Here is a 57,671-nt window from a genome sequence, read left to right on the forward strand (position 1 = left end):
GCGAAACAGGAACCCCCGAGGGCGACCAAGGGAATCCCCGTCCATTAGTGCGGGGAGGATGTCAAACGTTGACCGCGACGGAAAATGCCGTCGTGCTTCTCACCGTGGCCAAGCACCCATAGCCGAGCTGCTCGGCGCACCAGCGCGGTGCTGCGGGTCAGTTCGGGTGCCGGTTGTCGGGGTCCGATGTACAGCCCGGTCGCAGGTACCTCGGACACGGCGATTTCTGATGGCGTACGGCCGGCGGCGCATACCGTGTAAGCATGGACGTCGCAGCCCTCCAGGCGCGCAGGGCGTGGGCGGAGTCGGCACGTGGCGAGCTCGCCGGGCCTTCGGTTCTGGCGCAGGTGCTCGTCAGTCCGTCGTGAGCGCGACAGCCGCGGCTCGCCCGGAGAACACCGGGGTGCTGCGTGTCGACCAGGTCGACGCGGTGGTGTTCGACCTCGACGGCGTGCTGACCGATACCGCGCGGCTGCACGCCGCCGCTTGGAAGCAGGCCTTCGACGACGCCCTGCGCGCTCACGACGGCGCGGGTTTCACACCGTTCGACCTCGACGCCGATTACCGGGCTCACGTCGACGGGCGGCCACGTCTGGACGGCGCGCGGGCGTTCCTCGCGTCACGGCACCGGCTGCTGCCGGACGGCAGTCCCGCCGACCCGCCCGGCGTGGAGACGGTGTGGGCAGTGGCGAACCGGAAGAACCAGCTGTTCACGGAACTGCTCGACGAGCGTGGCGTACGTACGTTCGACTCCTCGGTCGACCTCGTGCGGGCGCTGCGGGCCGCCGGCGTGGCCACCGCGGTCGTCACGGCGAGCCGCAACGCAGGGCGGGTACTCGCCGCGACCGGCCTCGCCGAGCTGTTCGACGCGCGCGTCGACGGTGAGGACGCGGCGGCGCTGCGCCTGCCCGGCAAACCCGACCCGGCCACGTACCTGGAAGCGGTCCGGCGTCTCAACGTCTCGCCCGACCGTGCGGTGATCGTCGAGGACGCGCTGGCCGGCGTCGAGGCGGGCCGCCGGGGCGGGTTCGGTCTGGTGGTCGGCGTGGACCGGCGGGGCCGTCCCGGCCTGCTGGAGGCGGCGGGCGCCGATCTGGTCGTCACCGATCTGGCCGCCCTCACCCTGGACCCGTCTCATCCACGCCGCCCGCCCGGCCTGGCCGAGGCCGGGCGCGACTTCTGCGGCGGCGGCCAGGCGGGAGACGGCTGGGTGCTGTGCTACGAGGGTTTCGATCCCGCCCGAGAAGGCCTGCGGGAAGCGCTGTGCACCACCGGCAACGGATATCTCGGCACGCGCGGCGCCGTGCCGGAAGCCCGTGCCGACGGGGTGCACTATCCCGGCAGCTACCTCGCCGGTGTCTACAACCGGCTGCTCACCCGGGTGGAGGACCGCACGCTGGAGCATGAGCACCTGGTGAACGTGCCGAACTGGCTGTGTCTGCGGTTCCGCGCCGAGGGTGACGACTGGTTCCAGCCGTCCACCGCCGACCTTGTCGCGTACCGCACCGAGCTCGACCTGCGCTGCGGCGTGCTCACCCGCAGCCTGCGGTTCCGTGACAGGCGCGGCCGCCACACGGCGGTCACGCAGCGGCGCCTGGTGCACATGGGCTGGTCGCATCTGGCCGCGCTGGAGACCGTGTTCACGGCCGAGGACTGGTCCGGCACGGTCGAGGTGTGCTGCGGAGTCGACGGGGAGGTCGTCAACGCCAACCTGCCCGAGGACGCCCCGCTGGCCAAGACGCACCTGCTGGGGGAGAGCGCCATGGCCGAGGGCGACCTCGCCGCGCTGACCGTCGTGACGACGCAGTCACGGGTCCGTATCGCGACCGCGGCCCGCACCGTCGTCCGCGACGGCGCGGGCCGCCCGCTGGCCGTGCCGCGCGATCCGGTGGTTCGGGAGCGCTTTGCGGGGCAGGCGCTGCGATGCGAGCTGGCGCGGGGTCGGCCGCTGGTGGTGGAGAAGGTCGTCGCGGTGGCCACCTCGCGTGACCCCGGGATCAGCGAGCCGATGCTGGCCGCGAGGGAAGCCGTGGCGGGCGCGGGCGCCTTCGCCGAGCTGCTGGACTCCCAGCAGGCGGCGTGGGCTGCGCTGTGGGAGCGGTTCGACCTGGCCGTGGATGCCGACGACGAGGTGGTGCTCGCCTTGCGGCTGCACACCTTCCACCTGTTGCAGACCCTGTCGCCGCACACCGCCCAGCTCGACGCGGGGGTGCCGGCCCGCGGGCTGCACGGGGAGGGCTACCACGGGCATGTGTTCTGGGACGAGATGTTCGTGTTCCCGGTGCTGAATCTGCGGCTGCCCGCGCTGTCGCGGGCGCTGCTGCTGTACCGGTGGCGGCGGCTGGACGCCGCCCGGCGAGCCGCGCGGGCCGCGGGCCGGGCCGGGGCGATGTACCCGTGGCAGAGCGGCAGCGACGGCCGGGAGGAGACGCCGCTGGAGCTGTACGACCAGGTCATGGGCCGGTGGGTTCCGGACTTCTCGCATCTGCAGCGCCACGTCGGCATCACGATCGTCTACGACATCTGGCAGTACTACCAGGTCACCGGTGACGTGGACTTCCTCGCCGAGTACGGCGCCGAGACGGTCGTCGAGATCGCCCGGTATCTGGCCGGGCTCACGGACTACGACCCCGACGACGACCGCTACGGGATCTCCGGCGTCGTCGGGCCGGACGAGTACCACGACGCCTACCCGGGCGCGGCGGAGCCGGGCCTGCGAGACAACACGTACACCAACGTGATGACCGCGTGGGTGCTCTGCCGCGCGCTCGACGTGATCGCGCTGCTGGCCGGCCACCACTGCGGCCGGCTGTGGGCGCGGCTCGGCCTCAGCGAGACGGAGACCCGCTGGTGGGAGCGGATCAGCCGCCGCATGCGGGTGCCGTTCCACGACGGTGTGATCAGCCAGTTCGCCGGCTACGGCGACCTGGCGGAGTTCGACTGGGCCGGTTACCGGCAGCGCTGCGGCGACCTCGTCGGCATCGACGCGCTGCTGCGCCGGGAGGGTGACTCGCCGAACCGGTACCGGCTGTCCAAGCAGGCGGACGTGCTGATGCTGCTGTACCTGCTGTCGGCCGAGGAGCTGCGGGAGCTGTTCGGCCGCCTGGGCTACCCGCTGGAACCGGCGACCGTCGAGCGCACCGTCGCCTACTACCTGGCCCGCGTCGCCCACGGGTCGAGCCTGAGCCGGATCGTGCACAGCTGGGTGCAGGCCCGCGCCGACCGCGAGCAGTCCTGGAAGCTGTTCGCCGAGGCGCTGCGCGCCGACCTCGCCGACACCCGCGGCGGCAGCACGCGCAACGGCGTGCATCTGGGCGCCATGGCCGGCACCATCGACCTGGCCATGCGCTGCTACACGGGCCTGGAGACCCGCGGCGACGTGCTCTACCTGCACCCGCTCCTGCCCGCGGAGCTGCGCGCGCTGCACGTGGAAGTGCTCTACCGCGGGCACTGGGTCGTGATCGACGTCGACCATCAGCGGTTGCGGGTCGCGCTGCGGCCCTGCGAGGCGGCGCCGATCAGTATCTGCGTCGACGGGGTGGTGCACCGCCTGGCAGCCGGCCGCCATCGCGAGTTCCGACGGTCGGGCTGATCGGTATCGCCCAGTCTGGGAGGTTCGGGACTTTTCAGGGTTCCCAGGCCGGTCGGTGGACGTCGGGAGCACAGTGGAGGCATGAGGGCACATGTCGGAGACCGCCTGGTACTCGAAGCCATCCACGTCGGCGAGCCGCGGCGGGTGGGTGTCATCACGGAGCTGCGCCATCCGGACGGCACGCCGCCCTACATGGTGCGGTGGCTGGACACCGACCGCGAGAGCATGGTGTTCCCGGGTTCGGAGGCGCACATCGAGCCGCCCCACGCGCCACACCACGCGCACTAGCACATCTCGTACCGCGGAATCCGTCCGATGAGCGGACCGCACACCCGTCCTGCGGCGCAGTCGGCGGCTGCGAGCGTGCCTGCTGGAGGGCTCACCGCAGCGCAGGTGGGCCGCCAACGCACCCGGTCCGGCCCGAACACGCTGCCCGCGGCCCGCCGGCCGCCGGTCTGGCTGCTGCTGATCCGGCAGCTCACGCATTTCTTCGCCCTGTTGCTGTGGCTGGCGGCCGCGCTCGCCCTGCTCGCCGGGATGCCGCAACTCAGCGTCGCGATCATCATTGTCGTGCTGGTCAACGGCGTGTTCGCGTTCGTCCAGGAGTACCGCGCCGACCGGGCGGTGGAGCGCCTGCGTGACCTGCTGCCCGCACAGGCCGTCGTACGCCGGGACGGCCACCGCCGCACCGTGGCCGCGGCCGACCTGGTACCCGGCGACGTCGTCCTGCTGGAGGCCGGTGACCGGGTCAGCGCCGACCTGGACCTGCTGTCGGCGGCCGGCCTGGCGGTCGACGAGTCGCTGCTGACCGGGGAGAGCGTGCCCCGCCGGGCGCAGGCCGGACAGGTGCTGTACGCCGGCACGTTCGTCGTGGAGGGCGCGGCAGAGACCGTCGTGGCGGCTACCGGGGCGCGTACCCGGCTGGCCGGCATCGCCGCGATCAGCCAGGCGGCCCGCCGCCCGCCCAGCCCGCTGGCGGTGCGGCTGGGCCGCGTGGTGCAGGTCGTCGCGGTGACCGCGGTCGCGGCGGGCAGCGTGCTGTTCGGCGTCGGGCTCCTGCTCGGGCTGCCCCCGCGGCAGGGTTTCCTGTTCGCGCTCGGGGTGACCGTCGCCCTGGTGCCGGAGGGCCTGCTGCCCACGGTGACGCTGGCCCTGGCGTACGGCGCGCACGCGATGGCCCGCCGCAACGCCCTCGTCCGCCGTCTGGAGGCGGTGGAGACGCTGGGTTCGGTGACCTTCATCTGCACCGACAAGACGGGAACGCTCACCTGTAACCAGATGACAGTGGCACAGGTGTGGACCCCCGCAGGACAGGCCCGCGTCACCGGCCAAGGCTACGACCCCCACGGACGCATCGACGCCGCGCCCGCCGTCGCCGCGCAGGTTGCCGAGCTGGCCTACGCGGCCGTGCGGGCCTCGCGAGGCAGGCTCACCCCCCATGGCGAGGCGTGGCAGCCGCACGGCGACCCGATGGAGGTGGCGCTGCACGTCCTCGCCCTGCGTGCGGGAGTCGACGTGGATGCTCGTTCGCAGCGCGAGCCGGAGCAGCTGTGGCTGCCCTTCGATCCGCAGCGGCTGCGTGCGGCGAGCCTGTGCGGCGGAACGCTGTACGTCAAGGGCGCCCCGGAGCGGCTGCTGGCCGACTGCCGCGGCGACATCCAGGCCGCGCTGCAGGCCGCACACACCATGGCCGACGACGGCCTGCGGGTGCTCGCCGTCGCCCGCCAGCCCGGCGTCACGGCGGCCACCGCGCCTACCGCCTCCTCCCTCGACCTGCTCGGGGTGGTCGGCCTGCTCGACCCGCCCCGCCCGGACGTCGGCGGGGCCGTGGCCGCCTGCCGTCGCGCCCACATCCGCCTCGCGATGGTCACCGGTGACCACCCGGCCACCGCCCGGGCCCTGGCCGTGCGGGTGGGGCTGTGTGCTTCCGAACCGGTCGTGGTGACCGGCGACCAGTTGCCCGCCAGCGATCGGGAGCTGGGCGAGCTGGTGGACCGCGACGGCGTCGTCGTCGCGCGGGTCACTCCGGAGCAGAAGCTGCGGATCGCCAGGGCGCTGCGGTCGCGCGGGCACGCGGTGGCGATGACGGGCGACGGCGTCAACGACGCACCCGCACTGCGGGAGGCCGACATCGGCATCGCGATGGGCGCCTCCGGCAGCGACGTCGCCCGGGAGAGCGCCGACCTGGTCCTGCTCGACGACCACTTCGCGACCATCGTCGCCGCGGTGGAGACCGGCCGGGCCACCTTCGCCAACATCCGCCGCTTCCTGACCTACCACCTCACCGACAACGTGGCCGAGCTGGCCCCGTTCGTGGTCTGGGCGCTGACCGGCGGGGCGTTCCCGCTGGCCATCGGGGTGCTGCAGATCCTGGCCCTGGACATCGGCACGGACCTGCTGCCGGCGCTGGCGCTCGGCGCCGAACCACCCAACCCGCGCACGCTGGCCGGACCGGCGCGAACCGGGCAGCTCATCGACCGCAGGCTGCTCGCGCGTGCCTTCGGTGTGCTCGGCCCGGCCGAGGTCATGGTGTCGCTGGGCGCGTTCGCAGCGGTGCTGATCGCGGGCGGGTGGCGCTGGGGTCTGACGCCGTCCGCGGAGTTGCTGGCCGCGGCGTCGGGCGCCGCGTTCGCCGCGATCGTGCTCGGGCAGCTGGCCAACGCCTTCGCGTGCCGCAGCGAGGTGCGCCCGGCGTTCCTGCTGGATCCGCGCCGTAACCCGCTGCTGCTGTGGGCTGTGGCCACCGAACTGGTGCTGCTGTGCGCGTTCCTGGGCGTGCCGGTCGTCGCACGGACGCTGGGCGGGTCGTGGCCGCCCGCCTTCGGCTGGGCGCTGGCGGCCCTGGCCGTGCCCGTGCTCCTGCTGGCCGATGCGGCGCACAAGGCGTGGCGCGGCGGTCGGCTCAGCGCGGCCGCAGCTGTACGGCGGTGACCTTGTACTCCGGGCAGGAGGTCACCTCGTCCACCGCCGCGGAGGTGAGCAGGTTCGCGGCCACATCCGGGAAATGGAACGCCATGAACACCTGCCCGAGGGCCATCTCCGAGGTCAGGCGGGCCGTCGCGGTGACGCTGCCGCGCCGGCTGGTGATCTCTACGGCCGCGCCGTCGCGCAGGCCGAGCGCCGCGGCGTCGGCGGGGTGCATGTCGAGGGTCTCGTGCGGCTGCAACGCCAGGTTGGGTGTGCGCCGAGTCATCGTGCCGGCGTTGTAGTGCGTCAGCCGGCGTCCCGTGATGAGCACGTACGGGTAGGCCTCGTCCGGCTGCTCGCCGGGCGGCAGCCATTCTCTGGCGGCGAGCTGCGCCCGGCCGTTCGGCGTGGCGAACGACCGCAGGTGCAGGCGCGGCTGCCCGGGGTCGTCGGTGGAGCGGCACGGCCAGTGCAGGGGTCCTTCGCGGTCCAGGCGCGCGTGCGAGACCCCCGCGAACAGCGGCGCGACCCGGGCGCATTCGTCCAGCGCCGCGGCGGGCGTGGCACAGCCGAGATCACCGCCGAGCGCGGCCGCCACCGCCTGGATGATCGCGAAGTCGGCCCGTGCCGATCCCGGTGTCGGCAGGGCGGGACGGACCCGCTGGAAGCGGCGGTCGAAGTTGACGAACGTGCCGTCCTTCTCCAGGAACGACGCGCCCGGCAGCACCACGTCGGCCAGCCGCGCGGTGTCGGTCAGGAAGATCTCCTGGCAGACGACGAACTCGCACGCGGCCAGCGCCGCGCGCACGTGGCCGCTGTCCGGGTCGGTCTGCGCGATGTTCTCGCCGAAGACGTACAGCGCCCGCAGGCGGCCGTCGAGCGCCGCGTCGAACATCTCCGGGATACGCAGGCCCGCACGGTCCGGTACGGGGCAGCCCCAGACCTGCGCACACCGTGCCCGCGCCTGGGCGTCGGCGACGGGCCGGTAGCCGGGCAGCAGATCCGGCAACGCGCCCATGTCGGACGCGCCCTGCACGTTGTTCTGCCCGCGCAACGGGTTCACGCCGCCGCCGTGCTGCGTGCCGACCGCACCGCGCAGGATCGCCAGATTCGCCAGCGTCCGCACACCGTCCGTGCCGTGCGCATGCTCGGTGACCCCCAACCCGTAAATGATCATCGGGGTCTGTGCCGTGCCGTACAGCCGGGCCGCCTCCCGCAGCGCGGGCGGCGCCACCCCGCTGAGCTGCGCGACCCGTTCCGGCGAGAACCGGCGCAGCTGCTCCCGGAGGATGTCGAGCCCGTCCGCGCGGTCGGCGAGAAAACCGGGGTCGGTCCAGCCCTGCTCCAGCATGATCCGGGCCAGACCGTTGAACACCGCCACGTTACTGCCGGGGCGGGCGGCCAGGTGCACGTCGGCGAGCGCCGCCAGCTCGGTGCGGCGCGGGTCGATCACCACCAGCTTCGCGCCCGACAGCGCCCGCTGCCGGATACGCGCGCCGATCACGGGGTGCGCCTCGGTCGGGTTGGCTCCGGCGACCAGGAGGCAGCCGGCGCGCTCGATGTCCTCGGCGGGGTTGGTGCCGCCCGCCAGGCCGAACGCCGCTGTCAGCCCGGCTGCCGAGGGCGCGTGGCAGATGCGCGAGCAGTTGTCGACGTTGTTGGTGCCGACCACCGCGCGCATCAGCTTCTGCATCAGGTAGTTCTCCTCGTTGGTGGCGCGGGCCGAGGAGATCGCCGCGACGGCGTCCGGTCCGTGGCGGCCGATGACACCGCCGATGCGTTCGCCGATCAACGCGAGCGCGTCCTCCCAGCTCGCCGGTGCGAGCCGGTCACCGTCGCGGATCAGCGGGGTGGTCAGCCGGTCGGGCGAGGTCGCGAAGCCGTACGCGAACCGGCCCTTCACGCAGGCGTGGCCGCGGTTGACGGGACCGCGGCGATCGGGGGTGATCTGGTCGACCCCGCCGTCGGCGACGTGCACGGTCAGCGCGCACCCGACACCGCAGTACCCGCACGTGGTGTCCACCGCGATCGGCGAAACGGGGGCGACCTGCCGTCCCGCCTGGGTGATGGCACCGGTCGGGCAGGTGTCGACGCAGCCGCCGCAGGAGACGCACGCCGACTGCGCCCAGCTGCCCGGACCGGGCGCGACGACCGTGTCGGCGCCGCGGCCGGCCAGCGTCAGAGCGAACGTGCCCTGCACGTCGTCGCACATGCGCACACATCGCACGCACGCGATGCACAGATCCCGGTCCAGGTGCACGTAGGGGTGCGAGTCGTCGCGGCCCAGCCCGCGCCCGGCCGCCGCGAACGCCCCGGCGTCCACGCCGAGCTCGCGGCATCGCGCGGCCAGTTCCGTGGGCAGCTCCCGCGCCTCGCGGGGCAGCCGCTCGACGGTCAGCTCCAGCACCTGCCGCGCCATCGCGACGACATCAGGTTCCCGGGTGCGGATGACGTCGCCGTCGGCAGCCGGCGTCGCGCAGGCCGCGACGACGCCGCGGCCGTCGACGCGTACCAGGCACAGCCGGCAGCTGCCCGACGGGCTGAACCGGTCGTCGTGGCACAGGGTCGGCACCGCGGCACCGGCTGCCCGCGCCGCCTCCAGCACCGTCGCGCCGGGCGCCGGCTCGACCTCCCGGCCGTCGACGGTGACCCTCATCCGCAGTCCTCGCCCAGCGCCCGCCGGAGGCTGCGCACCGCGCGTGGCACGCCACGGCCGAAGGGGCACAGGCTCGCCACCTCCATCAGCTCCAGCAGCGGCGTGTCCGCCGAGGCGGCAGCCGGGTCGGCGGCACCGCGGCGGGTGCCTTCGCGGCACGGGGTGCACGCGCCGCAGCTCTCGCTCGCGTAGAACCGCCACAGGTGAGCCAGCAGCTGCGCGGCGGTCACCGAGTCGTCGACGGCGATGATGCCGCCGTGGCCGAGCGCGACCCCGGCGGCGTCGAGCGCCGAGGCCAGCAGCGGCAGGTCGAGCTGGTCGGGGGCCAGGAAGCCGCCCAGCGGCCCGCCGACCTGCAGGGCCCGCAGGTGCCGGCCCGCCGCGAGGCCGCCGCCGAGGTGGTACACGACGTCGCGCAGCGGCGTGCCCAGCTCGACCTCGTACGCGCCCGGACGGGTGAAGCGCTCGTTGAGGCACACCACCAGCGTGCCGGTCTCGGGCGCGCGGCCCAGCCGGGCGTAGGCGTCCCCGCCGGCGTCCACGATCCTGGGCACGGCGGCGAGGGTCTCCACGTTGTTCACCGCGGTCGGCCGCCCGAACAGGCCGTACTCGGCCGGGTAGGGCGGGCGCAGCCGCACGCTGCCGCGCAGCCCGCTCATCGAGCGCAGCAGCGACGTCTCCTCACCGGCGACGTAGGAGCCGGCTCCCTCGACGACGGTGACGTCGAAGTCCATGCCCCCGTGCACCGCCCGCCCGAGGTGCCCTGCCGCACGGGCCTGCTCGACCGCGCGGCGAATGCTGCCCAACGCCTGCGGATACTCCGAGCGCACGTACACGAACCCGCGGCTCGCGCCGCAGGCCAGCCCGGCCAGGGCCAGGCCCTCCAGCACGAGGTCCGGGCTGCGTTCCATGAGCAGGCGGTCGGCGTACGAACCGGGGTCGCCCTCGTCGCCGTTGGCGACCACGTAGCGCGGCGCCGGTTGCGCGCCGACGGCCTGCCACTTGCGCGCGGCGGGGAACCCCGCGCCGCCCCGCCCCCGCAGGCCCGACCGGTTGATCTCGTCCACGATCAGCGCAGCGGCGTCGACCCGGCCTGCCAGCCGCGACCAGACACGCCAGCCCGGTCCGGCGGCCAGCCCACGCAGCGCCACGGGGCCGGCCGCCGCCCGGACCGGGATCGGCGGCGCCCGGCGCGGGGCCCGGCCGGTCAGCTGTCCGGCGACGTCGCTGCCGGCCAGCGGCGTGTCACCGTCCAGGACCGCCGGGCCGCCGTAGCAGAACCCCAGGCAGTGCACCGCCTGCAGAGACGTCGAGCCGTCGGCGCTGCACGTGCCCGCGGCCACACCGAGGGCCCGCTCGACCTGGGCGACGTGCTGCCCGCCGCCGGCGATGAAGCAGGCGGTGCCCGCGCAGACCCGCACGTGCCGCGCACCCCGCGGGGCGCTCAGATCCCGGAAGTAGCCGACGGTTCCGTGAACGGCCGCGGTGGGCAACCCGGCATCCGCCACCGCCGCGCCGCCCACAGTTGCTAGCCGCAGCCGGTCCAGCACGCCGGTGTCGCCCTCGCGCGCGACCAGTTCCTCCAACGCACTGCGGCCAGGCCGCATCCCGTCCGGCACCGCCCCGCCATCCTCCTCGTCACGACCCGCTTCACCCGATTATCAGGCGCTGGGTGGGTCGCCGTCGGGCCGATCGCGCAGACCGGAGCGGCATGGCCGGTGCCATGGCGGTGACAGCGTCGCCGGGCCGCCTCACACCCCGCTGGGATAGGTCTCCATCTCGCCCGGCGCGGGCTGCGCGTGCAGCGGGTGGACGGCGGTGGTCTGGTCGCACCACACGAAGGCGTCGTAGCGTTCGCCCAGCCGGGTGGGCACGTAGTTGCCGGACCGTTCGCGCCCGGGGTGGTAGACGACGCCGACAGCGCGGTGGTCAAGTACCTCGGTGAGCCAGGGCGGCCCGTCGGTGTCGGGGAAGACCAGCAGCGACGGGCCGGGCAGCCGGTGGTGGAGCAGGTCCTCCAGCGACCCGGCCCGCGCCGGTGGCATGGTCATGACCTGGCGGGGCGCGGCCCAGCCCGGGGCGGCCATGACTTGGCCCCGGTGGCAGCCGAACCCGACGAGGACCACGGCGTCGCGACCGTGCCGGTAGCGGGCGAGCTGCCCGATGTTGACCATGTTGGCCGCGGCCATGTCGGTGGCGCGGGCGTCGCCGACATGGGTGTTGTGCGCCCAGACCACGGCCTTGGCCGCGGGGCCGTGGTGGTTCAGGAGCCGGTCGAGGGTGTCGGCCATGTGCACGTCGCGTACGTTCCACGAGTGCGCCCCGCCGCCGATCATCGCCCGGTAGTAGCGCTCGGCGTCGGCGACGATCTGGGCGTTCTGCCACACGTCGAACCGCGTCGCGCCGTCCAGCGACATCTGCGCCCGCGCCTGCGCCAGCAGCCGCGCGACCTCGTCCTCGCAACCGGCCGATACGAACCGGCACGCCAGCGCGTACTCCTGCGGTTCGCGCGAGTACGGCTGGAAGCAGCGGTAGGCGTCCCAGACGGCGTCCAGGCCGGCCGGGTCGTGCTCGCGGACGTACTCGACGATGACCTGCATCGACTCCCAGAGGCTGTAGACGTCGAGGCCGTAGAACCCGACGCGTCCGGCGGGCGGCTGGTTGAGGTTCCAGGCGCGCAGCCAGCGGCAGAACGCGGCGACCTCCGTGTTGGCCCACATCCAGGTGGGCCAGCGGGCGAACTCGTGCAGCGCCGTGATCGGATCCAGGCTGCCCGGCGCGCCGGTGACCGCGCGGTGCACCCGGTTGCAGTCGGGCCAGTCGCCCTCGACCGCGACGAACGAGAACCCGCGTTCGGCGATCAAGCGGCGGGTCAGCTGCTCGCGCAGCCGGTAGAACTCATGGGTACCGTGGCTTGCCTCGCCGAGCAGCACCAGCCGCGCGTCGCCGATCCGCTCCAGCAGCGCCGTGAAGTCGGCCGCAGTTCGCAAGGTCTGGACCAGCACGTCAGCTCACCTGCCACCCTCGCCGGACCACAGCCTCTGTATACGCCGAGGAGAAGGCCGTCCGCTGTCGAACACGTGCTCCCGGCAGCACTGCTTCCGCCATGACCGTTCACCCCAGCAGCAGGCTGACCGCCACCAGATAGATCAGGATGGACAGCAGGTCCTGCACCACGGTGGCCAGCGGACCGGAGCCGAAAGCGGGGTCGAAGCCGAGCCGTGCGAGCAGCCAGGGCAGTGCCATCGCGACGAGCGTGGCGATGGCACTGGCGGCCAGCACCGCGACGGCCACGGCGGCGGCCAGGGCGGGCTCGCCCCACACCAGAACGAGGACCGGCAGCAGCACGGCCGCCAGCAGCAGTCCCACCAGCAGCCCGGTGAGTGCCTCGCGGGTGGCGATGCGGCCGATGCCCACGCCGACGGACAGCCCTCGGATGGCCACGGTCTCGGTCTGGGTGCCGACCGCGTCGGCGAGGTAGACGATGCCTGGAATGAAGTAGGCGATGGCGACGTTGTCGACGAGCTGGTCTTCGAAGCCGGCCACCATCGCGGCGGACAGCAGCGCACCGGCCAGCCCCACGGCCAGCCACGGCATCCGGTGCCACAGCCGGCGGGCGACGCTCTCCTCGCTGGCGGTGCGGGCTCCGGCGGTGGTGTGCAGAAAGCCGCCGATCCGTGCGAGGTCCTCGTCGTGCTCCTCGAGCAGCACTCCGAGAAGTTGCTGCGGCGGGATGAGGCCATGGAAACGTCCTTGGCCGTCGACGACGGCGAGACCCGGTTCGCCGTGCTGTACGGCCTTCCAGGCGGCGCGTTCCTGATCGGTGCCTGGGGCTACCCGCGGCGGGTCGGGGTCCATGACGGAGCCGACCGTCCGGTCGCCGGGCGCGGCGAGCAGGCGTTCGATGGTGGCCAGACCGACGAGGACGCCCGCCCGGCAGACCGCGACGACCGCCGCGCTGTCGTAGTCCTGCCCGCGCATGGCGGCCAGCACAGCGTCAACGGTGTCGTGCGGAGCGGCTACCGGCACGCGCAGGCTGGCATGCCGGGCTGCGGTGCCGAGCGGCTGGACCGGGGCGACATCGCTGTCCCGCATCAGGCCCACGGCTCGGGGTCAGGCCGCCAGGCCACGGTGCCCGACCTGGACCCGCGAGCATCGCTGTGACGACGGCACATGGTCATCACCCCTCCGTGGCATCGTAGCCGGAACCTGACCGCCCGGTTAACCTCATTGTCCGGGTCGGCCAGCCCGGATGGAGCCGTTAGCCCGCGCACGGGCGACTTCGGTGCAGCACGATCGCAGGCGATGGCAGCGCCACTGCCAGACCGGGCACCTGCGATCCGGCAGTAGGCACGAGGTCGCGGTCGCTGATACCACGCCCCATGCCGAGCCGCTGACGGTCGTGGAGGCCGTGTGCCGATTCGATCGGCCGGCGCATCCGGCGGATGAAATCGTGCAGTGCCCGCGGCCTGCTTGACGGTGACGAAGGCGTCGCTGTGCTGCGACTTCGATCGACCGCGAATCGGCGACGCATTTCGGTCTAGAGTGCCAGGTTGGGAGGGTGATAACGCGAGGGGGCGCGACATGGCAGCCGGGTCCGTGGCCATCGAAGTGGTGGCTGTCGACCTGCCCGACGACGTAAACGTGATCATCGGGCAGTCGCATTTCATCAAGACGGTGGACGATCTGCACGAGGCGCTGGTGGGGGTCGGTTCGCAGCTGCGTTTCGGCATCGGATTCTGTGAGGCGTCCGGTGCTCGGCTGGTGCGACGTTCCGGCAACGACGGCGAGCTGACCGGGCTGGCGGTCGAGACGGCACGGCGGATCGGTGCCGGGCACTGCTTCGTGGTGATGCTGCGTGAGGGTTTCCCGGTCAACGTGCTGAACCAGGTCAAGTCCGTGCCGGAGGTATGCACGGTCTTCTGCGCCACGGCCAACCCGGTGCAGGTGCTGGTCGCCGTGACCGAGCTGGGCCGGGGGGTGCTCGGCGTCGTCGACGGCGGGCCGCCGCTGGGCGTGGAGACGGATGCGGACGCCGACACCCGGCGCGAGCTGCTCCGCGAACTCGGATACAAGCTGTGACCGAGCCGGGACATCGAATACCTCCGTGGATACTCCGGCCTTCAGGTCGTGGACAAAATCGTCTTCGCTGCCGACTGGATAGTCATCGCCCTGCGACTTCGCTCTCGCAAGCTGGTCTGCCCGTGTGGTCGGCAGAGCGTCGCTGCCTACGACCGGTCGTGGCGCTCGTGGCGGCATCTGGACTTCGGCAAGTGGAAGGTCATCATTCACGCCGAAGTCCGCCGGGTCGACTGCCGCGGCTGCGGCCGGGTGCGTACCGAGTGGATGCCGTTCGCCCGGCCCGGCGCTCGCTTACCGCATCGGCGTGGACGAGATCGCCTATCGAAAGGCCGCAAGTTCCTCACCATCGTCACCGATCACGACAGCGGCCAGCCTGTCCAACTCCCTGGCCGAAGGCATCAACGCCGGCATCCGCCTGATCCAGCACCGCGCTCACGGCTACGCCCGCCTCGACAACTTCACCGAAATGATCTACCTGTGCCACGGTGGCATACCCGCATGCCTGCCCACTACCTGACCGCCGGGAACCGGCTACATGCCGGGCCCATCTGGCGGCCGGTTGGCCGGATCCTTGATCCACGACCGGATTCCACGACCCGCCAGGGGTTCACCCGCATACCGCGGCACCAGATGACAATGCGCATGCGGGATGCTCTGCCCACCGACCGGCTCCACATTCCAGCCGACATTCCAGCCATCGGGCCCATACCGATCCGCAATCAGCGCCTTCATCCCCCGAAGCAACCGTGCCGTCGACGCCCACTCCTGCTCCGTCAGATCGAACACCGTCACCCGGTGCGCCACAGGCAAAACCATGGCCGATCCGGACGGCGTCCCCGTGTCCCGCGTGAACATCGCGAAACACCACTGATCAGATAACACGATCTGGGGCTCCATCACTGGTAGGCAGAACGGGCAATCAACCATCCCGTCATGATCGCCCAGCGAAGCAGATCCCGCCTGCCCATAGGCACCTGAGAATTGGCACAGGTGTGCTAACTTGTTGTGGCTTGACCGACGAAAACCAAGCCGGCCGGGCCTACCGCCGGGCTGGCGGGCAGTCAGGTCTGTGGAGCCTGTGTAAGACCGATGGGCGGTACCCCGTCCCTTGCCGACGGCGGGTGAGCGCATTTCGCCGTTTCCGACGACGGTCGTGCGGTATCACCAAAGGAGGCAGGGTCGAAGGGGCCGACATCATGAATCAGGTGCAGACGGGGCAGTCGGATGACATCGTGCAGGCCTACCAGCATGCCGCCGAGGTCGGCGGGCGGGCACCGTCGGTGCACAACACCCAGCCCTGGCTCTGGTACGCCGGGCGGACCGGGTTGGAGCTGCGGGCCGACCGCAGCCGCCACTTGCCGACCGCCGACCCGGACGGCAGGCTGCTGACGATCAGCTGCGGAGCGGCACTGCACCACGCCCGGCTGGCGCTGTCAGCGGCGGGCTGGGCGCCCCACGTGGCCCGCCTGCACGACCCGAGGTCGGACGACAGGCTGGCGTGGATCACCGTTGCCGAGCATGCGGCCCCCAGCGCCCAGGACCGCCGCCTTTTCGAGGAGATCGACATCCGGCACACCGACCGCCGCCCCACAGTGGAGCTGCCGGTGCCGGCCGAGGCGCTGGCGCTGATCAGGCAGGCCGCCGCCGACGAGGGCGCCGGGCTGCACTGGCTCGGCCAACCGGACCTCGACGACCTGGCAGTTGCGGCCGCCCGCGCCAACGAGATCGGGCTGGCCGACCTCGACCAGCGCGCCGAGATGGACTACTGGGTCGGCGGCCGCCGCCCGGCCCGCACCGGCGTGCCCAGCGACGCGGTACCCGAGCGCGCGCCGCAGACCGACGTGCCCGGCCGGGACTTCGGCCACCCCGGCACCCTCGGGGTGGGGGAGGGCCACGCCCGCTCAGCGGTGTACGGCCTGCTCTACCGTCCCGGTGACGGCCCGGAGGACTGGCTGCGGGCGGGAGAGGCGCTGTCGGCGTGCTGGCTGAAGGCCACCGACCTCGGCGTCGCCGTCCTGCCGCTCAGCTCGGTCATCGAGGTCCCGGCGACCCGCGAGGTCCTGCGGCGGATGTTGTCCGGCGTCGGCCATCCGCTGCTGGTGCTGCGGTTCGGGCTGGCCGGCCCGGACCAGGCCCCGGTGCCTGGCACACCGCGGCTACCCACCGAACGGGTGGTGCGGCCGGGACCGTTCCCGCAGCCGTGAGCGGTCGGTGTCACCAGTTCGCGACCAGCCACCAAGCCGCCCACACCAGCAGTACCGCGATCAGCACCGCGATCAGCGGCGTCCAGTCACGGCCGCCCGTCCTGCTGCCGCGCATCGTCAACCGGACCGGGCGAGCAGCGAGATGAGGTCGACGCCCGACATAGCCCCTGGTGTCACCTCTGCCGTATGAGTGATCAGACCTCCACCTTTCATCCTGCGCCGAGTCGCGCCCGGTGTCGACGGGGCGCAAGCCCTTGAAGAGGGGATTTCTGCCTGCCCGGGCCGCTGCGAGGGCCGGGTGGGCGCGGGCGCGGCGCGGAACCGCACGATCCGCCCCGCGACGACACGTCCCGCGGGATCATGTGAGGGGCAGCCGGAGGCAGACGATGGACCAGCCCGCGGTACGTGATGTGATGACAGCCGACGTCCTGACCGTCGACCTCGACATGCCCTACGCCGAGATCGCCGCACTGCTGGCCGGGCACCGGATCAACGCCGTGCCCGTCCTGGACGATCTACGCCGCCTGGCCGGGATCGTCACCGAAGGCGACCTGCTGCGGCGCGTCGAGTTCCTCGGCGAGCCCGCAGACGCCACGCACCTGCTGGAACGGCCCTCGCGCAGAGCCGCACGCGAGAAGGCCAGGGCCGCGGTCGCCCGGCAGCTGATGACCGTTCCCGCCGTCACCGTGTCGCCTGACGCCGCGGTCGCCGACGCAGCCCGGCTCATGGCCGACCGGAACATCAAACAGCTGCCCGTGGTGGACCGGCAGGGACGGCTCGTCGGGATCGTCGCGCGGCGCAACCTGCTCGCGGTCTTCAAGCGCGCCGACACCGACATCAGAGCCGAGATCGTCGAGTCGATACTGCGCCGTGCGCTGCACCTGGAACCGGACGCCGTCACCGTCGACGTCCGCGACGGCGTCGTCAATCTGACCGGCAGGGTCCGGCAGGCCAGCAAGGGCCAGATCGCGGTACGGCTCGCCGAGGCGGTCACCGGGGTCACCGCCGTACTCGACCACATCAGGTTCGAGATCGACGACGAGCGGGCGGGCCGGCCTGCGGGGGAGCCCGCGGAAGCCTTCGGCACGCTGCTGGTGGTGGGCGTCGACGGGTCTGACGGCGGCCGGGAAGCGCTGAGGTGGGCGGTCGCGCACGCCGCCGACGTCGGCGGTTCGGTGCTGGCGGTCGCGGCATGGCACTGGCCCGAGGACGACCTCTCGACGACCCTGGAAGCCGACGAGCGGCGGCACCTGTCCGACATGCTCACTCGGGAGGTCGAGGCCCTGCCCGCGCGGCAGCGGGCGGCCGTGCCGCTGCGTACGAAGACCGTGCGGGGCAGGCCGGCCGAGGTGCTGTGCGCGGAGTCGGCCGGCGCGGCGCTGCTGGTTCTGGGACGTCACGGGCACAGCCGTGCTAGCGCCGCACGCGCGGGTTCGGTGAGCGAGGAGTGCATCCGCAGGGCGCCATGCCCGGTGCTGGTCGTGCCCCGGCCGCACCACGAGCCTGCGGCTGCGGCTAAGGCGCCGGCGGGGCCGGGCTGAGCCCACGCCGCCGCCTGCCCTGCACGGACGGGAACGATTCGGGGACCTCGGCACGGTGCCACAGGACTTCGGTCCCTAGCCGCAATGGCGGGGTGAGAGCGACGGTCGGAGAACGGGGGGTGACCGTGAAGACCATGTCAGCGACCGTCGTACGGTATGACCGGTTGCGGGAGCAGTTCAGCTGGGCCGCGGAACGCCGGGCACTGGCTGGCTTGCCCGACGGCGGGGTGAACATCGGCTACGAGTCGGTCGACCGCCACGTGCTCGCCGGAGCGGGGGACCGGACGGCGCTGCGTTGCGTGTCCCGCGACGGCGTCGTCGACGTCAGCTACGGCCAGCTGCTGACGCGCACGAGCAGGTTCGCCAACCTGCTCACCCACCTGGGCGTCAGCCGTGGCGAGCGGGTGTTCTCGCTGCTGGGCCGCGTGCCGGAGCTGTACGTGACGGCGCTGGGAACACTGCGGCACGCCGGCGCCTACTCGCCGCTGTTCGCCGCGTTCGGCCCGGAACCGGTCCGGGAGCGCCTGGCGCGCGGGGACGCCGCCGTGCTCGTGACCACGCCGGAGTTGTACGAGTGCAGGGTGGCGCCGATCCGAGATCAGCTGCCCATGCTGCGCCACGTCCTGGTGACCGGGGAGGACCCGCCGCCAGGCGCCCTCAGCCTCGATGTCGAGCTGTCGTACATGAGCGATGCGTTCGAGGTGCCCCCGACCGATCCGCAGGAGATCGCACTTCTGCACTTCAGCAGCGGCACGACCGGCCGGCCGAAAGGCGCCGTGCACGTGCACGAGGCGGTCGTGGCGCACCGCGCGACCGCGCAGCTGGCCCTCGACCTGCGCGCCGACGACGTGTTCTGGTGCACCGCAGACCCGGGCTGGGTGACCGGCACGTCGTACGGGATCGTCGCTCCGCTGGCGCTCGGTGCCACGGTGCTGGTCGACGCGGAGGAGTTCGACGCCCGCCGCTGGTATGCGCGGCTGGCCGAACACCGGGTGAGCGTCTGGTACACCGCGCCGACGGCACTGCGCATGCTGATGCGCCATCCGGCGAGCCTGCCTGCTTCGTTCGACCTGTCCGCGCTGCGGCACATCGCATCGGTGGGCGAGCCCCTCAACCCCGAGGTGGTGACCTGGGGCGCGCAGGTGCTGGGCCATCCGGTGTACGACAACTGGTGGCAGACCGAGACCGGCGCGATCATGATCGGCAACATGCCCGGCGTCGAGATCCGGCCCGGGTCGATGGGTCTGCCCATGCCCGGCGTCGAGGCCGGCCTCGCGGTGCAGGGCGAGGACGGGCGGGCCCGGGTCACGCCCGTCTCGGGCGTCGAGCTGGTGACACGACCGGACACGGTCGGTGAGATCGTGCTGCGCCGGGGCTGGCCGTCGATGTTCCGCGGCTACCTGCACGAACCGGAGCGCTACGCGCACAGCTTCGCCGGGGACTGGTACCTCACCGGCGATCTGGCACGCCGCGACGCCGACGGCTACTTCTGGTTCGTCGGACGCGCCGACGACGTGATCAAGTCTGCGGGTCACCTGATCGGCCCGTTCGAGGTCGAGAGCGTGCTCATGGTGCACCCGGCCGTCGCCGAGGCCGGAGTCATCGGCAGACCCGACCCGGTCGCCGGTGAGATCGTCAAGGCGTTCGTATCGATCCGGCCAGGCGTCGAAGCCACCGACGAGCTGCGCCTGGAGCTGCTCGGCTTCGCGCGGCGCCGGCTGGGCGCCGTGGCGCCCAGGGAGATCGCCTTCGACGACAGCCTGCCGCACACCCGCAGCGGCAAGGTGATGCGACGGCTGCTGAAGGCACGCGAACTCGGCCTGCCCGAAGGTGACCTGTCCACGCTGGAGACGGGGGAGCGGCGGTGAAGACCGCGACGGCTGGAGCGCGCCCGGCGGCCGCCGGACGGGCGGGTCCTGCGCACCGGCGTGATCTGCTGCGCCAGATGCTGCGTATCCGCCGGTTCGAGGAGCGGTGCGTCGAGCTGTACAGCGCGACGAAGATCCGCGGGTTCCTGCACCTGTACATCGGCGAGGAGGCCGTCGCGGCCGGGGTGATGGCCGCCCTCGAACCGGCCGACGCGGTCGTGTCGACCTACCGCGAGCACGGCCACGCCCTGGCCCGGGGCGTGCCCATGGACGCGATCATGGCCGAGATGTACGGCAAAGCCACCGGGTGCAGCCGCGGCCGCGGCGGCTCCATGCACCTGTTCGACCGGGCGACCAACTTCCACGGCGGCAGCGCCATCGTCGGCGGCGGGCTGCCCCTGGCCGTCGGACTGGCCCTGGCCGACCGGATGGCCGGCCGCAGCCGGGTGACGGCCTGCTTCTTCGGCGACGGCGCGGTCGCCGAGGGCGAATTCCACGAATGCCTCAACCTCGCCGCCCTGTGGCACCTGCCGGTGCTGTTCCTGTGCGAGAACAACCTCTACGCCATGGGCACCCGCATCGACCGCGCCCAGGCCAACACCGACCTGGCAGCCCGCGCCGCGACATACGGCATGACCGCCCACGCCGTCGACGGCATGGACGCCCTCGAGGTGGAGAAGGCCGCACGCCGAGCGGCCGCTGCGGTGCGCGCCACAGGCAGCCCGTACTTCCTGGAGCTGCGCACCTACCGGTTCCGGGCCCACTCCATGTACGACCCGGACCGCTACCGGGACAAGGCGGAGATCGCCCGCTGGCAGCAGCGCGATCCGATCGACACCCTCGCCCGGCGGATGATCTCCGACGGCGAACTCGACGAACCCGGGCTGGCGCAGCTGAACGCCGACGTCGAAGCCGAGGTGGCCGCCTCCGTCACCGCCGCGGAGCAGGCACCGGTCGAGCCGGTGGACCAGCTCACCCGCTTCGTCTACGCAGACAACGAAGGCCTCCCATGACCCCGGCGACTGCCACCGCGCAGGCGGAGCTCACCTACCGCGAGGCGGTCCGGGAGGCGATACGCGACGCGATGCGCCGTGACGAGCGCGTGTTCCTGATGGGCGAGGACGTCGGCCAGTACGGCGGGGCGTTCGGGGTGAGCCTGGGCCTGCTGGAGGAGTTCGGCGCCGACCGCATCCGCGACACACCGCTGTCGGAGTCCGCGTTCGTCGGCGCGGGCATCGGCGCCGCCATGGGCGGCATGCGGCCCATCGTCGAGATCATGACCGTGAACTTCAGCCTGCTCGCCCTCGACCAGATCCTCAACAACGCCGCGACGCTGCTGCACATGTCCGGCGGGCAGTTCGGCGCACCGCTGGTCATCCGCATGACCACCGGCGGCGGCCGGCAACTGGCCGCACAGCACTCGCACAGCCTGGAAGGCTGGTACGCGCACATCCCCGGGCTGCGGATCCTCTCCCCGGCCACCGTCGCCGACGCCCGCGGCATGCTCTGGCCCGCACTGCGCTGCCCCGACCCGGTCCTCATCTTCGAACACGGCAGCCTCTACAACGCCACCGGCTCGCCGGCCGGGCACGACAGCGCCGACATCACCACCGCGGCGATCCGCCGCACCGGCTCCGACGTGACGATCGTGGCCTACGGCGGCACCCTGGGCACCGCCCTGACCGCCGCGGACCGGCTCGCCGAGCAGAGCATCAGCGCCGACGTCATCGACCTGCGGGTTCTGCGTCCGCTCGACGACGCGACGATCATGGAGTCGGTGCGCCGCACCCACCGGGCGGTGGTCGTCGACGAGGGCTGGCGCAGCGGCAGCCTCTCCGCCGAGATCGCCGCCCGCATCACCGAGCAGGCCTTCTACGACCTCGACGCCCCGGTGGGACGGGTCTGCTCCGCCGAGGTGCCGATGCCGTACGCCGCCCACCTCGAACAGGCGGCCCTGCCGCAGCCCGGCGCAGTGGTCGACGCGGTCCGGGCGGTGGTCGCGTGAAGTCGGAGTTCCGCATGCCGTCGCTGGGCGCCGACATGGACCACGGCACCCTCGTCGAGTGGCTGGTGCATCCCGGCCAGCAGGTGCGCAGGGGCGACGTCGTCGCCGTGGTCGACACCGCCAAGGCCAACGTCGAAGTGGAGTGCTTCACCAGCGGCGTCGTCGACCAGCTGCTCGTCGAGCCGGGCGTCCGGGTGCCGGTCGGCGCCGTGCTCGCCACGATCACCACCGGCGGACCGGAGCCGGAACCGGCCCCGGCCGCCCCGCAGCCCGCACCCACAGCACCTGCCACCGCAGCCGTCCGGTCGCCGGTCACCTCACCCCTGGTACGCCGCCTGGCGGACGCCGCACACGTCGACCTGGGCACCGTGCACGGCACCGGGCCCGGCGGACGCGTCACCCACGCGGACGTCCGAGCGGCTTCATCAACGACGGAGAGGACCCCGGCGGCCGTCGCCGCGGTCCGCATCCGGTCCTCACCACTTGCCCGCAAGCTGGCGCAGGAGCTCGGTGTGCCGCTGACCGGCATCGCCGGGTCGGGCCCTGGTGGAGCGGTACGCGCCGCCGACGTGACGGCCACGGCCGCGGCGCTCACGGCCGCTCCGGCACCTGCCGAGACGGCTGATCGCACCATGGCGATCCGGGCGCAGATCGCGACGTCGATGGCCCGCGCCAAGCGCGAGATACCGCACTACTACCTCGCCCAGACGATCGACCTCGAGGCCGCGCTGCGCCGGCTGCGGGAGCACAATCGCACCGTGCCCGTGGCCGAGCGCGTCCTGCCCGCCGCGCTTCTGCTCAAAGCCGCCGCCATGGCCGTGAGCACGGTGCCCGACCTCAACGGCTTCCACACCGGCACGGCCTTCCACCGCAGCGCAGCCGTGCACCTGGGCGTGGCGATCTCGCTGCGCGAAGGCGGACTGGTGGCACCGGCCATCCACGACGCCGACAAGCTCACCGTGCCCGAACTCATGGCCGCACTCAAAGACCTGGTCGCGCGTACCCGCGCCGGGCGGCTGCGCGCCGCCGAACTCGCCGACCCCACCATCACCGTGTCCAGCCTGGGCGAGCAGGGCGTCGACACCATCCATGGGGTCATCTACCCGCCGCAGGTGGCCCTCGTCGGGTTCGGCGCGATCCGCGACCGGCCCTGCGCCGTCGACGGGCTCCTGGGCGTACACCCGACGGTCACTGCCAGTCTTGCAGCAGATCACCGGGTCACCGACGGGATCAGCGGCGCCCGCTACCTGCTTGCCGTCGAACGCCTGCTCAACCAGCCGGATAAGCTGCTGTGACCCAGGTTAGCGGGCACTCGTGCACCGAAGTGGCCCCGCCCGTCAACCCCTGCCGATGTCCGCCGGCTTCTCGCTGTGCACGATGGCGAAGGCGTTCGCGAGCGCCTCGAGGTGCTCCGGGGAGTATCGCTCATCGTCGAGAGCAGTCTTGATCTTCTTGAGGATCAAAACCTCGACGTCCCGCTGCAACCCGAAGAACTCCTCGTCGGTCATGGCCATGACAACCACGCCCTCCCTGGCAGTGAACATCCAAGCCCGTGCACGGACGGGGCTACCAGCCATCCTATGGCCGGAATCGGCTCACTGGACCGGAAACATCCGGTAGGCACGGCCCCGGGTTACCTATCGTGGAAGACGGGCCGATCAGCCGGAGGTGGTGACGATGGGCGAGCCCGTCAGCCGGGATGTGCTGCCGATTCCGCATGTCGACCGTCCAGGTCTGACGACCTACGACGCCAAGGATCCCGACACGTCGTACCCGCCGATCGAACCGCTTCTGCCGCCGCGGCAGGCCCCGAACGTTCTGGTCATGTTGATCGACGACTGCGGCTTCGGTGCGTCCAGCGCGTTCGGCGGTCCGATCAGCACGCCGACGTTCGATCGCCTGGCGGCAGGCGGGCTGCGTTACACCCGGTTTCACACCACCGCCCTGTGCTCGCCGACGCGGGCGGCCCTGCTCAGCGGAGGCAATCACCACTCGGTCGGGATGGGTGGGGTCACCGAGATGGCTACGTCCGCGCCCGGGTACAGCTCCGTGCGGCCCAATACCAAGGCGCCGCTGCCGGAGATCCTGAAGCTGAACGGCTACTCGACCGCGCAGTTCGGCAAGTGCCACGAGGTGCCGGTCTGGCAGACCAGCCCGATGGGACCGTTCGACGCCTGGCCCAGCGCCGGCGGCGGGTTTGAGTACTTCTACGGGTTCATCGGCGGTGAGACCAACCAGTACGCCCCGTCGATCTACCGGAACACCGTGCCGGTGGAGCCGCCACGGACTCCGGAGCAGGGCTACCACTTCACCGAGGACATGACCGACCAGGCCATCGCGTGGGTGGGCCAGCAGAAGGCGCTGATGGGCGCCAAACCGTTCTTCGTCTACTGGGCGCCTGGTGCCACGCACGCGCCGCACCATGTTCCGGCGCAGTGGTCGGACAGGTATCGGGGCCGGTTCGACGACGGCTGGGACAGGCTGCGCGAGCGCACCTTCGCCAGGCAGAAGGAGATAGGTGTCGTCCCGACCGACGCGCAGCTGACCGTTCGCCCTGCCGAGATTCCGGCCTGGGCGGACATGCCCGACGACCTCAAACCCGTGCTGGCGCGGCAGATGGAGGTCTACGCCGGGTTCCTGGAGCACACCGACCACCACGCGGGCCGGCTCATCGACGCGCTGGCCGACCTCGGGGTCCTGGACGACACTCTGATCTACTGCATCATCGGCGACAACGGCGCGTCGGCCGAGGGCACCCTGCACGGCACCTTCAACGAGCACATCATCCTCAACGGCATCGAGGGCCTGGAAACCGCCGAGTTCATGGCGTCCCGTATCGGCGACTTCGGCACGCCCAGGGCGTACAACCACTACGCCGTGGGCTGGGCGCATGCGATGGACACTCCGTACCAGTGGACCAAGCAGGTCGCCTCGCACTGGGGCGGCACCCGCAACGGCACGATCGTGCACTGGCCCGCTGGGATTACGGCCCGCGGCGAGCTGCGCCACCAGTTTCACCACGTGATCGACGTGGCGCCGACGGTGCTGGAGGCGGCGGGGCTGCCGCAGCCGAGCTTCGTCCACGGGGTGCAGCAGGCCGCGATGGAGGGCGTGTCGATGGCGTACTCCTTCGACGACCCGGGCGCCGATGAGCGGCACGAGACCCAGTATTTCGAGATGTTCGTCAACCGGGGGATCTACCACAAGGGCTGGACGGCGGTCACCCGGCATTCGGTGCCGTGGTCGTTCGTCCAGGGGCGACTGCCCGCCTACGACGACGACGCGTGGGAACTGTACGGACCCGACGATTGGACCCAGGCCCGCGACCTGGCCGCCGAGCAGCCCGAGAAGCTGCGGCAACTGCAGCGGCTGTTCCTTGTCGAGGCCGCCAAGTACCAGGTGCTGCCGCTGGACGACCGCCGACCCGACCGATTCAACGCCGACCTGGCCGGCCGGCCGACCCTGATCCGCGGCGACAGGCAGCTGATCTACGGCGGCATGGGCCGGCTGAGCGAGAACTCGGTGATCATCGTCAAGAACAAGTCGCACGCGGTCACCGCGCAGGTCACTGTTCCACAAGACGGGGCCCAGGGCGTCGTCGTGGCGCAGGGCGGCGCGTTCGGCGGCTGGTCGCTGTACGCCAAAGACGGCAGACCTGCGTACTGCTACAACCTCTTCGGCCTCAAGACGTTCATCGTGGTCGGCTCCGAGCCCATCCCGGCGGGTGATCACCAGGTAAGGATGGAGTTCGTCTACGACGGCGGCGGCCTCGGCAAGGGCGGCACCGTCATGCTCTACCTGGACGGCGTCCAGGTCGGCGCGGGCCGGGTCGACGCCACCGTGCCGATGGTGTTCTCCGCCGACGAGACCACCGACATCGGCAATGACACGGCAACCATGGTCAGCCCGGACTACGGCCCCCACGAGGCCGCGTTCACCGGGCGGGTCCACTGGGTCGAGATCACTCTCGGCCAGGATGCCGAAGATGCAGACCACCTGATCAACCCCGACGAACGGTTCAAGATCGCTATGGTCCGGCAGTAGTCCGCCGAACCGACAAGCCCACTACTGTCCGGGCTGGGGTACGCGCGAGCCTCGCGGCGGGCCGTGATTGCCTGAGCGGCCGACCGTGTGGTGCCCGCTCAGCGGTCCGGGGGCGGTTCCTGGATCGGCAGGGACGCCCGCAGCGTGCGGGATGCCTGCATCTGCGCCGCGATACCCGAGGCCTCTAGTGCCTCCGTGAGCCGTCGGCGCATCTCGCGCTGAAGGTCCCACTGCCGGTCGGTGGAGGTCTTGCAGACAGTGCGGATCACCGCGCCGTCGACACTGATGTTCTCCACGCCTAGCACCTGCGGTGATTCGAGAAAGTATCCGGAGTACTGCGGATCGTGGGCGAACGCGTCCACAGCCCGGCGCAGCACGGCGGTGGCCTTGTCGACACCGACGAACCCGATCGGCACGTCGATCATGACCGTGGCCCAGCCCTGACTCTTGTTGCCGACACGGATGATCTCACCGTTGCGGACGTGCCACAGCACGCCGTGGATGTCGCGGATGCTGACGATGCGCAGGCCGACCGTCTCCACCACGCCGAGGGCCTCGCCGGTGTCGATGGTGTCGCCGACGCCGTACTGGTCTTCCAGGAGCATGAACATCCCGGCGATCAGATCCTTGACCAGCGACTGGGCGCCGAAACCCAGCGCCACGCCGGCTACGCCGAGACTCGCGAGAAGGGGCCCGACGTTGATCTCCAGCTCGCTGAGCACGATCAGGAATGCGAGGGAGAAAACCGTTGCGGTGACCACGCTTTTGAGCACCGATCCCAGTGCCTCGGCCCGCTGGCTGCGGCGGTCGGCGAAAACCGTGGTGGCTGTGGCGACCGAGGTGGGGACCTTCTCGCGGATGGGTCGCAGGAGCGTTTTGCCCTTCACCGTGCGGTCGACGAACCGGTCGATGCCGTGGTTCAGCAGCGCCCGGACGATCATCGCGCCGAGGATGATGAGGAGGATGCGGACCGGCTTGACCAGCAGGTAGTAGCCGCCCTCGGCGAGCCAGCCGGATCCGGTGAGGTCGTACAGGAACTTGCAGGTCCTGTCTGCCAGGCAGTCGGCGTTCGGAAGCGGCGGCTCGGGCGCCGGTTGTGCGCTCAGCGGCATGGCGGCGTGGTCACCTCGTCGGTCGTGGAGCGGCCGCGGCCAAGAACCGACATCGCAACTGCTGCTGAGTCGGCGCAGCTCGGCTGAGAATGGAGCCACTGCCGATTTTATCGGCATACACGAGGCCTATTCCGCCTGATCACCACAAAGCCTGTGTGGCATTTCACGGTTCAGAGCGGGCCGTGTCCTCGGCGGCATTCGGTGACGATTCGCCCTGCGGGTTGCTACACCGCTGACCCGTTATATCTCCTGTGTGGTCATCGCGCGGGGACCATGGGAAGTTCGGTGGTGGCGTGCAGCAGAGCCAGCACGGTGCTGTTGTGTTCGTGCGCTCGGGTGCTGGCCAGGGCCACGGTGCACGGCAGCAGGCGCCCGCACGTGCACAGGCTGCGTCCTGCGGGCTGGTGCTCCGACATCAGGAACGTCGCCGCGGCCAGTTGCCTTCGTGCCGACTCCGTTGGTTGCACCGATTGCCTCCTCGCGCGTCCCTTCGCAGCCGAACCCTGCGAGAGACTCACCCACTGCCATCGCTGGTGTACACATCGTATCGACCGCGGTGACGTGGGCTTGTTTCCGCGAAGTGAATGATTGCGCTCATCACCTCTGCGGCCTACTTGGCTGTGGGGGCTGCGCGGCTTGCTCGGGTTCCGGTTCTCTGCGCGCCGGGCGTTCGGCGCGGGGCGCGGCGAGCAGGGCGATGAGGGCGCCGATGCGGTGGTCGGCCTCGGCCGGGTGGCGGAACGGTCCGTCCGGGTCGATGGTGTAGTGGTTGCGCCGTCCGACGCGGTGGCGGACCAGGTAGCCCGCGGTCTCCAGGTCCAGGACGATCGCCTGGCAGGCCCGCTCGGTGATGCCGACCTCGACCGCCACATCGCGCAGCCGGGCGTCGGGTTGCCTGGCGAGGGCCAGCAGGACATGGGCGTGGTTGGTCAGGAACGTCCAGGTCCTGCTGCCGGAAGCCGTCTGGGCCATGCGCACATTCTACGAGCGCGGATTCGCGTACTCCACATCGCAATTTCCATGACCGAACGCTCGGCGGTCCCCGCAACCGTTCCGGGCGGCGTTTGCCCGGCCTTGGCCAGGCAGCGGCTGCGGGCGGGGACGTCAGCGGGGCGGAGCGGGCGCCTGGCCGTCTGGCCGGGCGGTGTGTGCGGGAGGCACGTCGCGGCGAGTGGCGATCATGCTCCAACCGATCGACACGGCCAGGGTGGCGACGATGACGCCGAGCGTGACCGGGATCGGCAGCTTGCCGACCGGGGTTTCGGACAGGATCAGTTTCACTCCGGCGAAGCCGAGCAGCACCGCCAGGCCGTAGTGCAGGTGGACGAACCGGCGCAGCAGCCCGGCCAGGCAGAAGTAGAGGCTGCGCAGGCCGAGCACGGCGAAGGCGTTGGCGGTCCAGACGATGAAGGTGCTGGTGGTGATGGCCAGGATCGCCGCGACGGAGTCGATGGCGAAGATGAGGTCGGTGGCTTCGATGGCGATGAGCACGACGAACAGCAGCGTGGCCACCCGCCTGCCGCCGATCCGGGTGAAGAACCGGTCGCCGTGGTAGGCCGGGTCGGTGGGCACGACCCGGCGCACGATCCTCACCAGCAGGTTGCGGTGCGGGTCGATGTCGCCGTTGTGTTTGAAAGCCATCTTGTAGCCGGTGTAGATCAGGAACGCGCCGAACAGGTAGGCGGTCCAGAAGAAGGCGTCGAGCAGCTGCGCGCCGACGAAGATGAAGACCAGCCGGAAGGCCAGCGCGCCGATCACGCCCCAGAACAGGACCTTGTGCTGGAAAGCGCTGGGCACGGCGAAGAACGTGAAGATCATCGCGAAGATGAACACGTTGTCGACCGACAGCGCCTTCTCGATCAGGTAGCCGGCGTAGTAGGTGCCGGCCGCCTCCCCGCCCTGCCACCACCACAGCACGCCGCCGAACGCCAGCCCGGCTGCGATCCAGATGCCCGACCAGGTCAGCGCCTCGCGGAAGCCGATCTCGTGGCCGTCGCGATGCAGGAACAGATCGATGGCGAGCATGACGGCGACGGCACCCATCACGGCAGCCCAGGCCCACAGTGACACGGACATGGAAGACTCCTTCGACCGGTCTGAGCCGGTGGCTCGGACCTGAACGGCCGACGGTCTCCCCGAACCACCCCTGTCGGATGGCCGCGGCTCCGGGCCCGGATGGCCGGACCGTACTGGCGAAGTCGCGTCCTGCTTCGGGTACTCCCCCTCGAACTGCGATCCAGTATACGCGAAATGCTGTTCGTGTAAATGGCGCTGGTCAAGACGCGATGAGCCTGATGAGGTCGCTGCTGGTGAGCATGCCGACCGGGCTGCCGCTGCCGTCGACGAGCGCGACGGCGTCGACCGCGGTCGACCTCATCAGCCGCGCGGCGTCCACGACCACGGCGTGGGAGTCCAGCACCGCGGCCTCGTGGTCGAGCACCTCCGCGGCGGTCAGATCGGCGAGGCCGCGCTGCCCGGCGGACGCGGCGGCGATGGCGCGAGCAGCCAGCACCCCCACGCAGCACCCCCGGCCGTCGACGATCGCCAGGTGCCGGAATCCGGCGGCGAGCATCTGCCGCAGCGCCTCATCGAGGGTCACCGACGCGGGCGCCGCCAGTACCGGGCTGCTCATCACCTCGGCTACGGGCCGGCGGGTCCAGGCGCAACGCCGCGTGTCGGACAGTACCGGCGTGGCATAGATCGCTTTCATCTCAACCTCCGCTGTGCGGGTTCTGCCTTTCGCCTCCAGGGTGCGTGCGGGCGGGTGGGCTGGGCAGAGCACGTCGACCCGGCCGGCCAGGACCATGGGCCCTTCCCGGTATATCGACACGTCGGCGGCCCCGGGTGCGTTATCACTGGTGGTGGCGCAAGGAGGGCAGGCGATGACAGACGGACCGGAACCGCAGGCCGATGAAGTGATCGAGGCATATCGGCGGGCGGCGGAGGTCGGCGGCCGCGCGCCGTCAGTGCACAACACGCAGCCGTGGCGATGGCTTGCCACCCGCACCGGCCTGGAGCTTCGCGCCGACCGCAGCCGGCAGTTGCGTGTCGCCGACCCTGAGGGCCGGCTGTTGACGATCAGCTGCGGCGCGGCGCTGCACCACGCCCTGCTCGCGCTGCACGCCGCCGGATGGGTGCCGCAGGTGGTGCGGATGCCCGACGCCCGCTCAGCCGACGCCCTGGCCCAGATCACCGTGAGCGGCCGTCAGGCGGCCACGGCACAGCAGCGGCGGCTGTTCGACGAGATCGACGTCCGGCATACCGACCGGCGCCCGACCATCGGGCATAAGGTGCCCCACGACGCCCTGGAACTCATCCGGCAGGCAGCGGTCAACCACGGCGCCGGCTTGCACCGGCTCGCCGGACCGGATCTCGACGACCTGGCCGTCGCCGCGGCCCGCGCCAACGAGATCGGGCTGAACGACGCCGACCAGCGGACCGAGATGGACTACTGGGTCGGCGGCACCCGCCCGACCCGCACCGGCGTGCCGTCAGACGCCGTGCCGCAGTCGCCGCCGCAGACCGATGTGCCGGGCCGGGACTTCGGCCGGCCCGGCACCCTCGAACCCGGGCACGGTCACGCCCATTCGGCCGTCTATGGGCTGCTGTTCACCCCCGGTGACCAGCCCGGTGACTGGCTGCGGGCGGGGGAGGCGCTGTCGGCCTGCTGGCTGAAGGCAACCGACCTCGGGGTGGCGGTGCTGCCGCTGAGCTCCGTGGTCGAGGTGCCCGTGACGCGCCAGATCCTGCACCGGATGCTTGCCGGAGCCGGCCACCCGATGCTGGTCTTGCGGTTCGGGCTGGCCGACCCCGACCAGGCGCCGGTGCCCGGCACGCCGCGGCTGCCCGCCGAGCGGACCACGTGGCCGGGCCAGATCCCGCAGCCGTAGCCGTCCAGGTCATCAACCGCCTGCCGCGCATCACGGAGTGATGCGCAGGTTCGCGTCTACCTCGTCCACAGGCGGTCGTGGTCGTGGCTAGCCGGCTGTGATGGGAATCTGCTTGGCCGCCGGCTCCGTCGCCTTCAGCGGCACGGTGACCTCCAGAACGCCCTTGTCGTACCCGGCGCGGATGGCGGACACATCGGCGTTGCCGGGCAGGCGCACGGATCGGGTGAACATCCCGTAGCGGAACTCCGAACGGGTCCGGCCCCTGTCCTCCACGCGGCGTTCGGCGTGGATGCTGAGGACCCCGTTGTCGCAGCTGACCTGGATGTCCTTTTCCGGGTCGAGTCCGGGCAGCTCCGCGCGGATCTGGTACTGCTCGTCGGTGAGCGTGTCCTCCAGTCGGATGACGTGGCCGGCGGACATGGGCCGGTCGGACTCGAACAGGTCGGCCAAGTCCCCGAACAGGCGGGGCATGAGCGCGGTCATGATCTTCTCCCTCCGTTTGTCCTTGCCTCCATGACACGCCGGTCCAGTGCGTCGGGGACAGGGCCGGTCGGCAGCGCCAGCCGGGACTTCGGTCCTGACCTGTGAAGACTTGCCCTGGGTGGGGCGGTGGGCGGCATACCGTGGGGGCATGAACGTCACCGGGCTGCAAACTCGCGGTGCACTGTTGGAGGCGGCACGTGACGCGCTGGCCGCGCCGTCGGTGTTCAACACCCAGCCGTGGATCTGGCGTACCAGCACCGAGGACCTGCAGCTGTTCGCCGACGAGCACCGGCGGCTGGCCACCGATCCCGACGGCCGGCAACTGCTGATCAGCTGCGGCTGCGCCCTGCATCACGCCTGCGTGGCGCTGGCCGCCAACCGCCTGGTCCCCGACGTGCGACGCCAGCGGGCAGCCACGACCATGGGACCGCTGGCCGTCGTCACGGTAGGGGAATCCGCCGCACACGACACACAGGTCAACCTGTACCGGGCGATGGCCCGCCGCCGTACCGACCGCCGGGCGTTCACCGCCGAACCGGTCAACAGCGCCACCGTCAGTGCCCTGGTCGCCGCCGCCGAGCAGCACGGAGCACACCTGCAGCCGCTGACCGGCGACCAACTGACGGTCCTGCGTGAGCTGGCCGGGGAGGCGGCCGCCCGGCAGGCCACCGATCCCCGCTACCAGGAGGAGTTGCTGCGCTGGACGAACCGGCCCCCGGACGCGGGCGACGGCGTTCCCGCGGTCACGGCGGTGACCGCGTCCGAGCGGCGGGTGCCGGTGCGGGACTTCACCTACTTCAGCTCAGGGTTCTCCGCCGGGCCCGAACACGACGTCGGCGCGGTGTACGGGCTGCTGTTCACCGACGCCGACACGCTCACCGACCGGCTGCGCGCAGGGGAGGCCCTGTCGGCGGTCCTGCTGACCGCCACCGCGGCCGGGCTCGGATCGGCGCCGATCAGCGACGTCGTCGAGTTCGCCGACCTGCGGGCGCAGGCGGCCCGGCTGCTTTCCGGCCCGGGTCAGCCGCAGATCCTGGTCCGTGTCGGGCACCCGCCGCCGGGGCGGCCGGCGCAGAGCCCGCGCCGCCCGGCCGCGCAGATGCTCGACCCGCCGTGACGGCCACGCGTGCCGTGCAGGCGGCCAGGGCTGCAACGCGGGCCGACCGAGTCCACGCGGTCGCCTTCGGCGGCCTCCGGGTGCCGGGCATGGCAGGCGATCGCGATCAGTGGGCGGTGCGACGGCCTGGGACGAATCGGCGCCTGCACCGCAAGCGCCGTTGAAGGCCGATCTTCCGGTTTGGTCACCGGCAGCGCCATCTGGGCGGCATCGTGGACGTATGGACCCTGAAACGGCCGTACCGCGCCCTATCGGGCCGGACCATCCCGTGATCGCAGGAGTGGACGGCTCCGAATGCGGCATCCTCGCCGCCCGCCATGCGGCCCTGCTGGCCCGCGAACGTGGCGCGCCACTGGAACTGGTCTGCGGCTACCAAAGCGCGTTGTACGGGTTCGCTCCGCCGTGGCTGGGCGGCGAATACCTGGCCGCCGATCAGGGCGAAGCCCGCCACGCCGCCGAGCAGGCCCTCACCGGCGTCACGGCGCAGCTCCGCGAGCAGTGTCCCGACGTCGAGGTTCGTGCCCATCTGGTCGCCGGGGCGGGCGCACAGGTGCTGATCGAGCAGTCCCGCCGGGCAGGGATCGTCGTCGTCGGCAGCCGCGGCGCAGGCGGTTTCACCGGCCTGCTCCTGGGATCGGTGTCCTCGCAGGTCGCCGCCCACGCCCACACCACCGTCGTCGTCTACCGCCCCGCCGACACCGACACCGAACCCGCTGCGACCCTTGCCGGGCCGGTCCTTGTCGGCTACGACGGCTCACCACCGGCCCAGGCCGCACTGCAGTTCGCCGCCCAGGAGGCCCTGCTGCGCCAGGCCACGCTGATCATGGTCAACGTCCATTGGCAGGCCCCGTGGTATCGCGGTGACAAGCCCGCCGTGGACCCCGCCGACGCAGCCCGCGCCGAAGCCGAGCAGCTGCTCGCCGACGCCGTCGCGCCGTGGCGTGCCGGTCATGCCGAACTGGCAGTCGAGCTGCGGCCGGTGCACAGCCTCAATGCCGAGCGAGCCCTCGTCGAAGCCAGCCGGGACGCCGCGCTGACGGTCGTCGGCTCCCGCGGGCGGGGCGGTTTCACCGGCAAGTTGCTGGGCTCGGTCAGTCACGCCTTGGTCGAGCACGCCCACGGCCCGGTCGCCGTCGTCCACACCAGCTGACCCGCCACCGGGCCCTGGCTGCCGGGACACTCCGGCGGCGCTCACGCGGACACGGGAGACTGCGCCGCCTGCCACACCGGGCACTGGCCGGGCTCCGACACCCCTACCGAGGTTCGCAGTGGGCGGACGAATACCACCAGTTGCGCGAACCCGGACTCCCCGAACATCAGCTGCAGATGGTCCCGGGCCAGCGGGACCGCAGCGGGCTGGGCGTGGATCGAGGCGACCAGCCCGACCCTGGCCGATTCGGCCAGCAGGTCACGGGCAACCTGTCCGGCCCGTGACCGGTCGTCGGCGCTGTCGGCGTCGGTGCCCAGCACCACCGCGTAGCCGCGGTCGGGGCCGCACGGACCGGCGCGGCAGGTGCCCGCCACGCCCTCCCACGCATGCGCCCTCGGGCAGTACGCCGTGCCGCCGACCGGCCGAAGGCGGTAGGAGCTGTCACCCCGCAGGGCGGCGGTGGCGGCCTCAACGATCCGCGACAGCAGCTGCAACGACGCCTCGCCGGTGACGACCTCGGCCCACACGCCGTGCTCGCGTGCTTTGACCAGGAACTGTTCAGTGACCATGCTCTCACCGTGCGCTCGGCCGGCTCGGCCGGGGCAGAGCCGGTAGGACCCGTCGGGCAGGACCTTGGTCACATCACCGGCCGGTGACGTGTCTGGCAAGCGCACGGCTGCCGTGCGCCGCGACGCGGCCGACGCCACGGCGCACGGGTTCTGCGGTCAGGACACGGTGACGTCGTCGACGTAGATCGCGGAGGTGCCACCGGCGCCTGCGGCCGGGATGAACTGCACGCCGATCTCCCGTACGTCGCCGAGGTCGGCCACCCCGGTCAGGGTGAGCGACAGCGCTGCCCCGGCCGAGGTGACCGTGACCGTGCCGCCGTCGTGCCACTGCCAGGACGAGCCGGTCTTGACGTACAGCTTGGCCTGGGTGCCCGCGGCGTGGCTGCCCCACGGCGCGACCCGGGCGACGGCACGCAGGCTGGTTCGCCCGGACAGGCTCTGCGTCGCCGTACGGCGCAGGTAGGACACGCCGGAGGCGAGGTTGACGTCGGCCTTCAGCGACTGGCTGCCCTGGACCGCCCACTCGCCGACCCGCCACGGGCCGCCCGTGACGTTGCTGCCGGACCAGCCCTCAAGGCCGGACTCGAACCCGTGGAGCAGCGTCGCCGATCCGCCACCGCCGCCGGGCTCGGTGATCGAACCCAGGTCCACCTCGCCGCGGTTCAGGACCCAGGAGCTGGTGAACAGGGTCGACGCGCCCTGGTTGCGCGCCGGGCCCCAGCCGTCGTTCCACGCCAGGAAGTAGCTGGTGGCCGGGTAGTTCTGCTGGAACGCCGTCACCCACCGCCCGTAGTCGAACGAGCCCTGGCTGTCCGGTCCGATCTCGGCGAACGCGAACGGCTTGCCCAGGCCGACCAGCTCGCCGTAGGCCGACTGGATGCCCGAGGTCTGCGGGTTGTCGTCGTAGGCGTCCATCCCGACGACGTCCACATACGATCCGCCGGGGTAGTACGCGGTGCGGTTGCCGCGGCTGAAGTCGGCCGAGTACACCCACAGCAGGTTGTCGAGGCCCTTGGTGGCGGTGAAGTAGGTGTACAGCTGCTGCCACACCTGCTTGAAAATGTTGGTGTCGCGGTTGCCCCACCAGAACCAGTCGCCGTTGACCTCGTGGAACGGCCGGAACAGCACCGGCACGCCCGCGTTCTCCAGGTCCTGCAGGCCCTGGGCCATCTTGTCCATGAGCGCGCGCCAGCGTGAGCCCGCCGCAGTGGATGAGTTCAGCAGGTCGGCGAAGTTGCCCATCGGGGTGTTGAGGCCGCCGCCGTTGGCGTTGGCGGGGCTGGGCAGGTGCACGCTGATGGTGACCAGGCCGCCGGCGGTGTGCCAGCTCTTCAGCGACGCGTTGCAGGAGTAATCGACCAGCGTGGTGATGTCGGCGGCCGTGGCCCAGCCGGAGCCGTAGTCACAGCTCAGGATCGCCGGGTACTGGCCGGTCGCGTTACGCAGCTCCTCGGTCTGGGCCAGGGAGAAGCCGCTGTTGCTGTAGCCGCCGAAGAACCCGGATGCGATCCGGTTCCCGCTGCGGTTCGGCAGGTGCGCCAGCCAGTTGAGCACCGAGCGCGCGGCGGTCGAGGCGTTGGGGTTGGCCGGGGAGACCGTGTGGGCCTGTGCCGGCGGGACTGCCGACAGCACGGCCGCGGCGACGGTCAGCGCCACCAGACCGGCGGCACGGCGAAGACGTGCGTGAAACATGATCACCTTCCTGTAGGGACGGAAGTGACCCGGGATCGGGTTTCGCCAGCTCATCACTGAACCGCTTAAGTTTCAAGAGTGTACATTGAACCTGGCACATAATGCCTTGATAGATTGGTTCACGAGAAATGCCTTAAGTGACCTTATGGAATCTTCACTGAACCGGTGCAGGACGTTTCGGATGTGCTTCCGACGTTCGACCTGGCGATCGACCACTCCCGCGTGCCGATGACGTCGCATGGATACCGGAGGCGGGTTTCGTCGGACACCGACCGGGTAGACAAAGCTTGCCGTTGGTAGGCGACTACGGTGGTGCTCGCTGTGTCAGCGTGAGGAGTAGCAGTGAGCGGTACGTCGGTGGAGGACCTGAAGCCGGGTGATCACGCCTGTCTGACGTTCTCCGACAACGACGAGCGCCTGGACATCGTCGCGGCGTTCGTGCGCGATGGTCTCCGGCTGGGGCAGAAGGTGCTGTGCCTGACGGAGTCCGTCAGCCACCCGGCACTGGCAGATGAGCTGACCGCACGCGGCCTGGCCATCGAATCGGCCGTCCGATCGAGGCAGCTGCAGATCAGCCCCAGCGGGCTGTTCTTCGCACCGCAGGGCACGTTCAATCCGGCGGCCACCTTCGACCGGTGGCAGGCGCACATCGATCAGGCCACCCGCGACGGACACGGCGGCCTGCGGGTGACCGGCGACATGTGCTGGGCGCTACGCCCGATCACCGGCGTGGCCGATCTGATGGAGTACGAGTCACGGCTGACCCGGATGCTCGCCGAGCAGAACGCGACAGCGGCCTGCCAGTACGACCGCCAGTGCTTCGACACGGTGACGCTGGCCGCGGCAGCAGAGTCCCACGGCATGAACGTCACCGCCGTCACCTATCACGACGACGCCCTGCTGAGAATCTGCCGCCAACACGTGCCCACCGGCGTCCGCGTCGCCGGGGAGATCGACTACCGGGCGATCGAACCGCTGACCACGGCTCTCACGGAGACCCTCGCGCTCGACGACCACGTCGACCTGAACCTGACTCAGCTGAGGTTCATGGATACGACCACGGCGGGCGTGATCATGCAGACCGCGCTCGGCCTGACCGCCCGGCAGCGTATGACCGTGCGTTGTACCCGAATCTCCTTCGACCTGCTCGCTGCGCTGGGGCTGAAAGAGCTGGCAAAGGTGACCATGACAGCGGTCCGCCATGACGACTGAACCCGGCAGCCGATCCCGGCAGGCGCCGCCAGACGGCCTCCCGGCGGATGCCGTGCTGCTCCTTGAGCTGCTGTTCGCCGAAGCGGACCTGGTCAGCCTGCGATCGGCGGTCGCTGCCCACGCCGACGCCGTCGGCTTGCGCGCAGAACGCGTCGACGCGCTGGTCTTCGTCGCGTACGAGCTCGCCACCAACGTCGTACGCCACGGCGGCGGCTCAGGCGAGCTGGCGCTGTGGGCGGCCGCCGGCGCGGTCTACTGCCGGGTGAGCGACGAAGGCCCGGGAATCCCGCCTGGAGTCGACGGGCGTAAGCAGCCGGAGCCCGGCTCGGCTGACAGCCGCGGTCTGTGGCTCGTCCGGACCCTCGCCGACGGCATGCACATCGGCACCCGCATCAGTGAGAGCAGAGGCAGCGTGGTGACAGCGATGATCTCTCGCGACCGGTAGAGCCACCGGCTCCCGGCGTGATGACACCGACCGGACCGGCGTTCGGCGCGTCCCCGTGACGTCGAGTCCCGAGCCGGCCGGAGCGAGGAGGCACCGGGCCGTCGGTGCTGCCGGATCGAGCAGCCGCTGTTCCGGTTCCGGCGGCCGACTGCCAGCATGTTCCGGTGGACGTGTGGCAGGAATTGACCGCAGAGCAGTACGCCGTGATGGTCAACGCGACTGAGGAGGCATATCTCAGCGGGGTCATATACGACCACAACTTCCACACCAACGCCGTGCCGACCGGTACCGGGCTGGTGGCGCCGCCGATCTCCGAGGAGATGGTGCGTTTCCTGATACCGCGTTTCGCCGATGTTGTGGCTGACCTGATCGAGCGGGGCTGGATCGAGATCCGAGAACCCCACGACGGCGAATGGAACAGTGCCGGGCCCATGACCGACGAGGAGGTCGCGGCAGCGCTGGCTGACCCGGACACCTGGCTCTGGCACGAGCAGCGCGCCAATAGGCTGATCATGCTCATGACGACCAGCACCTGGGATGACATGGCCAAGCGCAGCTGATCAGCAGGATGGTCGGCGACCCGGACCACCGGCAGATCGCCCACTCGCGGACAAGCGCGCTGACCGAGGCGGTGCTGCAGCCCACCTGGTCCTGAGAACGACAGGCCAGCCTGGTTCGTCGACCAGCGCCGCGTAGTGCACGGGGTCGTTGAGTAGCCACATCAGGTCGACGGCCTGTTCGGTGATGCATTAGGGTGAGCGGTCCGAGCCTGGCGGCGTGTTCGACCACCATCCGGGCTCCGGTTGGACTTCACCGTCTGCCACAGCTTGACGACCTCGGGTGAGTCGTCGGCGGCCCGGCGCACGGTTTCGAAGATTGGCAAGACGAGGCCTTACACCGACGCGGCGAACCCGAGCACCTCACTTCTTCGAGGTCTGCGGCGCAGGCTCGGGCGTGGGGCGGCCCGCCGGTCGGCGGGCCGCCCCCAGGGGCTGTCAGGCGTTGATCCGCTCGCGGTCCGGTGCTGCCTCGACCGGCGCGAAGGCCCGTGTGCGAGGGGTGACCCATGCGTGGACGAACCCGGCGACCGACAGCAGGAGCATCACCAGTGCCGACAGGAAGGCCACGAGCGCGGCCTGGCCGGCCTTGACGCCGAACTCGCTGAACCCGTAGGTCGTCAGCAGCAGGCCGCGCAGGGTCTCGCCCTTGAACATGGTCTCCCGCTGGGCGGTGACGTCGGCCAGCTGCTGCTGCAGCGCGGCCAGATTCGGGTCGTTGTTCTTGGCGGCCTCGGCGACCTGTGCCCGAAGCTGGCTCTGCGGCACGCCCAAATCGGCGTAGGTCTTGCCGTCGGCAGTGTTCTTCAGGTGCAGGCCGATGAACTGGATCGCGTACACCTCGGCCTGCTTGCCGGTGGTGAGCTTCTGGCCGGCGTACTCGACCAGTCCGGGCTGCCGACGCTCCTCGGGGGTGAGGGCGTCCAGGGCCTTGAAGGTGATGTTCTGCTCGGTCAGCTGCGAGCCGACGTAGTCGTTGGCGAAGTTCGCGTTGGCCTGCAGCACGAATCCGGCGATCGCGAGCAGGACGGCGATGGCCATGCCGCCGAGGCTGAACATCAGGTCGAGGGTCCTGCGCTTCATGGTCTTCTCCTTCGGGGGAAGGGGGTCGCTGTCTGGACCCAGAGTCCCGTGCGCACCCGCCGCCACAGCAGAGTGCGAAGACCTGTCGTGATGGGACCATCGGCCCTGAGCGGACCGGCCGTGTGGCCCCTGGGCTCGTCGGCCCACTGCGGATGCGCCGCGAGGCGGTCATGGGCTGTGTGCGTGGGGGCGAGACGTTGGTCCTGACCTGGGGCCTGGTCGGAAGGCGCCTGGCTGTGCCCTGAGGAGAGGCTCGGCCTCAGCGCCGGGTGCCGCCGAGCAGCCGCATCGCGAGCACCGCTGCCTGGGTGCGGCGTTCGAGGCCGAGTTTGGCCAGGATGCTGGTGACGAGGTTCTTGATCGTCTTCTCGGTCAGGAACATCTTCTCGGCGATCTCGTCGTTGGTCAGCCCGTCGGCGATCTGGCTGAGGATGCGCAGCTCCTGATCGGTGAGGGCGGCGAGTTCGGGTGGCTGGCCCGCGCCACGGCGGATGCGTTCGAGGACCTGGGCGGTGACCGCCGGGTCGAGCAGCGACTGGCCGGCGGCGGCACGGCGGACGGCGTCGATCAGATCGGTGCCGCGGACCTGTTTGAGGAGGTATCCGGCGGCGCCTGCCATGATCGCGGCGAACAGCGCCTCGTCGTCGGCGTACGAGGTCAGGATCAGTCCCTGGATGCCGGGGTCGGTCGATCGGATGTCACGGCACACGTCGATGCCGTCTCCGTCAGGCAGCCGGGCGTCGAGGATCGCGACGTCGGGGCGCAGCGCGACGATCGAGCGGATCGCTTCGACGGCCGACCCGGACTCGCCCACGACCTCGATGTCGCCGGGCTGCTGCAGCAGTTCGATCAGCCCCCGGCGGACCGCTTCGTGGTCGTCGAGGACGAAGGCTCGGATCATGGCGGGTTCCTGTTCCGGCCGTCGGCGCTCGTGCAGGTCACCGGCCGGTCTCGTCGATCGTGGCGGTGGCCTCGAACGGCAGCCGCGGCGTGTGTCCGGGCAGCGCGTGCTCGGGGTCGGCGACCCCTAGGCGCAGCACCAGGTAGGCGTAGCCGAGGTGGGACAGGAGCCGGCGCATCATGGCCCGCGTGCCGTCGATCTCGATGACCTGGCTGAACGGCAGCACGGCCAGGCCCTGCATGGTCGCGTCCAGCCACACCGCCGACAGGGCCTGCCCGGCGCGCAGCCACGCGGCGCGGTCGTCGTCGGCGCCGAACAGCACGACGTAGGTGGACGCCTTATCGTGGCCGCCACCGGTCATGAGGGTGCCGCGCACGCCGAAGTCCCGCTCGCCGACGTCGGTCTCGGGCCGCCGGTCCGGGATGACCTCTGGCGGCAGCCCGGTGCCGGCGGGGTGTCCGGGTCCGGCCCACAGGTGTGATTCGGCCAGGGCGGCGGGTTCGGCCGCGGCCGCGTCCTCGGCGTGGGAGACCGCGACGACGAGGTCGGTGACCTGGTCGGGGGTGAGCTTGTGCAGGTGTACGCCGACGGCGCCGGCGATCCTGCGCAGCTCGTCGACCTGCTCCGCGGTGACCGGCACGTCGACGGTCGGCCGCCGGTCGGTGTGGCGCAGCTGCATCGCCTGCACGAGGCGCACCGCGCCGGCGGTTACCGGCGTGTCGCCGACGACCGTGACCGTCGCCAGGTGGTCGGCGTCGGCCGGGTCGGGCAGCGGGCGCACGGCGACTTCGTGGCCCGCGGCGCGCAGCGCCACCTGGGCGTGGTGCAGCGCCGCCCCGCAGCTGACCAGCAGCATCCGCCCGTCGGGATCGGTGCCGGGCAGCGCGCGGCTGGTGTCGGCGTACAGGTCGAGCCGGTCGGGGTGGATGCGCCAGTGCCACGGCTGGGTGTTGTGGATCGAAGGCGCGCGCCGCGCGGCGTCGACGGCCTGTGCGAAGGCCGCCGCGGTCGACTGGCGGTGCTCACCGGTGGTCGTGGTCATCGTCTGCCTCCAGGATTCGTTGCCTCAATTGCACGCGTCGCGCGCCTGCGTATGCCAGGAGCGAAGGGTCCTTCCGGCAGGGACTTTCGACCCTGCCGACAGCGTCAAGGGCCGACCGGCCCGGTACGGCGCAGGTGTGCCTCGGTCAGCTGGTGCCGTGTCACCGGTGTCGCGGCTCTACACGACCTCCGGCGAGCGGGCCAGCACCTCCGACACCGGCCGACGCGGGCTCGGACCACCTGCGACGGCGTAACCGGCACGCAGCAGGATCTGCGGCGGCGCCGCGGTGCAGTCCCAGGCGCAGCTGTTCGCGGATCGCGGGCACGTCGATCGGCTGGGACATCAGCGAGGTCGCCAGGCCGTTGGCGGTGGCGGTCAGCAGGACCCGCTGCAGGCCCTGGCCCGCTTGCAGGTCGTCTGCGGGGGTGTCGCCGTAGGCTCCGAGGACCGCGACGAACGGGTCGGTCTCGTAGTCGCGGCCCGGTCGGCGGGCCGGGCCGTCGAAGTCGCGGCGGGTGAGAAGGTCCTGCGGTTCAGGCGCGCAGCCGGCGGCGTCGCGGGCTACACCGTCGGTGCTGGGCTGCTCGCGTGTCCAGGCGGCGAGCTCGGCGCGGTAGCCGGGTGCGGCCAGCAGCAGCCGGTCGGCGGTGGCGACGAGCTCGGCGACCATCTCCTGGGCGACGGGTCCCACGATCAGGTCGAGCCAGCAGTTCTCGGCGCGTGCCGCGTCGCCGAGTCTGGCACGCACGTTCAGCGCGACAGCCGTGTCGATGAACGGGCCGCGGTTGCTGTGCCGGTGCGCGATCGCACCGTAGAGCTGCTGTTCGGCAGGGGTGGCGGTGTGCGTGCCGGTCACCTGGATCCGGGCAAGGTGCAGTGGGTCGGCACGGTCGGGAAGCAGCGTCGTCTGGTGCGCCCAGCCCTGATGCGTCAGGGCGAGGCGGGTGTTGAACACGGCCGCGCCGCACGACAGGCGCAGGGCGCGGCCGTCGGGGTCGGCGACGGGCAGTTGCCGGTCCGGGTCGGCGAAGACGTCGATGGCGTCGGCCTGCAGCCGGAACCGCCACGGTTGGGTGTTGTGGACCGACGGAGCCCGCACGGCGGCGCTCACGGCCGTCGGCAGGTCCGCCTGCAGGGCTGCTGGCGTATGCATGCCTCCACTGTCGATGCCGCCCGGTGCCACTGGTCAGTGCCGTTGGTCCCGAATCTGCGGGACCGGCCCGTGGCGCGGGCCGGTCCGCGGCGGCGACGCCCGGTCGTCGGCGGGCGTGTTCAGCGGATCACGATGACGGGGCAGCCCGCGTGGTGCAGCAGCACCTGGCTGACCGAACCCCGCAGCAGACCGGCGGCGCCGGCGTGACCGCGGCTGCCGACCACGACGAGTCCCGCCTCAGCCGACTGATGCATCAGCGTGGTGCCCACCGCGCCGGTGCGGATCAGCCGCTGGATCACCGGGACGTGCGGGTGGTGGCGACGGGCCCCGGCGATGGCGGCGTCGAGCAGCGCCTGTGCCGCGAGTTCCTCTGGTGATGCGCTCAGCGGCGGGTCGGTGTCCAGTCGCGGATCTCCGGCAGGTCCTGGCCGGTTTCGCGGATGTAGGCGGCGTGCTCGGTGCGCTTGTCAACCATCGCCTGCCGCAGCGCGGCGGCCTTGCGGGCCAGGCCCGGCACCCGGTCGATGACGTCGATGACCAGGTGGTAGCGGTCCATGTCGTTGCGGACCAGCATGTCGAACGGCGTGGTCGTGGTCCCTTCCTCCTTGTAGCCGCGCACGTGCAGGTGCTCGTGGCCGGCCCGGCGGTAGGTGAGGCGGTGGATCAGCCACGGGTAGCCGTGGTAGGCGAACACGACCGGCCGGTCGGTGGTGAAGATGGCGTCGTATTCGGCGTCGGGCAGCCCGTGGGGGTGCTCGGTCTGTGGCTGCAGCCGCATCAGGTCCACCACGTTGACGACCCGGACCCGCAGCTGCGGCAGGTGCTCGCGCAGCAGGTCCGCGGCGGCCAGCACCTCCATGGTCGGCACGTCGCCGGCGGCGGCCAGCACCACGTCGGGGTCGCCGCCGTCGTCGGCCGCCCAGGGCCAGATGCCCAGCCCGCGGGTGCAGTGCGCGACCGCCTCGTCGATGTCGAGGAACGTGGGCGCGGGCTGCTTGCCCGCCACGATCACGTTGATGTAGTCGCGGCTGCGCAAGCAGTGGTCGGCCACCGACAGCAGCGTGTTGGCGTCCGGCGGCAGGTAGACCCGGATGACGTCGGCCTTCTTGTTGACGACGTGGTCGATGAAACCGGGGTCCTGGTGGGAGAAGCCGTTGTGGTCCTGGCGCCACACGTGCGAGGTGAGCAGGTAGTTCAGCGACGGGATCGGCTTGCGCCAGTCCAGCTCCCGGGTGACCTTCAGCCACTTGGCGTGCTGGTTGACCATCGAGTCGACGATGTGCACGAACGCCTCGTAGCAGGAGAAAAGCCCGTGCCGCCCGGTCAGCAGGTAGCCTTCCAGCCAGCCCTGGCAGGTGTGCTCGGACAGGATCTCCATCACCCGCCCGTGGCGGTCCAGGTGCAGGTCGGTGTCGAGGGTGTGGGCCTGCCAGGCCTTGCCGGTGACGTCCAGGACCGCGCCGAGCCGGTTGGACTCGGTCTCGTCGGGGCCGACCATCCGGAAGTTGCGGTAGGCGGCGTTGGCCGCCATCACGTCGCGCACCCAGGAGCCCAGCACCCGCGTCGGTTCGGCCGGCGGGCCGGGCTTGACGCCGTACGCCCGAAAGTCGGGCAGCTCCAGGTCGCGGACGAGACGTCCGCCGTTGGCGTGCGGGGTGGCGCCCATGCGCAGCTCACCCTGCGGCAGCCAGCCGACGACCTCCGGCCGTGGCGCGCCGGTGCTGTCGAACAGCTCCTGCGGCCGGTAGGAGCACATCCAGTCGGCGAGCATGGCCAGGTGGTCGGTGTCGTCGCGGGCGGCCGACAGCGGCACCTGGTGCGCGCGCCACGTGCCCTCGATGGGAATGCCGTCGACCTGCTTCGGGCCGGTCCAGCCTTTCGGCGTGCGCAGCACGATCATCGGCCAGCGCGGCCGGTCGGCGAGCTCGCCGGTGCGGGCGTCGGCCTGGATCGCTGCGATCTCGTCGCATACGGCGTCCAGCGTCGCGGCCAGCAGCTGGTGCACGGTCGCCGGGTCGTCACCTTCGACGAGGTAGGGCTTGTGCCCGTACCCGGTCAGCAGCGCGGTCAGCTCGTCGTCGGACAGCCGTGCCAGCACCGTCGGGTTCGCGATCTTGTACCCGTTGAGGTGCAGGATCGGCAGGACCGCGCCGTCGCCGACCGGGTCGAGGAACTTGTTGGAGTGCCACGACGCCGCCAGGGGTCCGGTCTCGGCCTCACCGTCGCCGATGACGCACGCGACGAGCAGGCCGGGGTTGTCGAGTGCGGCGCCGTAGGCGTGGGAGAGGCTGTAGCCGAGCTCGCCGCCCTCGTGGATGGAACCGGGGGTCTCCGGCGCGACGTGGCTGGGGATGCCGCCGGGGAAGGAGAACTGCCGGAACAGCCGGCCCATGCCGCGCTCGTCAAGGCCGATGTGCGGATAGGTTTGGCTGTACGTGCCCTCCAACCACGTGTTGGCGACCAGGCCGGGGCCGCCGTGGCCCGGCCCGGTGATGAAGATGGTCTCCTGGCCGCGGGCGGCGATGATCCGGTTGAGGTGGGTGTAGAGCAGGTTGAGGCCGGGCGTGGTCCCCCAGTGGCCGAGCAGGCGCGGCTTGACGTGTTCGGGCAGCAGCGGCTGGGTCAGCAGCGGGTTGGCCATCAGGTAGATCTGCCCGACGGACAGGTAGTTGGCGGCTCGCCAGTGCGCGTCGATGCGGGCGAGTTCCTGCGCGCCCAGCGGGGCGCCCTGCGCGATATGCATGTTCGTCAGCGTGGCTGCTGTGACCTGTGAGGTTGTAGGGCCGGGCAGCCCGGCCGGTCCGGGACTTTCGGCCCTGCGCCGTCTCCTGGGCTGGCCGCGGGCCGCGCGCAGGGATGGCGTGGTCGCAGGTTCGGGACTTTCGGCCCGGGGCATCGTGGCCCACCGGCCTGTGCGCGGCGGGGCGGGCTGCCCTTTGCCGCAGGTACATCACGGCGCGAGCCTTGAACCATGGCCCTCACCGAGACACCCGCCCCGGACATCGGGCAGAGACCCGCCGGTCTCACCGGCGGCGAAGCCGCGACACGGCTGGCGCACGACGGTCCGAACGCCGTCCCGCGCCCGCGGCCGCCGCGTCTGCTGCGGCGGGTGGTGGCGCAGCTGGCCGACCCGCTCGTGTCGCTGCTGCTGGTCGCCGGGGCCGTGACCGGACTGCTCGGCGACTGGGCCGACACGGCGATCATCGCGGTGGTCGTGTGCCTGAACACCGCCATCGGGGTCGCGCAGCAGGTCCGCGCCGACAAGGCCGTCGCCGCGCTGGACACTCTCACCGCACCGACCGCCCGGGTCACCCGCGACGGTACCGAACTCGTCGTGCCCGCCGCCGACCTGGTCCGAGGCGACGAAGTACGGGTCGAGGCGGGTGACATCGTGCCCGCCGACCTGCTGCTGCACGACGCCCACCGGTGCCAGGCCGACGAAGCGGCCCTGACCGGGGAGTCGGTGCCTGTCGCCCGTGCCGCCGGCGACGAACTGTCCGCCGGGACGGTGCTGGTGACCGGCCGAGCCGCGGGCACCGTGGTGCGTACCGGTGCACGCAGCGCCCTGGGCCGCATCGCTGAACTCGTCGCCACCACCCATGCCGGCCCGACGCCGCTGCAGCGGCGCCTCACCCGGCTCAGCCGTGTCCTGGGCGCCCTCGCCGTGGCGCTGTGCCTGGTCGTGTTCGCCGTGGGCCTGGCCTCGGGCAGGCCTCTGCTGTTGATGGCCCTGACGGCGGTCAGCCTGGTCGTCGCTGCGGTCCCGGAGTCGCTGCCCGCCGTGGTGACCCTCTCGCTGGCCCTGGGCGCCCGGCGGATGGCCCGCCGAAAGGCCATCCCGCGCAACCTGCACGCCGTCGAGACGATGGGGTCGGTGACCGTCGTCGCCTCCGACAAGACCGGCACCATGACCGAGGGCCGCATGACGGTACGCCGCGCCGTCACCCCCGATACCGACGTATCGGTCACCGGCACCGGCTACGAACCCGCCGGGCAGATCTCGGGCACGGACCGGCCGCTGCCACAGGACCTGCTCGACCTTGCCCGCGCGGGACTGCTGTGCTCTGACGCCGCCGTCCTGCCACCGGCACCCGACCGGCCGGGCTGGACCGCCGTCGGCGACCCCCTCGAAGCGGCGCTGGTCACGTTCGCCGCCCGCTGCGGCCTGGACCCCGCCGCAACCCGCGCGGCCGCGCCACGCTGGGCCGAACACCCCTTCGACCAGGCCACCCGGCAGATGACCACCGTCCACCGCGACGGTGACACGTACCTGACCATCTGCAAAGGCGCACCCGAAAGCGTCCTGTCCGCACCCGTCGCCGACCCGGCCGACCCACGCCTGCCCGCCGCCCGCCAAGCCGCCGCCGACCTGACCGCTGCAGGCCTGCGCGTACTCGCGATCGCGGCGGCCACCACCGCCGAGCCGACGAACCCGATCGCGCCGACCGGCCTGCGGCCCCTCGGTGTCATCGGCATCGAGGACCCGCTACGGCCCTCCGCCGCCACGACCGCCGCCGAGTTCACCCAGGCGGGCATCCGGCTCATGCTGATCACCGGCGACCACCCCGGCACCGCCGCGCACATCGCCGCCCAGGTCGGCATCTGGCAGCCCGGCGACCCGATCGCCACCGGCGACCAGCCGGAGCGGGCCCACCAGGTGCGGGTCTTCGCCCGCACCCAGCCCGAGCAGAAGCTCGACATCATCGCCGAGCTCCAGCACCACGGCCACGTCGTCGCGATGACCGGCGACGGCGTCAACGACGCCCCCGCCCTCAGCCGCGCCGACATCGGCGTGGCGATGGGCGGCGGCACCGAGGTAGCCCGGCAGGCCGCCGACCTCGTCCTGGTCGACGACAACCTCGCCACCGTCAGCCACGCCGTGGCCGAAGGCCGCCGCGTCTACGACAACATCCGCCGCTTCCTGCGCTACGGACTGGCCGGCGGCACCGCCGAACTCGCCGTCATGCTCATCGGGCCGCTGCTCGGCCTCGGCCTGCCGCTGCTGCCCGGCCAGATCCTGTGGATCAACCTGCTCACCCACGGCCTGCCCGGCGTCGCGCTGGGCGCCGAACCCGCCGAACCCGACGTGCTGCGTCGGCCGCCGCGCCCGCCCGACGAGCAGATCCTCGGCGACGGCCTGCTACGCGGCGTGCTGGCCCTCGGCGCGCTGCTGACCGCCGTCACCCTCGGTACCGGCCTGTACGCCGCCGCGGCCGGCTGGCCCTGGCAGAGCATGGTCTTCGTCGTGCTCGGCCTGGCCCAGCTCGGCATCGCCCTGGCCTCCCGCGCCACCCGGCCCCACGGCACCCGGTGGGCCAACCCCGGCCTGCTCGCCGCCGTCGCACTGTCGGCGGCCGCCCAGTTCGCCGCCGTCGCGATCCCCGCCCTGCGCGACCTGCTGGGCACCGCCCCGCTGAACGCGACCCAGCTCGCCTTCTGCGCCGTGGCCGCCCTGCTGCCCGGAGGGCTGGCGCTCATCTGGCGGACAGCCCTGCGACACCGCCACCACCAGCGATAATCCATACGGACAGGAGTCACCCATGGACAGCAACACCGAGCACCCGCAGCGAGCCGTCGTGGTGGGTGTCGACGGTTCAGCCGCCGCACTCGCCGCAGTGCGCCTCGCCGCGCACGAGGCCGCCCGCCGCGGCCTCGACCTGCGGATCGTGCACGCGTTCATCTGGCCGCTGATGCACGTCGACGTCGGCGCATCCGAGGCCGTGCCCGAAGGCGGCCTGCGCCACGACGCCGAACGGCTGCTCGCCGAAGCCGCCACGGCCGCCTCGGCCACGCAGCCCGACGTCACCGTCACGACCGAACTCGTCACCGGCGCACCCGCGGCGGTACTGCTCGCTGCGGCACGCCACGCCGAGCTGCTCGTCCTCGGCGACCGCGGGCTGGGCGGATTCACCGGCCTGCTGCTGGGATCGGTCGCCGTCCAGGTCACCGCCCACAGCACGACACCGGTCCTCGTCGCTCGCGGCGAGGAACACGCCGGCGGCCCGATCGTGGTGGGCGTCGACGATTCGCCCGAGGGCGCAGCGGCGATCGAGGCCGCGTTCGCCGCCGCCGAGCGACGGCACGCCGAACTGCTGGCCGTACGCACCTGGACCTACCCGGCCATGGCGACGCTCTACACGCCACCGGTGCCGGCCGACTGCACACCGGTCGAGGACGCCGAACGGCACCTGCTCGCCGAGACCGTGTCCACGGGCGCGAAACTCCACACCGAGGTGCAGGTGCGGGAGCAGCTGGTGTGCGGCCGGCCCGGGCGCACCCTCGTGCAGCTCAGTGAGCTCGCGCAGTTGGTCGTCGTCGGGGCCAGGGGACGCGGCGGCTTCGCCGGGCTGCTGCTCGGCTCGGTCAGCCAGCAGGCCTTGCACCACGCCGCCTGCCCCGTACTGGTGGTCCCGGACCCACGAACCGAACGCACACCGTGAACGCCGGCGGATTGAACGGGGGAGCGCCATGCCAACGACTTCGGACTCGGCCCACGCGGTGGGCCTGCCGCAGCGAGCAGTACGGGAGGTCATGAGCGGCCACCCGGTACAGGTCGCCGCCTCGTCGACCCTGGAAGACGCTCTGGCGACCATGGCCGGCGCGAAGCTGCGCCACCTCGTCGTCGTCGACGGGGCCGGGCGGTGCGCCGGGGTGATCAGCGACCGCGCGATCGTCGCGGCGTGGGCGGCCGAACCCGGATGCCTGTCCGCCCGCCGGGTGTCCAGCGTGCTCGACAGCCCTCCGGCTGCCGTCGACGTCGACGCGACGGTCGTCGACGCCGCCCGGCTCATGTGCGGCGCCCACGTCGACGCCGTCGCGGTCGTCGACCGTCGCGGCTGCGCGGCCGGCATCGTCACCGGCAGCGACCTGGTCTCGCTGCTCACCCGCTGATGCGCACCGAACCGGGCCGGGCGGCCTTTCGCTGCAGGCCACATCGCGGACCGTCCGTGGCCGCCGCCCGGCCTGGGCCATAGCATCGTGGCTGTGGAACAACAGTGGGGTTCGCTCGGTCTGTCGCCGCTGTCGCGTGTGCAACTCGACGAGCTCCTGCAGGAGCTGCTGGACCGGGTGTCGGAGGTCATGGCCAGCCGGGAGCGGCTGCGCCGCCTGCTGGACGCCGTCGTCGGCATCGGCACCGACCTGGACCTGCGCTCGACCCTGGAACGGATCGTCGTCGCCGCGTGCCACCTGGCCGACGCCCGCTACGGGGCGCTCGGCGTTCTGGGCCCCGACGACCGCCTGGTGGAGTTCATCACCCACGGCCTGTCGCCGGAGCAGCACGCGGCCATCGGCGACCTGCCCACCGGCCACGGCGTGCTCGGGCTGCTGATCAGCCATCCGGAACCGGTCCGCGTGCCGGACATCTCCACCCACCCGCGCTCAGTCGGGTTCCCGGCCAACCATCCGCCGATGCACAGCTTCCTGGGCGTGCCGATCCGCATCCGCGACCAGGTGTTCGGCAACCTGTACCTGGCCGACAAGCACAACGCTGCCGAGTTCACCGACGACGACCAGGAGATCACCATCGCGCTGGCCGCCGCCGCGGGCGCCGCGATCGAAAACGCCCGCCTGTACGAACTCGCCCAACGCCGCCAGCGCTGGCTGGCCGCCACCGCCGAGATCATCAACTCCCTCGGTGAGGACACCTCGACTGCCGAGGCCCTGCAGCTGGTCGCCCGGCGGGCACGCGAGGTCGCCGCAGCCGACCTCGTCGCCGTCCTGCTGCACGACGAGGACAACGCCACGCTGACCGTCGCCGTCGTCGACGCCGCCGAACCCGTGCCCGGCCTGCAAGGCGCGGTCATGCCGGTGGCCCAGACCGGGTTCGCGCCGGTGCTGTCCCAGCAGCAGGTCGTGACCCTCGACCAGCTCGGCAAAGCCGCGCCGTGGCCGGTGGCGGTCCCCGACATCCGCGGCGTCGCCGCGCCGTTCGCCGCCGGGCAGGGCGTACTGCTGGTCGCCTACACCGGTGCGGCACGCTCCGACGACGAGCTGCTGCTCACCGCGTTCGCCGGCCAAGCCGGCCTGGCGCTGCTGCGCGCCCGCGCCCGCGAGGACCGCGAGCAGCTGCTGGTGCTGTCCGACCGCGAACGCATCGCCCGCGACCTGCACGACGTCGTCATCCAGCGGCTGTTCGCCACCGGTCTGCAGCTGCAGACCGTCGCATCCATGGCAGCCAACCGCCCCGAACTGGCCTCGCGCATCGGGGCGGCGGTCGACGCCCTGGATAGCACCATCCGCGACATCCGCGGCGCGATCTTCGAACTGCGCAGCCCGGCCGGGCAGTCACTGCGCGCCGAACTGCGCACCCTGGTCGACGGGGCCGCCGAATCACTCGGCTTCCGTCCCTGTCTCGTCCTGGACGGACCCCTGGACAGCGCCGTGCCCGACGAACTGCGCGCCGACCTGCTCGCGGTGGTCCGCGAGGCGCTGTCCAACGTCGTACGCCATGCTCACGCCAGCCGGGTCGAGGTCGCGATCACCGTCGACGGCAGCACCCTCGACACGACCGTCACCGACGACGGCACCGGCGGCGCGACGCCTCGCGGCGGGCTGCTCAACCTCGCCGAACGCGCAGCTCTGCACGGCGGGCAGCTCACCGTCGCACCCGGCGACCCGGCCGGCACCGTGCTGCGCTGGAGCGTGCCGACCCGCTAACGCGGCGGCCCCGTCAGCTTCACCGCGAACACCGCCGCCTGCGTACGCCGCTCCAGGCCCAGCTTCGCCAGCAGGCTCGACACGTAGTTCTTGACCGTCTTCTCGGCGAGGAACATCTGCGCCGCGATCTGCCGGTTGGTCAACCCGTCGGCGACATAGCCCAGGATCTTGCGCTCCTGCTCGGTCAAGGACTTGAGCTGGTCCGGTTCGTGCTGCGGGTTGCGGATCCGTTCCAGGACCCGCTGGGTGATCGCCGGATCGAGCAGCGACTGCCCGGCCGCGACGCGGCGGATCCCGTCGACTAGGTCCGTGCCCCTGATCTGCTTGAGGACATACCCGGCGGCACCGGCCATGATCGCGGCGAACAGCGCCTCGTCGTCCTCGTACGACGTCAGGATCAGGCCCTTGATCGCCGGGTCGACCGAACGCACGTCACGGCACACGTCGATGCCGCTGCCGTCGGGCAGCCGACCGTCGAGCACCGCGACATCCGGACGCAGCGCCGGGATACGCCGGGTCGCCTCCGCAGCCGAACCGGACTCGCCGACCACCTCGATGTCACCGGCGGCCTCCAGCAGGTCACGCAGGCCGCGACGCACCACCTCGTGGTCGTCGAGCAGAAAGACACGGATCACACCCGCATTGTCTCTCTGCCAGACCGGGGCCGGGAAGGGACCAAAGACCCGTCCGCGGACAGGACCACCGCCCCTGCCGCGCCAGGCCCGCCGGCACTGACCCCGCCCCATCATCCCGACGGACAGTGAAGCCATGACCGCAGACGAGACGACCAGCGCCCCAGCGCTGTACGACGCGGCCCGCACCGCACTCGCCGCGCCGTCGATCTTCAACACCCAACCGTGGCGCTGGCACGCCGAACCCGACCAGCTACGCCTATACGCCGACCGCAGGCGCCAACTTTTCACCGCGGACCCGCAGGGCCGGCTCCTGACGATCAGCTGCGGCGCGGGACTGCACCACGCCCGCACCGCCCTGGCGGCCGCCGGACTCGACGCCGCCGTCGCCGAACTGCCCGACCCGGCCGACCCGGACCTGCTGGCCACGATCCGCATCGCCGGCCCGCACGAACCCGCACTCGCCGAACTGCAGGCATTCACCGCCATCACCCGCAGGCACACCGACCGCAGACCGTTCACCACACAACCGGTCACCGACGCCGCCTGCCGGGCACTGATCACCGCCGGAGAAACCCAGCACGCCCACGTCCACCTGGTCAGACCAGAACAGGTCGCCGTCCTCGCCCTCACGGCGGTCCGCGCCGGGGCACTGCAACTGTCCGACCCCGACTACCGCGCCGAACTGGCCGACTGGACCCACCGGCCACCGTGGAGCGGCGAAGGCGTGACCACCGACACCACCGTACGCGCAGTCCCTCGCAAGGTCCCGATCCGCGACTACGCCCCCTTCGGCGGCCAGACCATGCACCCGGGCCGCGACACCGACGCCGGAGCCCGCTACCTCGTGCTGTACACCGACGACGACACCCCCATCGCATGGCTGCACGCCGGACAGGCCCTGTCGGCGGTGCTGCTCACCGCGACGGTCCACGGCCTGGGCAGCGCACCCATCAGCGACGTCACCGAGGTCCCCGGCACCCGCGACGAACTGCGCCGGCTGCTGCCCGGACTCGGCCAGCCGCAGGTCTGCGTACGCATCGGCTACGCCCAACCCTGCACGCCACCGCCGACCACCCGCCGACCGTACGAAGAATCCATCAACCCCACCCCCTGAACAGGAGACCGACATGACCGCCCACCGGCCGATCCTCGTCGGCGTCGACGGCTCGCCGTCCAGCCTCGCCGCCGCCTCCTACGCCGCCGACCTCGCCGTACGCCGCCAGGCACCCCTGCACCTGGTGTACGGCTACCTCAGCCCCCTGTTCGGCTACGGCACCGTCGGGATGGCCGAGGCCTACTACGACGAGTCCGACACCCGCGCCGCGATCGACCGCAGCCTTGCCGACGCCGTCGATACCCTGCGCAAGCAGCACCCCGAACTCGGGGAGATCCACGCCCGGCAGATCACCGGCAGCCCCGCGCCGGTCCTGATCGAGCAGTCACGCACGGCGGCCGTGACCGTTGTCGGGTGCCGCGGCGTCGGAGGGTTCGCCGAGCTGCTCCTCGGCTCGGTGTCGGCGCAGGTCGCCGCCCACGCCCACGGCCCGGTCATCGTCGTGCGCCCGCCCGTGCCCGACCACATGATCGGACCAGGACCGGAACAGCCGACACCGCCCGCCTCCCACGGCCCGATCGTGGTCGGCATCGACGGGTCCCCGGCCGCACAAGCCGCGCTGACCTTCGCCGCTGCCGAAGCCATCAGCCGTGACGTGCCGCTGGTCGCAGCGCACGTCTACTGGCCCCAGCCGTGGCTGAAACTCGGCGCTGACGACATCGATGCCCAGGCCGAAGCCGAGCGTGCCGCCGAGGACCGGGCGCAGCGTCTGCTCGCCGACGCCACCTCGGCGCTGATCACCACCCACCCGCAGCTGAAGCTCGAGACCCGCGCCATCCGCAGCCTCAACAGCGAGTACAGCCTCGTCGAAGCCTCACGCGGCGCGACGCTGACCGTCGTGGGGTGCCGCGGTCGGGGCGGATTCGCCGGCCTGCTGCTCGGCTCCGTCAGCGGCGCCCTGGTCCACCACGCCCACAGCCCGGTCGCGGTCCTCCACCCGACCGAACACTGAGCCGCGTGACAAGCCGAAGGGCTCCTCGAGTCGGCGGTCGTTGGCTGGCGGCGGGCGTGCGGGTGCTCGGACCGCACCAGGTTCGGCACATGCTGGCGTCGAGCCTGCTGGACTCCGGTTACATCGTGCACGAGGTCGCCGAACGGCTCGGGCCACGACCCCGCGACACTGATGCGCTACTACACCCGGGTCAACGCAGTGGGCCGTCGGCAGGCCGCCGACGACGCAGCGGCTCTGGTCACCGGCCGACTGCCGCTCACCGGGGCGATCGGACCGTCGGCGCCGCCGGTCCCGCGGCAGCGAAGCCGGGCCGACCGCCGCCATCGTTGTCCGGCCGCTTGAACCGGATCACCGTTGTCAGGCGCTGGGTTGAACGCTCAACGCCGCAGGTGCGGCGTGAGCGAGGTTCAGTCAACTTGACTGGGCCGTCACCGTAGTGACCGGAGGGCGTGGACGCTGGGCGAATGCGCCGTAGTACCGCGCTTCAAATTCGATCGTGGCGCGTTTCGTGGACGCAGGCGCCGCACGGTTGGCGGCCCGTCAGGTCAGGCTCTCAACCATTCGGATTGTCTATTTTGTTATGCGGTGATTACCTGTCCTGGATGCAGGATGTGCGGTGAACTGGGGTAATGTGGCGCCTGGAATGGTGCAATCACAGACCCCTTGACGGGGGTACTTTATACTTCTGGTGACCTCGGCAAACGTTGCCTAGTACACCGCTGGCCCTTGATATACCTGGGGGTCAAGGGGTCGTCGGTTCGAATCCGGCCAGCCCGACAGTAAGAGGGTTTCCGCAGGTCACAGACCACGGAGACCCTCTTTTCTCGTTCCGGGGTCGTCGGTCAAAGTCAAGTACACCGCTGGTGGACCCCTTGACTAATGCGAGTTATCGAGTGACAAGTGTCAATTAGAGAAGCCTTGGTCGGCCGGGGATCTCCATGCCGACGTCCCGCTGCAGCGATCCGCCTGTCGCTGGATCACCCCGCTGGTGGACTCGGTGGGCCGGGTGCTTCCGTGGAAGCGCGGGCGTTGCGCGGCCTGGGGACCGGGGGTCTTTCCAGGGTGCTGGCAATGCGGTCGGCGGGCGCGGCCGGCGGTGTGTGATCGGTGTGGAGCTGTAGCAGTGGCCAGTCCATGGCAGCCAGCGTGGCGGCGGCCGCCTGGTAGGCGAGGATCTCGCGGCTGGCGTTGCCTGGCTCGGCTTGGCAGCGACTGTGCGGCCCACGTGCGGCTATTCGGGCGTCCAGCGCGTCGGGGCTGCTGGAGAGGATCACTGCGAGGTCGGGCTGGGGTAGGCCCGCGTGGAGATCCCACATGACCTGTTCTGGGACTCTGCGCAGCGTGTCCAGGGCGAGGGAGGCGACGTAGCGGTCGCGATGACGGTCTGTCCGCTGGTCAGAGCGGGCAGGATGTCGGTGTGTACGTGCTGGTAGCGGTCGGCGGTGACGACGTGGGCCAGGGGCAGCCCGTTGAGAGTACGCAGAGCGTGGCGGACGTAGGCGCCGAACGGCGAGCGTGACGGCTGCTGCGTTCGCAGGATGTGGTGGCCTGTGGCGGTGAGCGGCCGTTCGAGTGCCGCCGCGGTGCTGGTCTTGCCGGTTCCGCCGGGTCCGTCGATGGTGATCCAGCGTGGGCTGGGGTCTACACCCGTTGGAAGGTTGTGTCGGTGAGGGCGGGCAGCAGCACGCCGGGGCCGCCTCGGATGATGTCGGGACCAGCGATGGCCTCGGCGACGGCAGGGAACAGGTGCAACTGGTAGACCTGACTCACAGGCACCCAAACGATCGCGCCGGGGAGAGGTCGTCTTGCTCCACGAGCGCGAGTTCGCCGCGCTGTTCAGGGGTGATCCAGACCGCGAAGACCGGGTGCAGTTTGCGGGGCGGGGCGGTGGGGCCGGGACGACTGTATCGCGTCTCGCTTGCCATCGACGGCGATGCGAGACCGCACATCGCTTTCGTCAGCGAGGCCAGCGACCATCTGATGTACGGGTTCCGAAACTCGTCCTGGCAGTTCGAGGAGGTGCCGACCGAGGCTGGACTCTTCGCCGGATCGGTGCGGTTCCCCGCCATGAAGCTCTACCGCGGGGACCTCGAGGTCGAGGACGTGTTCAAGTGGCGGCCCCACTTCTGTTACCAGGCGGGGCTGGCGCTGAAGCACCTTGCCAAGCAGCCGCGCCGGGACAACCCAGCCGCAGGTGCCGTCTGGAAGAAGCACTTCGAGGAGGTCGACCCGGTCCAGGTCACGGAGAAGGGCTGGTACGCCACGCTCGACTTCGACCGGGCACAGGACAACACGATGCGGATCGCCTATTTCGACGAGCTTCCGGGTGCGGCCAAGCGGCAGTTGCGCCTGGCGACGATGACGCAGAGCTTCGAGCCGGGCGTGCCCAACACGTGGACGGTGGATGTCATCGACGGGGGTGACGTTCTGGGGGAGTTCCCTGCGCTGGCGCGCACGATCAGCGGTGGAGGAGCCATCTCCTACTTCGAACGCAACGCCCGCCAGCTCAAGATCTGCATGTTCGGGCCGTTCCCGGAGTCGCCAGCCGTCGAGGTCGTGACGGGGGACGTGGACAACGACGACGTCTGGTCCTCGGTGGGCGCGAGCTTCCAGTTCAAGTTCTGCATCGCCTACGGTTCCGGCGGCAAACTTCGGTACGCCACACGGACCGGCATCAACACCTTCGACATCCAGGATGTCGACAGTGGCGGTCGCTGGCCGAGCCTGGCATTCGACGACAACGGGACTGTGCACATAGCGCACGTCGCGGGCGGAACGTTGAAGTACGCCACCGCGGCGACCGGCAACTGAGCCGCTCGGGACGCCCGTGACGCCGACGCCAAGGCCCCAGAAACCGGATTGTTCAGGACGGTCCTAGCGCCGGCCCGCCGGTTCTGGCGCGGCGAGTATCCGGGTGACGGGCGCCGATGCGGCGAAAGGCCCGGGCACAACCTCACCTCGGAGGATCCCACAGAGGTCGGCGCTTAGGTCCAGGTCAGACCCATCGGGGTTGGTGTAGCCGATCTCGGCTTGGTAGCTGGTCCCGAGGCGGTCGGTGGTCACCGGGGCGACCACGTGGGTGCCCGGGTGGGTCACCTCGACGCGAAGGGTGCCGGCTGCGGTGTCGAGCACCTCGACGCGCACGGGTGATGGGCCTGTGATGATGGCCGTGGGTTCCGCGCGGAACGGCTCGGCACCCTCCGCGTAGAGGTTGCCCTCGATCCAGACCGGAAGGCGTGGCCCGGCCATCGCGCTGCCATGCTCGTTGGGGTACTCCTGCGCCGTCGGGTAGGCGTCGTACTGCGAGCTGCCCACCGGGGTGGGCATGAAGGTGGCCTGCCCGGGCACGCCGTCCATGTCGATCGCGCCGGACCAGAAGCTCGCGAGCGTCGGTTCCGGCTGCGGTTCGGTGTGCTCGGCGCGCGCGCCGTCGCCGACGAAGACGTTGTTGTAGAACCGGTTGTCTCCACCGAGGATGTTCGAGACTCCGTAGACGGCCGTGGAGTGCGGGAGGTGGTACGGGGTGTACCGCTGGTGCTCGGTGCAGTTCGCGATGCGACCGGCGATGTAGTTGTGCACGTAGGCGCCGCCGCTGGACATGTCCTTGACCGCCCACGGTGACAGGAACAGGTTCGAGTCCACGAGGTACGGGCCGTGGCAGACCTCGACCATGAAGTCTTCGGAGGTGGAGGCGTAGAAGACGTTGCGCCGCACCAGGGTGCCCTGGGCCTGCCAGTCGAGCCACAGGGCACGGTGCGTGTGATGGATGGTGTTCCCGCTGATCACGGTGTCGATCGCGGCATGCAGCTTGATGCCGGCCACCTCGGCGCCGTGCCACTGGCGCTTCACGTGGATGCGGGAGATGTGGTTGTCGCTGATGGTCGAGAACGCCGCCCCCAGGTGCCCGACGATGCCGGCCTGCTCGCAGTCCCGGATCGTGTTGCGGCGCACCGTGTGGGAGCCGACGTGATCCCGGTCCCACGGGTGCGGCTCGCCCGCGGCGGGCC

Annotated in this window: 47 protein-coding genes and 2 pseudogenes (1 of these 49 running past the window's edge); 26 read left to right on the top strand and 23 right to left on the bottom strand. The window is 71.4% G+C overall.

Translation table 11 applies throughout. The features are described 5' to 3' along the window. Positions 1 to 364: 364 nt before the first annotated feature. The 3 genes from Cco03nite_RS15855 to Cco03nite_RS15865 all read left to right on the top strand — a co-directional run bounded on the left by Cco03nite_RS15855 (position 365) and on the right by Cco03nite_RS15865 (position 6,523). A complete protein-coding gene (locus Cco03nite_RS15855) occupies positions 365 to 3,592 on the top strand; it encodes a beta-phosphoglucomutase family hydrolase (RefSeq protein WP_373314253.1) in 3,228 nt (1,075 codons plus the stop codon). A gap of 81 nt (positions 3,593 to 3,673) precedes the next feature. After that, positions 3,674 to 3,880 carry a DUF1918 domain-containing protein gene (locus Cco03nite_RS15860; protein ID WP_203692864.1) on the top strand — a complete coding sequence of 69 codons (207 nt, stop codon included), beginning with the start codon at positions 3,674 to 3,676 and terminating at the stop codon, positions 3,878 to 3,880. A gap of 27 nt (positions 3,881 to 3,907) precedes the next feature. Further along, positions 3,908 to 6,523, top strand: a complete 2,616-nt coding sequence (locus tag Cco03nite_RS15865) for a cation-translocating P-type ATPase (protein WP_203692865.1) — start codon at positions 3,908 to 3,910, stop codon at positions 6,521 to 6,523. On the opposite strand, the gene fdhF is transcribed toward Cco03nite_RS15865, so the two are convergent. The 4 genes from fdhF to Cco03nite_RS15885 form a co-directional block, all read right to left on the bottom strand. Further along, a complete protein-coding gene (gene fdhF, locus Cco03nite_RS15870) occupies positions 6,495 to 9,155 on the bottom strand; it encodes a formate dehydrogenase subunit alpha (protein WP_203692866.1) in 2,661 nt (886 codons plus the stop codon). The genes Cco03nite_RS15865 and fdhF overlap by 29 nt on opposite strands. Next, on the bottom strand, positions 9,152 to 10,774 hold the full coding sequence (locus Cco03nite_RS15875; RefSeq protein WP_239167406.1) for an NAD(P)H-dependent oxidoreductase subunit E: 1,623 nt from the start codon (positions 10,772 to 10,774) through the stop codon (positions 9,152 to 9,154). Before Cco03nite_RS15875 ends, fdhF begins: the two co-directional genes overlap by 4 nt. A gap of 132 nt (positions 10,775 to 10,906) precedes the next feature. Beyond that, entirely contained in the window at positions 10,907 to 12,160 is a 1,254-nt protein-coding gene (locus tag Cco03nite_RS15880; RefSeq protein WP_203692867.1) for an erythromycin esterase family protein, read from the bottom strand. A gap of 109 nt (positions 12,161 to 12,269) precedes the next feature. Further along, complete coding sequence (locus Cco03nite_RS15885; protein ID WP_203692868.1) at positions 12,270 to 13,250, bottom strand: magnesium transporter; 981 nt, start codon at positions 13,248 to 13,250, stop codon at positions 12,270 to 12,272. 489 nt (positions 13,251 to 13,739) lie between these two features. Here Cco03nite_RS15885 and Cco03nite_RS15890 point away from each other — a divergent pair, with 489 nt between their 5' ends. The 3 genes and pseudogenes from Cco03nite_RS15890 to Cco03nite_RS15900 all read left to right on the top strand — a co-directional run bounded on the left by Cco03nite_RS15890 (position 13,740) and on the right by Cco03nite_RS15900 (position 14,754). Continuing rightward, the gene (locus tag Cco03nite_RS15890; RefSeq protein ID WP_203692869.1) at positions 13,740 to 14,237 is read left to right on the top strand and encodes an adenosine-specific kinase; all 498 of its coding nucleotides are present in this window, start codon (positions 13,740 to 13,742) and stop codon (positions 14,235 to 14,237) included. 48 nt (positions 14,238 to 14,285) lie between these two features. Continuing rightward, positions 14,286 to 14,468, top strand: a pseudogene (locus Cco03nite_RS43170) (transposase family protein); the annotation flags it as partial. Between the two features lie 73 nt (positions 14,469 to 14,541). Further along, positions 14,542 to 14,754, top strand: a complete 213-nt coding sequence (locus tag Cco03nite_RS15900; RefSeq protein ID WP_203692870.1) for a transposase — start codon at positions 14,542 to 14,544, stop codon at positions 14,752 to 14,754. Between the two features lie 14 nt (positions 14,755 to 14,768). Here Cco03nite_RS15900 and Cco03nite_RS15905 read toward each other — a convergent pair whose 3' ends face one another. After that, entirely contained in the window at positions 14,769 to 15,134 is a 366-nt protein-coding gene (locus Cco03nite_RS15905; protein WP_203692871.1) for an HIT family protein, read from the bottom strand. Between the two features lie 299 nt (positions 15,135 to 15,433). Between Cco03nite_RS15905 and Cco03nite_RS15910 the strand changes: the two genes are divergently transcribed. The 6 genes from Cco03nite_RS15910 to Cco03nite_RS15935 all read left to right on the top strand — a co-directional run bounded on the left by Cco03nite_RS15910 (position 15,434) and on the right by Cco03nite_RS15935 (position 23,150). Further along, entirely contained in the window at positions 15,434 to 16,441 is a 1,008-nt protein-coding gene (locus tag Cco03nite_RS15910; protein ID WP_239167407.1) for an Acg family FMN-binding oxidoreductase, read from the top strand. 413 nt (positions 16,442 to 16,854) lie between these two features. Beyond that, positions 16,855 to 17,982, top strand: coding sequence for a CBS domain-containing protein (locus Cco03nite_RS15915; protein WP_203692872.1), 1,128 nt, complete (start codon positions 16,855 to 16,857; stop codon positions 17,980 to 17,982). Between the two features lie 134 nt (positions 17,983 to 18,116). Next, positions 18,117 to 19,850, top strand: a complete 1,734-nt coding sequence (gene acsA / locus Cco03nite_RS15920; protein WP_203692873.1) for an acetate--CoA ligase — start codon at positions 18,117 to 18,119, stop codon at positions 19,848 to 19,850. Beyond that, positions 19,847 to 20,863 (top strand): pyruvate dehydrogenase (acetyl-transferring) E1 component subunit alpha, encoded by a 1,017-nt coding sequence (gene pdhA / locus Cco03nite_RS15925; protein ID WP_239167408.1) that lies wholly within the window; start codon positions 19,847 to 19,849, stop codon positions 20,861 to 20,863. The genes acsA and pdhA overlap by 4 nt, the downstream gene beginning before the upstream one ends. Next, on the top strand, positions 20,860 to 21,855 hold the full coding sequence (locus tag Cco03nite_RS15930; protein ID WP_203692874.1) for an alpha-ketoacid dehydrogenase subunit beta: 996 nt from the start codon (positions 20,860 to 20,862) through the stop codon (positions 21,853 to 21,855). Before pdhA ends, Cco03nite_RS15930 begins: the two co-directional genes overlap by 4 nt. Further along, entirely contained in the window at positions 21,852 to 23,150 is a 1,299-nt protein-coding gene (locus Cco03nite_RS15935; RefSeq protein WP_203692875.1) for a dihydrolipoamide acetyltransferase family protein, read from the top strand. Before Cco03nite_RS15930 ends, Cco03nite_RS15935 begins: the two co-directional genes overlap by 4 nt. A 42-nt stretch (positions 23,151 to 23,192) precedes the next feature. Here the strand turns inward: Cco03nite_RS15935 and Cco03nite_RS15940 are convergent, their stop codons facing one another. Further along, complete coding sequence (locus Cco03nite_RS15940; RefSeq protein ID WP_203692876.1) at positions 23,193 to 23,363, bottom strand: hypothetical protein; 171 nt, start codon at positions 23,361 to 23,363, stop codon at positions 23,193 to 23,195. A gap of 169 nt (positions 23,364 to 23,532) precedes the next feature. Between Cco03nite_RS15940 and Cco03nite_RS15945 the strand changes: the two genes are divergently transcribed. After that, the gene (locus Cco03nite_RS15945; protein ID WP_203692877.1) at positions 23,533 to 25,899 is read left to right on the top strand and encodes an arylsulfatase; all 2,367 of its coding nucleotides are present in this window, start codon (positions 23,533 to 23,535) and stop codon (positions 25,897 to 25,899) included. A gap of 98 nt (positions 25,900 to 25,997) precedes the next feature. Here Cco03nite_RS15945 and Cco03nite_RS15950 read toward each other — a convergent pair whose 3' ends face one another. From Cco03nite_RS15950 to Cco03nite_RS15970, 5 genes are all read right to left on the bottom strand, one after another. Further along, complete coding sequence (locus Cco03nite_RS15950; protein ID WP_203692878.1) at positions 25,998 to 27,011, bottom strand: mechanosensitive ion channel family protein; 1,014 nt, start codon at positions 27,009 to 27,011, stop codon at positions 25,998 to 26,000. A 257-nt stretch (positions 27,012 to 27,268) separates the two neighbouring features. Beyond that, positions 27,269 to 27,478 carry a hypothetical protein gene (locus Cco03nite_RS15955; RefSeq protein ID WP_203692879.1) on the bottom strand — a complete coding sequence of 70 codons (210 nt, stop codon included), beginning with the start codon at positions 27,476 to 27,478 and terminating at the stop codon, positions 27,269 to 27,271. 130 nt (positions 27,479 to 27,608) lie between these two features. Beyond that, positions 27,609 to 27,983 carry a helix-turn-helix transcriptional regulator gene (locus Cco03nite_RS15960; protein WP_239167409.1) on the bottom strand — a complete coding sequence of 125 codons (375 nt, stop codon included), beginning with the start codon at positions 27,981 to 27,983 and terminating at the stop codon, positions 27,609 to 27,611. Between the two features lie 132 nt (positions 27,984 to 28,115). Next, the gene (locus Cco03nite_RS15965) at positions 28,116 to 29,087 is read right to left on the bottom strand and encodes a TerC family protein (RefSeq protein WP_203692880.1); all 972 of its coding nucleotides are present in this window, start codon (positions 29,085 to 29,087) and stop codon (positions 28,116 to 28,118) included. Positions 29,088 to 29,286: 199 nt separating this feature from the next. Beyond that, the gene (locus Cco03nite_RS15970; RefSeq protein WP_203692881.1) at positions 29,287 to 29,643 is read right to left on the bottom strand and encodes a CBS domain-containing protein; all 357 of its coding nucleotides are present in this window, start codon (positions 29,641 to 29,643) and stop codon (positions 29,287 to 29,289) included. 250 nt (positions 29,644 to 29,893) lie between these two features. Here Cco03nite_RS15970 and Cco03nite_RS15975 point away from each other — a divergent pair, with 250 nt between their 5' ends. Beyond that, positions 29,894 to 30,901, top strand: a complete 1,008-nt coding sequence (locus tag Cco03nite_RS15975; protein WP_203692882.1) for an Acg family FMN-binding oxidoreductase — start codon at positions 29,894 to 29,896, stop codon at positions 30,899 to 30,901. A gap of 87 nt (positions 30,902 to 30,988) precedes the next feature. Here Cco03nite_RS15975 and Cco03nite_RS15980 read toward each other — a convergent pair whose 3' ends face one another. Next, entirely contained in the window at positions 30,989 to 31,384 is a 396-nt protein-coding gene (locus Cco03nite_RS15980; protein ID WP_203692883.1) for an Hsp20/alpha crystallin family protein, read from the bottom strand. Between the two features lie 148 nt (positions 31,385 to 31,532). On the opposite strand from Cco03nite_RS15980, the gene Cco03nite_RS15985 reads away from it, so the two are divergent. After that, positions 31,533 to 32,501, top strand: a complete 969-nt coding sequence (locus tag Cco03nite_RS15985; protein ID WP_239167410.1) for an Acg family FMN-binding oxidoreductase — start codon at positions 31,533 to 31,535, stop codon at positions 32,499 to 32,501. Between the two features lie 268 nt (positions 32,502 to 32,769). After that, complete coding sequence (locus tag Cco03nite_RS15990) at positions 32,770 to 33,651, top strand: universal stress protein (protein WP_239167411.1); 882 nt, start codon at positions 32,770 to 32,772, stop codon at positions 33,649 to 33,651. 41 nt (positions 33,652 to 33,692) lie between these two features. Here Cco03nite_RS15990 and Cco03nite_RS15995 read toward each other — a convergent pair whose 3' ends face one another. Both Cco03nite_RS15995 and Cco03nite_RS16000 read right to left on the bottom strand, forming a co-directional pair. Continuing rightward, positions 33,693 to 34,220, bottom strand: coding sequence for a hypothetical protein (locus Cco03nite_RS15995; RefSeq protein ID WP_203692884.1), 528 nt, complete (start codon positions 34,218 to 34,220; stop codon positions 33,693 to 33,695). A gap of 156 nt (positions 34,221 to 34,376) precedes the next feature. Next, positions 34,377 to 35,912 (bottom strand): glycosyl hydrolase, encoded by a 1,536-nt coding sequence (locus Cco03nite_RS16000; RefSeq protein WP_203692885.1) that lies wholly within the window; start codon positions 35,910 to 35,912, stop codon positions 34,377 to 34,379. A 342-nt stretch (positions 35,913 to 36,254) separates the two neighbouring features. Here Cco03nite_RS16000 and Cco03nite_RS16005 point away from each other — a divergent pair, with 342 nt between their 5' ends. From Cco03nite_RS16005 to Cco03nite_RS16015, 3 genes are all read left to right on the top strand, one after another. Then, on the top strand, positions 36,255 to 37,124 hold the full coding sequence (locus tag Cco03nite_RS16005; RefSeq protein ID WP_203692886.1) for an MEDS and STAS domain-containing protein: 870 nt from the start codon (positions 36,255 to 36,257) through the stop codon (positions 37,122 to 37,124). A 52-nt stretch (positions 37,125 to 37,176) separates the two neighbouring features. Next, entirely contained in the window at positions 37,177 to 37,569 is a 393-nt protein-coding gene (locus Cco03nite_RS16010) for an ATP-binding protein (protein ID WP_203692887.1), read from the top strand. 164 nt (positions 37,570 to 37,733) lie between these two features. Next, the gene (locus tag Cco03nite_RS16015) at positions 37,734 to 38,129 is read left to right on the top strand and encodes a hypothetical protein (protein ID WP_203692888.1); all 396 of its coding nucleotides are present in this window, start codon (positions 37,734 to 37,736) and stop codon (positions 38,127 to 38,129) included. A gap of 435 nt (positions 38,130 to 38,564) precedes the next feature. Here the strand turns inward: Cco03nite_RS16015 and Cco03nite_RS16020 are convergent, their stop codons facing one another. The 6 genes and pseudogenes from Cco03nite_RS16020 to Cco03nite_RS16045 all read right to left on the bottom strand — a co-directional run bounded on the left by Cco03nite_RS16020 (position 38,565) and on the right by Cco03nite_RS16045 (position 45,048). Beyond that, positions 38,565 to 39,209: a hypothetical protein gene (locus Cco03nite_RS16020; protein ID WP_203692889.1), complete on the bottom strand. Its 645-nt coding sequence runs from the start codon at positions 39,207 to 39,209 to the stop codon at positions 38,565 to 38,567. 259 nt (positions 39,210 to 39,468) lie between these two features. Further along, positions 39,469 to 40,110 (bottom strand): response regulator, encoded by a 642-nt coding sequence (locus tag Cco03nite_RS16025; protein ID WP_203692890.1) that lies wholly within the window; start codon positions 40,108 to 40,110, stop codon positions 39,469 to 39,471. Between the two features lie 37 nt (positions 40,111 to 40,147). Then, positions 40,148 to 41,152 carry an Acg family FMN-binding oxidoreductase gene (locus Cco03nite_RS16030; RefSeq protein WP_203692891.1) on the bottom strand — a complete coding sequence of 335 codons (1,005 nt, stop codon included), beginning with the start codon at positions 41,150 to 41,152 and terminating at the stop codon, positions 40,148 to 40,150. Between the two features lie 177 nt (positions 41,153 to 41,329). Then, positions 41,330 to 42,305, bottom strand: a pseudogene (locus Cco03nite_RS16035) (Acg family FMN-binding oxidoreductase). A gap of 119 nt (positions 42,306 to 42,424) precedes the next feature. Then, positions 42,425 to 42,709, bottom strand: a complete 285-nt coding sequence (locus tag Cco03nite_RS16040; protein WP_203692940.1) for a universal stress protein — start codon at positions 42,707 to 42,709, stop codon at positions 42,425 to 42,427. Continuing rightward, positions 42,688 to 45,048 carry a phosphoketolase family protein gene (locus Cco03nite_RS16045; RefSeq protein WP_203692892.1) on the bottom strand — a complete coding sequence of 787 codons (2,361 nt, stop codon included), beginning with the start codon at positions 45,046 to 45,048 and terminating at the stop codon, positions 42,688 to 42,690. The genes Cco03nite_RS16040 and Cco03nite_RS16045 overlap by 22 nt, the downstream gene beginning before the upstream one ends. A 228-nt stretch (positions 45,049 to 45,276) precedes the next feature. On the opposite strand from Cco03nite_RS16045, the gene Cco03nite_RS16050 reads away from it, so the two are divergent. The 4 genes from Cco03nite_RS16050 (at position 45,277) to Cco03nite_RS16065 (ending at position 50,963) form a co-directional block, all read left to right on the top strand. After that, positions 45,277 to 47,823, top strand: a complete 2,547-nt coding sequence (locus Cco03nite_RS16050; protein WP_203692893.1) for a cation-translocating P-type ATPase — start codon at positions 45,277 to 45,279, stop codon at positions 47,821 to 47,823. Positions 47,824 to 47,845: 22 nt separating this feature from the next. Beyond that, positions 47,846 to 48,745, top strand: coding sequence for a universal stress protein (locus tag Cco03nite_RS16055; protein ID WP_203692894.1), 900 nt, complete (start codon positions 47,846 to 47,848; stop codon positions 48,743 to 48,745). Positions 48,746 to 48,773: 28 nt separating this feature from the next. Then, a complete protein-coding gene (locus Cco03nite_RS16060) occupies positions 48,774 to 49,196 on the top strand; it encodes a CBS domain-containing protein (protein ID WP_203692895.1) in 423 nt (140 codons plus the stop codon). 129 nt (positions 49,197 to 49,325) lie between these two features. Further along, the gene (locus Cco03nite_RS16065; protein ID WP_239167419.1) at positions 49,326 to 50,963 is read left to right on the top strand and encodes a GAF domain-containing sensor histidine kinase; all 1,638 of its coding nucleotides are present in this window, start codon (positions 49,326 to 49,328) and stop codon (positions 50,961 to 50,963) included. Here Cco03nite_RS16065 and Cco03nite_RS16070 read toward each other — a convergent pair. After that, a complete protein-coding gene (locus tag Cco03nite_RS16070; RefSeq protein WP_203692896.1) occupies positions 50,960 to 51,598 on the bottom strand; it encodes a response regulator in 639 nt (212 codons plus the stop codon). The two genes, Cco03nite_RS16065 and Cco03nite_RS16070, sit on opposite strands and share 4 nt — an antisense overlap. A 133-nt stretch (positions 51,599 to 51,731) precedes the next feature. Between Cco03nite_RS16070 and Cco03nite_RS16075 the strand changes: the two genes are divergently transcribed. Next, positions 51,732 to 52,712 (top strand): Acg family FMN-binding oxidoreductase, encoded by a 981-nt coding sequence (locus tag Cco03nite_RS16075; RefSeq protein WP_203692897.1) that lies wholly within the window; start codon positions 51,732 to 51,734, stop codon positions 52,710 to 52,712. Between the two features lie 13 nt (positions 52,713 to 52,725). Then, entirely contained in the window at positions 52,726 to 53,664 is a 939-nt protein-coding gene (locus tag Cco03nite_RS16080; RefSeq protein WP_203692898.1) for a universal stress protein, read from the top strand. Positions 53,665 to 54,934: 1,270 nt separating this feature from the next. Here Cco03nite_RS16080 and Cco03nite_RS16085 read toward each other — a convergent pair. Then, a complete protein-coding gene (locus tag Cco03nite_RS16085) occupies positions 54,935 to 55,444 on the bottom strand; it encodes a dTMP kinase (RefSeq protein WP_203692899.1) in 510 nt (169 codons plus the stop codon). 62 nt (positions 55,445 to 55,506) lie between these two features. On the opposite strand from Cco03nite_RS16085, the gene Cco03nite_RS16090 reads away from it, so the two are divergent. Then, positions 55,507 to 56,475, top strand: coding sequence for a hypothetical protein (locus Cco03nite_RS16090; protein WP_203692900.1), 969 nt, complete (start codon positions 55,507 to 55,509; stop codon positions 56,473 to 56,475). Positions 56,476 to 56,538: 63 nt separating this feature from the next. Here the strand turns inward: Cco03nite_RS16090 and Cco03nite_RS16095 are convergent, their stop codons facing one another. Next, positions 56,539 to 57,671: the 3' portion of a right-handed parallel beta-helix repeat-containing protein gene (locus Cco03nite_RS16095; protein ID WP_203692901.1), read on the bottom strand. The gene runs 895 nt beyond the window's last position; the window shows 1,133 of its 2,028 coding nt (coding positions 896-2,028); its start codon lies beyond the right edge, outside the window; the stop codon is at positions 56,539 to 56,541.

Source organism: Catellatospora coxensis (assembly GCF_016862635.1).
Lineage (GTDB): Bacteria > Actinomycetota > Actinomycetes > Mycobacteriales > Micromonosporaceae > Catellatospora > Catellatospora coxensis.

Coding starts and splice junctions, on each gene's coding strand:
- fdhF (WP_203692866.1), bottom strand. CDS start 9,155: ATGAGGGTCACCGTCGACGGCCGGGAGGTCGAGCCGGCGCCCGGCGCG.
- Cco03nite_RS15905 (WP_203692871.1), bottom strand. CDS start 15,134: ATGGAGCCCCAGATCGTGTTATCTGATCAGTGGTGTTTCGCGATGTTC.
- Cco03nite_RS16060 (WP_203692895.1), top strand. CDS start 48,774: ATGCCAACGACTTCGGACTCGGCCCACGCGGTGGGCCTGCCGCAGCGA.
- Cco03nite_RS15940 (WP_203692876.1), bottom strand. CDS start 23,363: ATGACCGACGAGGAGTTCTTCGGGTTGCAGCGGGACGTCGAGGTTTTG.
- Cco03nite_RS15865 (WP_203692865.1), top strand. CDS start 3,908: ATGAGCGGACCGCACACCCGTCCTGCGGCGCAGTCGGCGGCTGCGAGC.
- Cco03nite_RS15960 (WP_239167409.1), bottom strand. CDS start 27,983: ATGGCCCAGACGGCTTCCGGCAGCAGGACCTGGACGTTCCTGACCAAC.
- Cco03nite_RS15995 (WP_203692884.1), bottom strand. CDS start 34,220: ATGGTCACTGAACAGTTCCTGGTCAAAGCACGCGAGCACGGCGTGTGG.
- Cco03nite_RS15890 (WP_203692869.1), top strand. CDS start 13,740: ATGGCAGCCGGGTCCGTGGCCATCGAAGTGGTGGCTGTCGACCTGCCC.
- Cco03nite_RS15985 (WP_239167410.1), top strand. CDS start 31,533: ATGAACGTCACCGGGCTGCAAACTCGCGGTGCACTGTTGGAGGCGGCA.
- Cco03nite_RS15950 (WP_203692878.1), bottom strand. CDS start 27,011: ATGCCGCTGAGCGCACAACCGGCGCCCGAGCCGCCGCTTCCGAACGCC.
- Cco03nite_RS16020 (WP_203692889.1), bottom strand. CDS start 39,209: ATGAAGCGCAGGACCCTCGACCTGATGTTCAGCCTCGGCGGCATGGCC.
- Cco03nite_RS15965 (WP_203692880.1), bottom strand. CDS start 29,087: ATGTCCGTGTCACTGTGGGCCTGGGCTGCCGTGATGGGTGCCGTCGCC.
- Cco03nite_RS15945 (WP_203692877.1), top strand. CDS start 23,533: ATGGGCGAGCCCGTCAGCCGGGATGTGCTGCCGATTCCGCATGTCGAC.
- Cco03nite_RS16050 (WP_203692893.1), top strand. CDS start 45,277: ATGGCCCTCACCGAGACACCCGCCCCGGACATCGGGCAGAGACCCGCC.
- Cco03nite_RS15980 (WP_203692883.1), bottom strand. CDS start 31,384: ATGACCGCGCTCATGCCCCGCCTGTTCGGGGACTTGGCCGACCTGTTC.
- Cco03nite_RS16055 (WP_203692894.1), top strand. CDS start 47,846: ATGGACAGCAACACCGAGCACCCGCAGCGAGCCGTCGTGGTGGGTGTC.
- Cco03nite_RS16080 (WP_203692898.1), top strand. CDS start 52,726: ATGACCGCCCACCGGCCGATCCTCGTCGGCGTCGACGGCTCGCCGTCC.
- Cco03nite_RS16045 (WP_203692892.1), bottom strand. CDS start 45,048: ATGCATATCGCGCAGGGCGCCCCGCTGGGCGCGCAGGAACTCGCCCGC.
- Cco03nite_RS15860 (WP_203692864.1), top strand. CDS start 3,674: ATGAGGGCACATGTCGGAGACCGCCTGGTACTCGAAGCCATCCACGTC.
- Cco03nite_RS15970 (WP_203692881.1), bottom strand. CDS start 29,643: ATGAGCAGCCCGGTACTGGCGGCGCCCGCGTCGGTGACCCTCGATGAG.
- Cco03nite_RS15910 (WP_239167407.1), top strand. CDS start 15,434: ATGAATCAGGTGCAGACGGGGCAGTCGGATGACATCGTGCAGGCCTAC.
- Cco03nite_RS15885 (WP_203692868.1), bottom strand. CDS start 13,250: ATGCGGGACAGCGATGTCGCCCCGGTCCAGCCGCTCGGCACCGCAGCC.
- Cco03nite_RS15975 (WP_203692882.1), top strand. CDS start 29,894: ATGACAGACGGACCGGAACCGCAGGCCGATGAAGTGATCGAGGCATAT.
- Cco03nite_RS16000 (WP_203692885.1), bottom strand. CDS start 35,912: ATGTTTCACGCACGTCTTCGCCGTGCCGCCGGTCTGGTGGCGCTGACC.
- Cco03nite_RS16025 (WP_203692890.1), bottom strand. CDS start 40,110: ATGATCCGAGCCTTCGTCCTCGACGACCACGAAGCGGTCCGCCGGGGG.
- acsA (WP_203692873.1), top strand. CDS start 18,117: ATGTCAGCGACCGTCGTACGGTATGACCGGTTGCGGGAGCAGTTCAGC.
- Cco03nite_RS16075 (WP_203692897.1), top strand. CDS start 51,732: ATGACCGCAGACGAGACGACCAGCGCCCCAGCGCTGTACGACGCGGCC.
- Cco03nite_RS15915 (WP_203692872.1), top strand. CDS start 16,855: ATGACAGCCGACGTCCTGACCGTCGACCTCGACATGCCCTACGCCGAG.
- Cco03nite_RS16030 (WP_203692891.1), bottom strand. CDS start 41,152: ATGACCACGACCACCGGTGAGCACCGCCAGTCGACCGCGGCGGCCTTC.
- Cco03nite_RS15930 (WP_203692874.1), top strand. CDS start 20,860: ATGACCCCGGCGACTGCCACCGCGCAGGCGGAGCTCACCTACCGCGAG.